Here is a 56866-nt window from a genome sequence, read left to right as displayed (position 1 = left end):
GCTACCCCCGGACGAGGCTGCCCGCATCGCCCGCTTCCGACTGGCGCAGGACCGGGCCGAGCGCGAGGCCGCCCACGGGTTGCTGCGCCACCTGCTCGGGCTCCGTCTCGGCCGCGATCCGGCCGGACTCGTCCTGGCACGGGACGAGAACGGTCGGCCGTTCCTGCCCGGATCTCGCGGTCTCGACTTCAATCTGAGCCATGGCGGCGGCTGGGTCGCGGTCGGCCTATCGGGCATCGGCCGGATCGGCGTCGACGTCGAGGGCGCCGCCCGGCCGGTCGATTGGGACCAGGTAACGCCGGTCTTCCTGCATCCGACCGAGCTTGCCGCTTACCGCGACCTGCCCGCCGATGCGCGGCCGTCGCGGGCGCTGGAATGGTGGTCGGTCAAGGAAGCCTGCCTGAAGGCGACCGGCGAGGGATTGGTGGCCGAGCCGCAATCGGTTCGGCTGACCGGCGAGGGTGCCGGGTGGCGCCTGCGGCGGGCCGGCCTGTCGCTTCGGGCGGCGTCGCGGGTACTGAGCGACGGCGCGCGGTTCGCCTGGGCGGTGGAGGACGGAACGGAGGTGCGGGTCGTAGTCGTGGAGTGACCCGCCCGGCCGTCGCACGTCGATCGCGCATAAACACCACGACCCGCTGAGACCGGCCCCCGGAAAGCGCCGGTCTCCCCCAGGTCGCGGCGCTCGGCCTCTCGTGCGACGGAGCCGAACCCCTGCGTCAGACGTAGGCGCTCATGCCGGTATTCGGCTGCGGGAAGCGCTCGGCGAGGGCGCGGCGGAGCTTTTCCAGGGCGCGGTTCTCGATCTGACGCACCCGCTCCTTCGAGATCCCGAGGCGGTGTCCCAGCGCCTCCAGGGTCGCCTGATCCTCGGCGAGGCGGCGCTCGTGCAGGATGCGCAGCTCGCGCTCGGAGAGAACGGTGAGGGCCTGACGCAGCCAGGTCAGGCGCCGCTCGCCGTCGACGGCGTCCGACACGGTCTCGTCCGGCAGCGGCGAGGTATCGACCAGGAAGTCGACCCGCTCAGCCGAGGCCTCGCCGTCGTCGCCGACCGGGGCGTTGAGGGACATGTCCGGACCGGAGAGGCGGGCGTCCATCAGCGCCACGTCTTCGCGGGAGACGCCGATGGCCGTGGCGATGCGGCGGTGGATCTCGTCGCCGACGCGCTCGTCGGTCGATTGCATCAGCCGGGCGCGCAGGCGGCGCAGGTTGAAGAACAGCGCCTTCTGGGCCGAAGAGGTGCCGCCGCGCACGATCGACCAGTTGCGCAGGATGTAGTCCTGGATCGAAGCGCGGATCCACCACGTCGCGTAGGTCGAGAACCGCACGTCCCGCTCGGGCTCGAAACGGGCCGCGGCCTCCATCAGCCCGACATGGCCTTCCTGGACCAGGTCCGCCATCGGCAGGCCGTAATGGCGGAAGCGGCCGGCCAGCGCGATCACCAGCCGCATATGGGCTGAAATCAGCCGGTGCAGAGCCTGCTCGTCCCGATCGTCCTTCCAGCGCACCGCGAGGCCGCGCTCTTCTTCCCGCTCGAGGAAGGGGGCATCCATCGCAACTCGTACGAACTGCCGACGTATGCCTGCGATTTCCGCCATCCCCGCCTCCGCCGCTTTGGTGAGCGCTGTGTGTCGCGATGAGGCCGAGGGCAGCATGGAGCGCGCTCGTAACACCGCAAGGCCTGCGACAACGGCGCGACCACCCTGTCGGTTCCCGCAGCGCGAAAAAATCCTCGACGGTGCGATCCTCTTGCGGGCGCGGTGGGTATCGGAAAGCCGGAAAAAAACGGACGGCAGACATGCGAAAGCCCGGCGCGGGGCCGGGCTTTCGGTCGTTTCGGGCCGTGGGTGCGGAGGCTCAGGCCGCCTCGGCCTCGTCCTGAATGTCCTCGCCGTCGCCCTCCGCCTCGGCGCCCTTGGCGCGGCGGGGCGACTTCGCCAGGCTCTGCTCGATCAGCTTGAGGGACTCGGTGTCGGTGATGCGGTTGACCGCCGCGATCTCGCGCACCACTCGGTCGAGGGCGGCCTCGTAGAGCTGGCGCTCGGAATAGGACTGCTCGGGCTGGGCATCCGACCGGTAGAGATCGCGCACCACCTCGGTGACGGCGATCAGATCGCCGGAATTGATCTTCGCCTCGTATTCCTGGGCCCGGCGCGACCACATCGTGCGCTTCACCCGGGCGCGGCCGGTGAGCACGTCGAGCGCCTTCTTGACCAGCTCGGGCTCGGCGAGCTTGCGCATGCCGACCGAGTTCGCCTTGGCGGTCGGGACCCGCAGGACCATCTTGTCCTTCTCGAACGACACCACGAACAGCTCGAGCTTGTAGCCGGCGATCTCCTGCTCCTCGATGGCCGTGATGCGGCCGACGCCGTGAGCCGGATACACGATCGCTTCGCCGGTCTTGAAGCCCTGCCGGGCGGCTGTCGTCTTCTTGGCGGTCGTCATGCGGGGGTGGCCTCCAGGTCACCGTTCGCGGCAATGTCCGCGACCGGATCATTCATCCGGGTCAGGGCGCCCGGCGAAAAATACGCGCCTGCCGGACGTCCCGAGGGGCGCCCGCCAGTCCCTGTCAAACCATAGCTAAGGAACGTCCGAACGCGCTGCGGACCGCATAAGATCCACCTCGGCTGATCGCATGCCGCCTCGTCGCATCGAAAAATTCCCAGCCGATGGACGAAGGCTGCACGTCGGACGCAAGCGACGGCAATCCGGAAACTAGCACGAAGAGGCCGGAAAATCAAAAAAATTCAGGCGCCCGGCGTGGCTGCGCGGGCACCCTGCACCATGTTTCACCAGCTTGGCTGACGGTTCGCAGACCGGTCATGCGATCCCGGAAGGGATCGCCGCCGGGCTCGCCTGAGCCGCCTCGCTTGGGCCGGTCAGTCGCCCGAGCCCGGATTGGCCGAGAAATGGGCCTCGAACTTGCCGGACTTGCCGTCCCATTCCTTGGCATCGGCCGGCGCCGCCTTCTTCTGGGTGATGTTGGGCCAGCTCTTCGCCATGTCGGCGTTGAGCTTCAACCAGCTCTCCAGGCCCGGCTCGGTGTCGGGCTTGATCGCCTCGGCCGGGCATTCGGGCTCGCAGACGCCGCAATCGATGCACTCGTCCGGCTGGATGACGAGCATGTTCTCGCCCTCGTAGAAGCAGTCGACCGGACACACTTCCACGCAGTCCATGTACTTGCACTTGATGCAGTTGTCGGTGACGACGTAGGTCATGGGCCGCTGAAACCTCGAAGGCGGGAGGGGGGCGCCGAGAGAGGGGCATCCGGGGTCGGCGCCGGGGCTATGGGGCCGGCCTTAGACCCGGGCGGGCGGGCATGCAAGCCGCCCGGTGAGGGACAGCATTGCGTAGCCGGGCAGCGTCGCCTTCGCGTCACGCTTCGGCGCGTCTGCCGGTCATTCCACCGGGCCAGCCAGGGGATCCGCCGGGAGGTCGGCCGAGAGATCGGCATAGAGCAGCCGGGCTTCCGGCGCGGGGCCCCGGCGGGTGCCGAGATCGACGACCCGCACCGCCGCCGTGACGTGCTGGGCCGCCACGGTGACGACGTCGCCGACCGCGAGGGCTTTCGACGGGGCATCGGCGCGATGGCCGTTCACCCGCACGAAGCCGTCCTCGATCAGCCGCGCCGCCAGGGAGCGCGTCTTGGCGAAGCGCGCGAACCACAGCCACTTGTCGAGCCGCTGACGGTCCGCGCGCATCGTCCGGGCTCAGCGCTTGTCGCCGTCCCGCGACTCCATCTGCGCCTTGAGGGCGAGGAGCTTCGCGAAGGGCGAATCCGGGTCCGGGGCGCGCTCGCGCCGGGGCGGCCGGGCCTCGTGCATGCCGCCGTTGCGGGGCCCGCCGTCGCGGCGGTCCTGCGGGGGACGCCCGCCCTCGCGACCACCCGGATGCGGTCCGCGCGGCGGCCGTCCGTCGCGGCGGCCCTCGCCGCCACGGCCCTCGAAGCGGGTCTCGGGCCGTCCCTCGCCGGCAGCGCGGTTCTCGCCCGGGCGCCGGTCGCCCCAGCGCTGGCCGTCGCGCGGGCCGGAGCGGTTGGCGCGCTGCTCGGCCGGCGCTCCCTCGCCGCCTTCCGGGCGCTGGTCGGGCTGGCGCTGGTCGGAGCGCGGGAAGCCACGGGAGCGGTCCCGCTGCCCGCCGCCCTCGCGCTGCTGGCCGTCCGGCCGTCCGCGGCCCTGATGGCGCGGCGCGTGGTTGCGCTGGTGGCGGTGCATCCGCCACACCTCGATGACGATCGGCTCCTCGGGAGCGGCCGCCTCGCCCGCGGCAGCCGCGGTCTCGCCCGACGCCTCGGCAGTGGCCTCGCCGGCCGCGTCCTCGCCGGCGGGGGCCTCGGCGGCTGGCTCGGCGGGAGACGCCTCCTGGGAGGGGATCTCGGCCTCGGCCTGCACCGGTTCCGGCGCCGCCTCGACGGCGGGAGCCGGCTCGGCCTGAGCCTCCCCGGCTTGCCCGTCCTCGGTCACGGCGTCCGGCGCCGGCATCTCCTCGGCAGCCGGTTCCGCCGACACGTCCTCGTGCGCCGCCTCGGCCGTCACGCCCTCGGGCTCGGCCGCGCTTTCGGCCGGCCGGTCCTCGCCGGTGGCCTCGGCCTCGCCGGCCGCTTCCGCACCGTCCGCCGCAATCTCCGTGCTCTCCGCCACCTTCGGCTGCACCGGTACCGTCGGGGCGGCAGGGCGAAGCGCCACGGTGATCGCCGGGCCGGGCCTGCGGTCGACGACGTAGCCGAGCGACTTCAGGATCGAGGCGAAATCCTCGCCCGAGCAGCCGACCAGCGAGGTCATGCCGACGGTCGGCACGAACCCGTCCTTGTCGGCGGTGCCCGGAGGCGGCTCGCCCGGGGTGGTGCCGGGCACATAGGCGATTGCCGGGCGGATCAGGTCGGCCAGGCGCTCGAGAATGTCGACGCGCACCGCCCGGCCGCCGCAGACCCGGAAGCCGGCAGCGCGGTAGAGGCCCTTGGCGATCTCAGGGTCGACCGGCATCGAGGTGCGGCCGGACCCGGCGAGATGCGCGATCTCGTCGAGGCCGCGCTGGTCGAGGCCGCCATTGTGCAGCGCCCAGAGCTGCGCCGCGAGGGTCCGGGGCGCGGGCTTCAGCAGCGCCGGCATGGTGATGTGGTAGGCGCCGAAGCGCACGCCGTGCTTGCGCAGGGCCCCGCGGCCCTCCTGGTCGAGGCTGCGCATCTCGTTGAGCACCTTGGCGCGCTCCAGCACGCCCAGTGCCTCCGCCACCTGGAAGCCGATGCCGCGGGCGAGACCCGTCAGGTCGGCGGCAGTCTCGAGCTCGAGGGCCGGGCCCAGCAGGCGCACGATATGCGCCTTGAGCCAGGCATTCAGCCGTGCCTCGACCTTCTCGCGGGCCGCGCCGGCGAGCTGCTCGTCGGCGAGGAGCCGCAGGCCCGGGGCGTAGAGCTTCTCGCCCGGGACCAGCTTGGCGACCGGGTTGCCGGTCCAGCGGATGGTGCCGTCGTTCGAGAGGACCAGGGCCGCGTCGGCCGCGGCGGCGAACCGGTCGGCCCGCGCCTCGATCTCGCTCGCCAGCGCCTTCTCGGCGGCGCTGCGCAGGGTCTTGGCTTCCTGGCCCTCGGCGCCGGGATCCGGCACGAACTGGAACCCGTGCAGATGGCCGACGTGCTGTCCCTCGACCGTCACGTCCCCGCCTGCGGTGATCTCAGCTTCCAACATGGTATTCTCTCTCAGGCGCCGCATCAGCACGCTGGTGCGCCGATCGACGAATCGACTCGCCAGCCGCTCGTGCAGGGCGTCGGACAGCCTGTCCTCTACCCGACGCGTCTCGCCCTGCCAATGCTCCGGGTCGGCGAGCCAGTCGGGACGGTTGGCCACGAAGGTCCACGTGCGCACGTGGGCGATGCGCTGCGACAGGGCGTCGATGTCGCCGTCGGTGCGGTCGACCATCGCGACGTGCTGGGAAAACCAGTCGACCGGGATCCGTCCGGCCATGCCCCGCATCAGGAAGCGGAACAGCTGGGCGATGAGGTCGGCATGGGTCTGGATCGCCGATTTGCGGTAATCCGGCACGCCGCAGACCTGCCACAGCCGCTCGACCGCGCTGCGCGAGGTCGCGTAGTCGCGGATGTCGTCCTCCTTGGCCAGGAGGTCGAGGGCCGCCTCGTCGTCGCCGGTCGGCGCCCGGGTCAGGCCGCGCTCGGTCGGGTGCTCGCCGAGGCTGCGGCGCAAGCCGTCGATCGAGCCGAAATCGAGGTCGGGGTTGCGCCATTGCAGCATCCGCAGCGGCTCGAAGCTGTGGCCCTCCAGCGCCTCGACCATCTCGGCCTCCATCGGCGGGCAGCGCCCGGTGGTGCCGAAGGTGCCGTCGCGCAGGTGGCGCCCGGCCCGTCCCGCGATCTGCGCCATCTCGGACGGGGAGAGATCGCGGAAGCGCGTGCCGTCGTACTTGCGGTTCGACGCGAAGGCGACGTGGTCGACGTCGAGGTTGAGCCCCATCCCGACCGCGTCGGTCGCCACCAGGTAATCGACCTCGCCGGACTGGTAGAGCTCGACCTGGGCGTTGCGGGTGCGCGGCGAGAGGGCGCCGAGCACCACCGCGGCCCCGCCGCGCTGGCGCCGCAGCAGCTCGGCGATGGCGTAGACCTCCTCGGCCGAGAACGCCACGATGGCGCTGCGCTGGGGCAGGCGGGAGAGCTTGCGGCTGCCGGCGAAGCTCAGCTGCGACAGGCGCGGCCGGGTGGTGACGGTGATCCCCGGGATCAGCGACTTGACCAGCGGCTCCATCGTGCCCGAGCCGATCAGCAGCGTCTCCTCGCGGCCGCGCTGGTGCAGCAGCCGATCGGTGAAGGTGTGGCCGCGGTCGCGGTCGGCGCCGAGCTGGATCTCGTCGATGCCGACGAAATCCACCTGGTTGTCCCGCGGCATCGCCTCGGCGGTGCAGATCCAGTAGCTCGGCCGGTGCGGCTTGATCTTCTCCTCGCCGGTGACGAGGGCGACCCGCTCGGGTCCGACCCGCTCGACGACGCGGTGATAGACCTCGCGGGCGAGCAGCCGCAGCGGCAGGCCGATCATGCCGGTCGGGTGGCCGAGCATCCGCTCGATCGCGAGATGGGTCTTGCCGGTATTGGTGGGACCGAGCACCGCCGTGGCGCCGCGCAAGCGGGCCTGCGGTGAGAGGGAACGGCGCGTCATCAGGCTGGAAGAAATCCTCGGGGCGAAGCTCCGGCAGGGGCCGCCGCACCGTCCCGGGGCCGTGCCGGGATCGTCGCGCGACCCCTTCAGCGCTCCGGATCGCGGCCGCCCCGCGGCCGTGGCCCGAGCAGCGGCCTCCCCCCATATGGGGCGGGGGCGTAGCGATCGCCATATGGGCCGCCATACGGCGAGGGCAGCGCCGATCCGGGGCCGGGTCCGGGCGCGATGACCTCGATGCGGGGGTCGGTCGCCGCGCCCTGGTCGAGGTCGGCGCAGAGCGTGTCCGGGATTGCGGTCAGCGGCCCGGGCGGGTTCGCCCCGACCGTCGCCGAGGAATACGCGTCGCCGCCGCACTCGACGCCGTTCGCCAGGGCCGGGAGGGGCATGAGGGTGAGGAGGAGCGCCACGGCATGCGTGGCGTCGAGGGCGCGCACGGGCGGTCAGCGCCCGTCGGTGGACGGGGCAGGGGCTTGCGCCGCCGCCTGGGCGCCGGCTTCCGCGCCGGTCTGGCCGCCCTGCGGAGCCTGCGCGCTCGGCGCGGCCTGCCCGGTCTGCGACCAGCGCGTCGCCTCGATGATGTTGAGGCCGAGCTGGGTGCGGACGGCAATGCGCAGCGGCAGCAGCACCCGCGCGCCCTCGACGGGGGCAAGCCACACCGACATGTCGGTGTTCTCCTCCATGAACCTCACCCCCGGCCGGTCCGGCCGGTGGCCGGCGATCGGCTGGTAGCGGGCGTTGCAGACCAGGATCGGGCCGGCATAGCCGGGTTTCTGGACGCTGCGGGTCTCGCCGTAGCTCAGCACCACGTTGAACCGGCTGGCGCCGTCGAAGACCGGGATCGTGCGGTTGCAATTCTGCGGGTCGATGAGCTCGCCGCGCCCCTGCGCCGGCATCATCAGGGCGCTCACCGGGTCGATGATGCCGCGCTTGTGGACCTCGCTCACGGTGACCCGCTCGGGGTCGGACACCAGCGGCGGGGCGATGTCGGAGGCCACGACGTTGCCGCGGGCCATCGCCATGCGCACGGTGATCGAGGCGCTGGCGCTGTGCGAGGCGAGCGCGAAGGCCGCCGGCACCGGCTTGCCGGCCACCGTGCCGCTCGCCCGGCCCGAGCCGTAGCCGCCGGTGATCGCGCCGACGAGGCCGGTGAGGCGGGCGCTGACATCCATGGTGTAGCGCGGGCCGTCCACCGACCCCGTGACCTGCGCGGTGCCGATCGGCACGCCGGCCAGCATGATGCCGTAATCGACCGTGACGGCGGTCTCGCCGGCCTTCGGGGTGCGGCTCCGCGCCGCCTGGGCCGTCGTCGCCTCGCCGGCCGGGAGGGCGAACCCCGCCGCGAGGGCGAGCGAGAGGAGGGCCTTGGAACGCATGGGGGAACCGATCTCGATCACCGTCGCCCGCTCCCGATGAAGCGGGGGAAATCTGGCCCTATCGTGACGCAGTTAGGGTTAACGGATCGTCTCCCGGTGCGCTGGAGCCTTCCCCGACGAGGCGGATGCCGGTTCGTCGGGGAAACTGCGGCCACGTCAGAGGCTTGGCGCATCGTCCGATGGCCGCGCGATCGGGCGCGGCTCTAGGGGCGGTCGGCGCGCGTCCAGGCGGAGAGCCGCATCACCAAGGCGACGAGCTCGCCCTGGCGCGAGAGGCCGAGCTTGGCATTGATCGCCTTGAGATGCGTGCGCACGGTCGCGATGCTGATCGCGAACGCGTCCGCTGCCTCGGCCGGAGCTTGGCCCTGGCCGATCAGGTCGGCGATGCGGGCCTCGGCCAGGGTGAGGCCGAGTTGCCGGAGCTGGTCCACCGTGCCGGCTGGCGTGGCGCGAGCGGTATCGCGCACGAGCAGCATGATCCCGTCCCGGGTGCCGGCCGCCGCCGACAGGGCATCCGCCGTCGCACCGCGGCCACGGGTCGGCAGGGCGTCGAGGTGGAGCGGGGCGCCCTGCGGCCGGGCGAGCAGCAGCGGCCCGGACGGCTGGCCGGACGCCGCCGCAGCGAGGAGGCCGGCGAGCCGCGGGCGCTCCGCCGGCAGGCGGGCCGCGAGGCATCCGTCGCGGTCGACGCTCAGGCCGTCGCCGAGCAGGCGACGGGCCGGGGCATTGACGAAGCGCGCGCGTCCTCGACCGTCGAGCAGGATCAGGCCGGTCCCGAGATGTTCGATCGCCTCCTCGAGGTCGCCAGCCAGGCACCGCGCCTCGGCGAACCGGGCATTGACGTGCAGCGCCCGCGCCAAGTGGCCGGAGACCTGCTCCACGCGCAGAAGCTCGGCCGCCTCGAAGGCGCCGCAGCCGAAACCGCGCATGAGCGAGATCGACGCGAGCGCCCCGGTCCCGTCGGGAATCAGCCGATAGGCTCCGAGGCCGAGGCCGTGGCGGCGCAGGAAGTCCTGGTAGAAGGGATCCCGCGCGATCTCCTCGGGGGTGAACAGCGCTCCGTCCGTGATGAGCAGGCCCGGCCGGAGGGCCAGGCGGTGGCTGGCATGGACCCGGCTGTCGTGGTGCGCCCAACCGGACGCGTAATCGCGGTTCGCCGCCTCGAGCCGCTCGGAGACGACGAAGGGGATCGCCGCGGCTGGGAAGACGGGAATCAGCAGGGCGCCGACGGATCCCGTGATCTTCGACACCTGGCCGAGGGCCTCCGGCCACAATTCGGGGTCGAGGCCGGCTGCGCAGACCGCATCGATGCAGGCGAGGAGGCTGGTCTCGGCCATCAGGAACCCTCGGCACGACGGTTTCGCGACGGGCGACCGTCCGTCAGCGTCCTGCTGCTCTCGTCCACAGTCGACCTTGTCGTGCGGATGCCGAGCTTTCGCTGGGTAATCAAGCGCGCGACGCTGGCCGCGCCGGATTGCGGTCTGGATCGGCATGGATCCGGTGGACAACGTGCGGTAACCTCGGTCCCCGCAGCGGGAGCCCCGGCGGCGGGTCCGGCCGCCACTCCCGCCGGTCCCCGCCTGCCGCCGGGCGCGGAGCGCCGTTCCGGCGACCCGTTCTCCGTCGGTCTCGGCGCCTGCTCCTTGACGAGACCCGCCTTCCGCCTCTATAGGCGCGTGCTTTCCAGGGACTTCGCGGGGTCCGGTTCACGCCGGGGTGCGCAGCACGCTCGGCTCTCGCGGTGCGTGGTCCCTCGCCGAACGAAGACCAGTTGAGGATATCAGACCATGTCGCGTCGCTGCGAGCTCACCGGTAAGGGGGTGCTCACCGGCCACCTCGTGAGCCACTCGAACCACAAGACCAAGCGTCGGTTCCTGCCGAACCTGTGCAACGTCACCCTGCTGTCCGACACGCTCGGCCGCTCGGTCCGCCTGCGCATCTCGGCCAACGCCCTGCGCTCGGTCGAGCACCGCGGCGGCCTCGACGCGTTCCTGATCAAGGCCGGCGAGACCGACCTGTCCCAGAACGCCCGCCTGCTGAAGCGCGAGATCGAGAAGAAGCTCGCCGAGGCGGCCTGATTTCTCGTCGGAGGCGCTGAGGGGACCGACCCTCGCGCCTCCGTCATCAGCGAAGATGGAAAAGCCCCGGATGCGCCAGGAGCGCCCGGGGTTTTTCGTGTTCGGTCGTTTGAACCAGGCTCAGGCGTCGATCTTCCTCACCGGCGCCCTGGGGCTCGCGGGAGGCGAGACTGCGGGATCATGATGGTCGACGATGCGGATGCGGCGGGGGGCCTGTCCCGCCTCGTCCCGAACCGCCGGCGGTGATGGATCCCGGGGTCCGCCGCAGGGCCCCGGGATACCGTCGGAGGGGTTCACTGCGGCCAGCGCATGCGCACACGGAGCCGGGTGAAGGGCGGCGGCTCAGCGCCGGCCGCCCGCCGCCATCCGGCGCACCGGCACGGGACCGCCATCCTCATTGAACAATTCGGCCAGCTTCTCGGTCATCACGCCGCCGAGTTCCTCCGCGTCGATGATCGTGACGGCCCGGCGGTAATATCGGGTCACGTCGTGGCCGATGCCGATGGCCAGCAGCTCCACCGGCGAGCGGGTCTCGATCTCGTCGATCACGTAGCGCAGGTGGCGCTCCAGGTAGTTGCCCGGATTGACCGACAGGGTCGAATCGTCGACCGGGGCGCCGTCGGAGATCACCATCAGGATCCGGCGCTGCTCCGGCCGGGCGAGCAGGCGCTTGTGGGCCCAATCCAGGGCCTCCCCGTCGATGTTCTCTTTGAGCAGGCCCTCGCGCATCATCAGACCGAGATTCTTGCGGGCCCGGCGCCACGGCGCGTCGGCCGACTTGTAGACGATGTGGCGCAGGTCGTTGAGGCGCCCCGGGGTCGGCGGCTTGCCCGATTGCAGCCACGCCTCGCGCGACTGGCCGCCCTTCCAGGCCCTCGTCGTAAAGCCCAGGATCTCGACCTTGACGCCGCAGCGCTCCAGCGTGCGGGCGAGGATGTCGGCGCAGGTCGCCGCCACGGTGATCGGCCGGCCGCGCATCGAGCCCGAATTGTCGAGGAGCAGGGTGACGACCGTGTCGCGGAAGTTGGTGTCCTTCTCGTGCTTGAACGAGAGCGGCTGGTAGGGGTCGATCACGACGCGCACGAGGCGCGCCGGGTCGAGCTGGCCCTCCTCCAGATCGAATTCCCAGGCGCGGTTCTGCTGCGCCAGCAGGCGCCGTTGCAGGCGGTTCGCCAGCCGCCCGACCACGCCCTGCAGGTGGGCGAGCTGCTTGTCGAGGTAGGAGCGCAGGCGCGCCAGCTCGTCGGCGTCGCACAGGTCCTCGGCGTGGATGACCTCGTCGTATTTCTGCGAGAACACCTTGTAGTCCGGGCCGCGCGGTTCGTTGGCGCGGGGGCCCGGCGGGCGCCAGGACTCGGAGGCCTCCTCCGAATCGGCGTCCTCGGCATCCTCCGGCAGCTCGCCCGAGGGCGCGTCGGCGGCCTCGGTGGCGCCTTCCTCGATCTCGTCGGAGGCCTCGTCCGAGACCTCCATCTCGGCCCGGTCGCCCTGGCTCTGCTGCTCGGCCTCGCCCTCTCCGGCCTGCTGCTCGTCCGACTCGGCCTCGTTCTCGTCGTCGTTCTCCTCGTCGTCGGGATCGAGGGGCGCCTCGTCCGCCATGTCGAGGGAGGAGAGCAGGTCGCGCACCGAGCGGGCGAAGGCGCGCTGGTCCTCGAGGCTGCCCATCAGCCCGTCGAGGTTGCGCCCGGCCCGGTCCTCGATGAACTCGCGCCACAGCCCGACGATGCGCTGCGCCGCCTGCGGCGGGGCCTGGCCGGTCAGGCGCTCGCGCACCATCAGGGCGACCGCGTCCTCGAGCGGCGCGTCGGCCCGGTCGGTGATCTCCTCGTACTTGCCGCCGCGGTGGTAGCGGTCCTCCAGCATCGCCGTGAGGTTGCCCGCGACACCGGCCATCCGGCGCGAGCCGATCGCCTCCACCCGGGCCTGCTCGACCGCGTCGTAGACCGCGCGGGCCGCGGCGTTCTCGGGGGCCAGGCGCCGGTGGACGGCGTTGTCGTGGCAGGCGAGGCGCAGCGCCATCGAGTCGGCATGGCCGCGCAGGATCGCGACGTCGCCGGCGCTAAGCTTGCGCGGCGGCTCGGGCAGGCGGGCCTTGTCGCCGGTGAGCGCCGGCCGGTCGGTCGCGAAGGTGACCTCGATCTCGGCCTTGCGGGCGATGGCCCGCAGCGTCCCGGCCACCGAGCGCTTCAGCGGCTCGGCGACTGACTCGCGCTTCTCGCCGGGCTTGCGGTTGGAGATGGACATGCGGGGCTACTTCTTCAGCGAGTCGAGGTCGAAGGGGCGCAGCGTCAGGTCCGCTGCGCATGCACCCGGGTCGCGGCATCGTCCCTCCTTGCGGAGCCGAACCCGCTGCGCCGGCACCGCGAAGCGGCACCGGCGCAGCGGGACGTGGCCGTCGGACGATCTTCCGCGGCCGTCAGCTCAGCGCGACGTTCACCGCGCTCTCGGGCAGCTCCTTGCCGAAGGAGCGCTGGTAGAACTCGGCCACCAGCGCGCGCTCCAGCTCGTCGCACTTGTTGAGGAAGGTGACCCGGAAGGCGAAGCCGATATCGTTGAAGATGTCGGCGTTCTCGGCCCAGGTGATCACCGTGCGCGGGCTCATCACGGTCGACAGGTCGCCGTTGATGAAGGCGTTGCGGGTGAGGTCGGCGACGCGCACCATCTTGTTGACGATGTCGCGCCCGCCCTCGCCGCGGTAATGCTGCGCCTTGGACAGGACGATGTCGACCTCGCGGTCGTGCGGCAGGTAGTTGAGCGTGGTGACGATCGACCAGCGGTCCATCTGGCCCTGGTTGATCTGCTGGGTGCCGTGATAGAGGCCCGAGGTGTCACCGAGGCCGACCGTGTTGGCGGTGGCGAACAGGCGGAAGCCGGGATGGGGGCGGATCACCCGCTTCTGGTCGAGGAGCGTCAGGCGGCCCGACACCTCGAGCACGCGCTGGATCACGAACATCACGTCCGGCCGGCCGGCATCGTACTCGTCGAAGACGAGGGCGACGTTGTTCTGCAGCGCCCAGGGCAGGATGCCGTCCTGGAAGGCGGTGACCTGCTTGCCCTCCTTCAGCACGATCGCGTCCTTGCCGACGAGGTCGATGCGCGAGACGTGGCTGTCGAGGTTGATGCGCACGCAGGGCCAGTTCAGCCGGGCGGCGACCTGCTCGACGTGGGTCGACTTGCCGGTGCCGTGATACCCGGTGATCATCACCCGGCGGTTGCGGGCGAAGCCGGCCAGGATCGCCAGGGTGGTCTCGCGGTCGAACAGGTAGTCCGGATCGAGATCCGGCACGTGCTCGTCGGTGGCCGAGAAAGCCGGCACCTCGAGGTTCGAATCGATTCCGAACACCTTGCGCACCGAGACGGTCGTGTCCGGGAGAGCGGGTGGCGTGTCTTCAGCAAGCATACGGAGCCTCGTCGGGGCAGGCCGGCCCGCCATGGGCGACCTACGAATGTCGCGACGGCGCGGGAGAGACCGGCGGGCGCCGCTTGTCCTTAAGCTGCGGGGGGAGCCGGCGCAAACGTGCCTGACCCCGATATATGGGCAAGGCGTCCGGTTTCGAGCCCCCCTCGCGGCGGATCAGGGATGCGAGAACCGTGCCCCCGCGACTCGCCCGTGCCGCGACGCCTTCAGCACAGGCCAGCGGCCCGCAGGGTGTCGTGGGCCTTGATGATGTCGCGCAGGCGGTCCTCGAACGAGCGGTCGCCGCCATTGGCGTCGGGGTGGAAGCGCTTCACCAGCACCTTGTACTGCGCCTTGATGGCGGCGGAATCGGCGCTCTCGTCGAGGCCGAGCACGTCGAGGGCCTTGCGGATCGGCGCCGAGTAGCGCGGCGGCGGCGGCTCGGCCCGGGCGCGGCGCGAGGCCGGGCCGGCGCCCTCGCCGCGCAGGATGCCGAGCGGATCGACGTACTCCCAGTCGCGCTGAGTCGCCTCGGGCTTGGCGCCCGCCTTGGCGCCGGGATTGACCCCCATCGCCCAGGTCGGGCGGTGCCCGATCACCGCATCCTTCTGGTAGGCCTGGACGGCGGCGTCGTTCATCCCGTCGAAGTAATTGTAGGCAGCGTTGTACTCGCGCACGTGTTGCATGCAGAAGCGCCAGTACTGGCCCTCCTGCTTGCGCCCCTTGGGCGCCTTGTGCAGCCCAGGCTGGGTGCAGCCCGGCCGGTCGCAGGCGGGCCCCTCGGCCTTCTTCGGCTCGTCGCAGGAAGGCCGGATGCGGATGCGGTCGAACAGGGGCGAGTTCAGATCCATGATGGGGCGATTATGAGGGGCGGAGGGACGGGCACAAGGGCTCCGGGCCTGATGCCGCAGGCGGAACCGGACGGCTTGACGGGGCATGCCCGCTCCGGTCAGTCACGCCGAAGCAGGTTAAGGACGGGTGCGCGATGAGCCTGAACGACTGGATCAGGACGACGCTCGAGGAGCGGCTGGCGCCGACGGCGCTCAGCGTCGTCGACGAATCACACCAGCATGCCGGCCATTCCGGCTGGCGGGAGGGGGGTGAAACTCACTTCCGACTGGATGTGGTGTCGGCGGCCTTCGAGGGTAAGAGCCGGGTCGAGCGCCACCGCATGGTGAACGCGCTCCTCGACGACGCCTTCAAGCGCGGCCTGCACGCCCTGGCGCTGCGGGCGCGGACGCCGGGGGAGGCGGGGTAGCCCCCGGGTCCTTCCGGTCCGGACGGATGGGAGCCCGAAGCCCGATGACCGGCTCCCGCGGCGCGAACGCATAGATCGCCGTCGCGGCGAGCAGCGCCAGCCCGTAGGCCAGGAACAGCCGGCCGTAGAGCGCATCCGGCGCGAGCTCGCCCGTGCCCAGCACGAACAGGGCTGACAGCCCCTGCACGACCGCGGCTCCGCCCATGAAGACGATGTTCATGAAGGCGACCCCGCGCCCGAGCAGATGGGCGGGGAAGAACCGGCGCGCATGCGCCATCAGGATGCCGTAGCTCAGCCCCGCCGCCCCGGTGAGCGCCAGCAGCGCCACCGCGAGCGCCGTCGCGCCTCCGCCGAACAGCCCGAGCCCGGCGAGCGCCAGCCCGGTGACGAGGCAGCCGCCGAGCGCCGTGCGCTTCGGATCGCGGACCAGCCGCTCCAGCGGCCCATACCCGATCGCACCCGCCGCCATCGCGGCGCTCATCGCCAGCGTGCCGTTGCCGCGCTGGAGCGGATCGAGGCCGTGGACGCTGCCGAGATAGGCCCCGACCCAGAGCGAGCGGGTCGCGATAACGACGGCGTAGCTGACGAAGACCACCGGGAAGACCGGCCACAGGGCCCGCATCCGCGCAACCTCGGCGAAGCCGCGCCAGACCGAGGTCTTCGGGGGATCGGCGAGACGGGGCGGATCCTCGATCAGCCGCAGGACCAGCCCGGCCGAGGCCAGGGTGACGAGGGCGAGGCCGAAGAGGATGGCCCGCCAGCCGAAGGCGTGGCTCGCCAGCGCCAGCGGCGTCGAGCCGAGGAGATCGCCCGACGTGCCGAGCCCGATCATCAGCGAGGACAGCATGGCGAAGCGCTCGGGCGGGTAGGACCTGCCGAACAGGTACATTCCGCCCATCAGCGCCGGTGCGCAGCCGAGCCCGATCAGCGCCATGGCGGCGGCGGCCCCGGCGAAGCCCTGCGCCAGCCCGAGGGACGTCGCCCCGAGAGCGGCGAGCACCAGGAAGCCCGCCACGGTGCGTCGCGGCCCGATCCGGTCGAGGAGGAGCCCGGTCGGGACCTGCCCGGCCGCGAAGGCCAGGAACCAGCCCGCCGAGAGCAGCGCCAGGTCGGAGGGGCCAAGGCCGAGATCGGGCCCGAGATCGGGCGCGACCATCGCCAGGAAGCCGCGGTCGAACTGGCTGATCGTATAGGCGAGCAGCAGGACCAGGAAGGCCGTCATGGCTACGCGATCATGGTCCTGCGTCCCTCGCCCTACTTGATGCGCTCGAGCACGCTGACGTAGTTCGCCACCGCAACGCCGCCCATGTTGAACACGCCGGCCAGCGTCGCGTCCGGGATCTGCATGCCGCCGGCATCGCCGCAGAGCTGCATCGCCGAGAGGGCGTGCATCGAGACGCCGGTGGCGCCGATCGGGTGGCCCTTGGCCTTCAGCCCGCCGGACGGGTTGACCGGCAGCTTGCCCTCCTTGGTGGTCCAGCCCTCGCGGATCGCGTCGGCGCCGCGGCCCTCCTTGGTCAGGCCCATCGCCTCGTACTCGATCAGCTCCGCGACCGTGAAGCAGTCGTGGGTCTCGACCAGCGACAGGTCGTCGAGGGTGATCCCGGCCTGGGCGAGCGCCCTGGCCCAGGCGGTGGCCGCGCCCTCGAACTTCAGCACGTCGCGCTTCGACATCGGCAGGAAATCCTGCGCGTGGGCGGTCGCCCGGAAGGCGACGGCGCGGCGCATCCGCAAGGCCGTCTCGGTATCGGCGAGCACGACGGCCGCCGCGCCGTCCGAGACCAGCGAGCAATCCGTGCGCTTGAGCGGGCCGGCGACGAACGGGTTCTTGTCCGATTCGGTGCGGCAGAAGTCGAAGCCGAGGTCCTTGCGCATCTGCGCGTAGGGGTTCTGGACGCCGTTGCGATGGTTCTTGGCGGCGATCACCGCCAGGGCGTCGGACTGGTCGCCGTGGCGCTGGAAATAGGCGCCGGCGATGGTGCCGAACACGCCGGCGAAGCCCGCCGGGTTGTCGCCGTCCTCCGGCAGATACGAGGCCTTGAGCAGGGTGCGGCCGATCTCGGGGCCGGGGGTGCGGGTCATCTGCTCGACGCCGACCACCAGAACCACTCGGGCGCGCTTGGCCTCGATGGTCTTGATGCCCTGGTGCACCGCGGCGGAGCCGGTGGCGCAGGCATTCTCGACCCGGGTCGCGGGCTTGAAGCGGAATCCGTCATCGGCCTGGAGCACCAGCGAGGCGGTGAAGTCCTGCGGCGTGAAGCCCGCATTGTAGTGGCCGAGCACGATCTCGTCGACGTCCTGCGGGCCGATCCCCGCATGGGCCAGCGCCTCGTTGGCGACGCGGACGATCAGGCTCTCGACGGTCTCGGCGTCGTGCTTGCCGAAGGGCGTGTGGCTCCAGCCGACGATGCAGGCGGTCATGGTTCTCTCCTCCCAGCTTTTGCGGTGCACTCTGCGCAACGCCAGCCCGGCCCGCAAGCGCGGTTCACGCATCCTCGGCGCGGAAGCGCGCATAGCCGGCGGCGCGCAAGGCACAGGCCGGGCAGGTGCCGCAGCCATGACCCCAGGCATGGAGCGCGCCGCGCTCGCCGAGGTAGCAGGTGTGGCTCTCGCGCACGATGAGGTCGACAAGGGGCTCGCCGCCGATCGCGCGGGCGAGCCGCCAGGTCTCGGCCTTGTCGATCCACATCAACGGCGTGTGCAGCACGAAGCGGCGCTCCATGCCGAGGTTGAGCGCGACCTGCAGTGCCTTGACGGTGTCGTCGCGGCAATCGGGATATCCGGAAAAATCGGTCTCGCACATCCCGCCGACGATGTGGCGCAGGCCCCGGCGATAGGCGAGGGCGGCCGCGAAGGTGAGAAAGACGAGGTTGCGGCCCGGCACGAAGGTGTTGGGCAGCCCGCCCGCCTCCATGGCGATGGCGGTCTCCCGGGTCAGCGCGGTCTCGGAGACCTCGCCGAGCGCTCCGAGGCTCAGCGTGTGATCTTCCCCGAGGCGCCCGGCGAAGGCCGGCACGATCCGGGTCATCTCGGCCCGCAGGGTGCCGCGGCCATCGAGCTCGATCCGGTGGCGCTGGCCGTAATCGAAGCCGAGGGTCTCGACGTGGGAGAAGCGGTCGAGGGCCCAGGCGAGACAGGTGGTGGAATCCTGCCCGCCGGAGAACAGCACCAGGGCGCCGTCGGTGGACGTCATGCGGGCTCCGCGAGAAAAGGCCGGCCCCCGATCGGAGCCGGCCTGCTTATAAGCCCGCGCGGCGGGATCGGCCTACTGGCCCGCGTCCTTACTGCCCCTGCGCCTGGCTCGCCTTCTTGTTGGCGTTGTGGTGGCCCACCGCGCATCCGGCCGCGGCGCCGGCCTTGCCGTGGCCGACGGCCTTGCCGGCGAGCCCGCCGACGATGGCGCCCTTGATGCAGCCCTTCGCCTCCGCCTGATGCGGGATCGCGACCGCCGACATCGCGAGCAGGCCGGCGGCGAGGAGGGAAGCGGAACGGATCATGGAGGATCTCCCGTGGCTATGTGAGAACCTCAACCATTGACCGGGCAGGGTGTTCCGACGGCCGGCGGCGTTCCGGCGTTGACGATCCGCCCAGTCGCGTCTATAGACCGCGGCTCGCGGACCTGCGGGCTTTCGCCCGGCGGGTTGCCCGTGCTTCCATGCCCTGACACGCGACGCCACGATCCCGCCGGGATCGCTCGGGCCTCGCTTTGAGAATGAGGAACGCCGATGGCCAACACCGTGTCGGCCAAGAAGATGACCCGCAAGATTGCCAAGCGTACGGCAGTCAACCGCTCGCGCCGCAGCCGCATGCGCACCTTCATCCGCAAGGTCGAGGAGGCGATCGAGTCCGGCGATCACGGCACCGCGCTGACCGCCCTGCGCAGCGCCGAGCCGGAGATCATGCGCGCGTCCCAGAAGGGGATCGTGCACAAGAACACCGCCTCGCGGAAGGTCTCGCGCCTCGCCGCCCGCGTGAAGGGCCTTCAGGCCGCCCAGGCGTAACGCCTGCGGACCGGCTCCGGACGGCGCCCGAGGGCGCCCCCGACCCCGGTGACGAGAGGAAATGGCCCGGCTCCATGCCGGGCTTTTTCGTGTCCGGAGGGCTGGTCCTCCGCAAAACAGTATCCCGTCCACGGGTTGTGCCGGTGCCGTCCGCGAACTAACCTAGCGTCAGGCATCCAGCCCGAAGGCCCTCGCCCCATGGTCACGCGCGTCGCTACCGTCGCCTTCGAGGGAATCGAGGCGCGCGCCGTCGACGTGCAGGTGCAGATCACGCCCGGCGCCGTCGCCTTCACCCTGGTCGGCCTGCCCGACAAGGCGGTGGCCGAGTCGCGCGAGCGGGTGCGCTCGGCCCTGATCGCCTCCGGCCTGGCGCTGCCGGCCAAGCGTATCACCGTCAATCTCGCCCCCGCGGATCTGCCCAAGGAAGGCTCCCACTACGACCTGCCGATCGCCCTCGGCATGATGTGCGCCATCGGCGCCCTGCCGGCGGATGCGCTCTCGGGCTACTGCGTCCTCGGCGAACTGGCGCTCGACGGCAGCCTCACCGCGGTGGCGGGCGTGCTGCCGGCCGCGATGGCCGCGAATGCCCGCAGCCTCGGCCTGATCTGCCCGGCGGCGAGCGGCCCGGAAGCCGCGTGGGCGGCCGGCGACATGGACGTGCTGGCGCCGCGCTCGCTGATCCAGCTCGCCAACCACTTCAAGGGCACGCAGGTGATGGCGCGACCGGTGCCGGCGGTGGCCGGCTCCGCCGGCGCGCTGGCGGACCTGCGCGAGATCAAGGGCCAGGAGGGTGCCAAGCGCGCGCTCGAGATCGCGGCGGCCGGTGCCCACAACCTCCTGATGTTATGCTACATTACGCAGGCGGATCCCGTTGCCGGCCCACTTCGCTGTAAGAACCTGCCGGCGTCATGGCGGCCCCATGCCGATGGCGCCGTCCCGCTCCCCTCGACCGGCCCCGCTCAGGGCGAGCCGGCATCTAGGGAACGGAGGAACCACCGGTTCGCCTTGAACCGGATCAGGCCCGCAGAACGCAGGAACGACCGGGCATCGAGCCAGGCTCGCTCGTCGAGATCATGCTCGGCGCAGGCCTTGTTCAGCGTGCCCGGCGTCGTGCCGTCAGGTCCGGCCCTGGTCAGGGCGGCTAAGGTGACGGCGATGGCCCGGGCCGTGACGGCGCCGGCGAGCTGCCCCTCGGGCCGTAGCGCCAGATCCAGCTTCCTAACGATTTCGCTGAGCGTCTTCTCCTGGCGCGCGAGCGCGGCCGAGACGAGGGGATCACTGACCGGAGCCCCCCGAGCGGGCGCCGCGGGTACCGGGGTCGGCTCGGTCTCGACCCGTCCCCGTCCCGTGAGGTAGGCGCGCGCTGCCTCGACGTAGAGGTCGCTGACGGGCCTGCCCTCGGAGGCGGCGAGAAGCCTCATCTCACGGCGCACCTGCACCGGGACCTGGATCATCGCCTTCTGTTTGGCGGCATCGGACGCGGTCGGCGGCACGGGCGGTCCATCCCCAAGGCTCACAGAAAGCTGTGATGACAGCAAGCTGTTAAGATGCCCTGCAACCCGCGGCCGCCAGCGCGGGCCCCTCGGCTGCGGTCTGCCTTTCTGTGAATCTGTGTTTCAGTCGCCGCCGCGGCGCGGCGGGGCCGACGGATATGCGGACAGTACCCTCCCGCCCAGGAACGCATCAGGAACGCCGCCGGGCCGCGCACGTTGAGGTGAGCAGGGGCCGAGGCGCGCGACCGCTTCAGAATGACGTCCCGCGACGACGGGGCTCCGGCATGAAGCGTCTGGCCATCTTCCTCGACGGCACCTGGAACACGCTCAACAACAACACGAACGTTTGGCGCCTGAATTCGCTCTGCGACCCGGCGGCCACCGGGCAGATGGTCTATTACAGCCAGGGCGTCGGCACCCGGATCGGCGAGAAGGTGCGCGGCGGGGTCGGCGGCTACGGCCTCGATAACGAGATCGTCGACGCCTATACCTGGCTCGTCCAGGCCTACGAGGATGGCGACGAGATCTTCATCTTCGGCTTCAGCCGCGGCGCCTACGCCGCGCGCAGCCTGTCGGGGCTGATCTCGAAGTGCGGCGTGCTCCGGCCCGGCGCGCCGCTCTCGATCGAGCAGCTATACGCCCGCTACCGGCGACGCACCGAGCCGACGATCCGCAAGCTGCTCGCCGCCGACCCGATGGGGCTCGCGGGCATCGAGGAACGCTGGCTCGTCGCCCACTGCGCGCCCGCCGACGTGAAGTTCATGGGGATCTGGGACACGGTCGGCTCGGTCGGCAACCCGCTGTCGAGCCTGCGCACCAAGGTCGAGAAGTACCGCTTCCTCGACACCCACCTCTACCGCTCGAACATCCACGCCTTCCACGCGCTCGCCCTCGACGAGCAGCGCAAGGCCTTCGAGCCGACCTTCTGGACCCAGACCGCCGACAACGACAAGGTCGCGACCTGCCCGCGCCGCGGCCTCGACGCGGTCGAGCAGCGCTGGTTCGTCGGGGCCCACGCCAACGTCGGCGGTGGCTATCCCAGCGATATCCTCGCCCAGGCGCCGCTGAAGTGGATCATGGACAAAGCGGCCCGTCACGGGCTCGCCTTCCGTCCAGGCTTCTCCATGGACGCGCCCGACCCGAAAGCCGATATCGCGGATTCCTACGCTACCTTCGGCCCGAGGCTCCTGCGCCTGTTTACGCCGCGCTTCCTTCGGCCGGTCGGATCGCCGCCCGCCGTCGGATCGGCGAGCACGACCTGGCGGATCAACGAGACCATCGACGGCAGCGTCTTCGCGCGGTGGCGGGACAATCCGCAGTACCGGCCGCCGAACCTCGCGGATTGGATCAAACGCCACAACGTCGATCCGGCTGGCGTCATCGGCGCCCTCAAGGCCGAGGATGCCGCCCCGGTGTAGCCGACGACGCCGGAGGCTATCGCTCGGGCACGATCGTCACGGGTCCCATCTCACCATTCGGCGTGAAGACGTAGGCTCCTACGTCGAGGCGGCGGAAGAGACGGAGCCGCACGATCAGCAAGCATGCGAATGTCGCGCCGATCCGTCCCTCCGCCAAAAGCTCGTGCATCGCCGCGAGGTCGTCACCGCTGGGCCTGGTCGGAAATGAGGGATGGGAGTGCCATTCGCCTAGGTAGTTGAACCGCGTGTAGTCGCCGCCCGTCTTCAGGAAGAACGCTCGGATGACTGCACCGTGATGCTCTGGATCCCGGACGAAGCTGGTCGCCGTCCCGCCGCCGCGTTGCACGCTCGCCTCGGCGACGCGGAACGTGTCCCGTGCCACGGCCTCGCCCATCAGGACCCCGCCGATCTCCCGACGTCCCGCACGCCGCAACTCGTCCGTCCACTGGGCGAGGATCGATCTAGGGAGGAGGATCTTCATCGCCGCGTTTGGCCAGCAACTCGTCGAGAAACTCGATCGCGGCGTCGCGGACCTCCTCCGTCAAGGGATGCTCGTCCCCCGCATCCCCGACCGGAACGTCGATGGGTCGCACGACGAAGGGCTCGTTGAAGATCCATCTCGCCCTCAGGCCGATGACGTACATGGGGTGCGGAAAGGTGTGGCCGTCCGTCAACGCATCGAGCGCGAAACGCGCCGCATGGTTAGCGATGACGCCAACCTCGGCGTCATCCGCCACGAACACGTGACCGTCCGCGTCACGCGATGCGTAATCCCCTTCCTCCACGCCGGTCCATGGCGCGTTGAGGTCGCGGCACCATGACAGATAGGCGCTGCGCATATCCTGGGGCGACGCGTCGACCCCCGGACGGTGGCGCGCGACCATGCCACCCAGCCCTCCCTCGAAGACCTCAAGCCAGACCAGCGGTCGACGCGACCGCGTCGCGACTGCCGAAAGCAGGTTGAACGCATCGGCATTGGCTGTGGCATCGACGATCAGGTCGCAGCCCGCGAGCGCTTCGAGCGCTGTATCGACACTGGAACTTGCTTCCTGGCCCACCAGCCGAATGGGACGCGCGGTCACCGCGACGTCGGGATCGATGAGCTTGAGCCGGGTCCCGAGGGCATGCACCTTGTGCTCGCCGACACCGTGCCAGTCCAAGTCGTTCCGCACGAGGTTCTGGCGCATGAGTACGTCGTCGTCGATGAGCAGGAATCCGCCGACCCCCGCCCTGGCAAGTGTTGTGGCGATCTTCGATCCCGCGGAGCCGCAACCGACGATGGCGACCCGCTTCCGTGGTAGGGATGCAGGGTTCGTGGCCGCTCGCCACATGCCCCGGTCGCCGACCGGGAGCGGTATCACCGGAATGAGCTGCTGATCGTCCCCCAGGACCCGCCAGACCATCCTCGGTCGATCGGAGCTGGCGACGAATACGAACCGTGCATCGTTCGGGCCGACCTCCGAGCCCTGGGCTTGAGCCGCTAGACGAAGCGGGAGGTCCGACGCCGTCCTGTCAAGCAGGCGCGAGGCCGAGGCGCCGTCGGGTATCCACATCACGACGCCATGGAGCGCCCGGCTTCCCTCCGGAAAGCCGGATTGCCGCCACGTACCACCGGGACTCTGCACAGTATCGATCCATGAGACGATCGTCTCGGCTTGGCTCTGGTAACGCATCGTCGCCATCGTCGGGACAGACGGAGCGAACCCCGACAGCAGTTCGATCAGCTCGACGGAATAGAGGTGACGGAAGGTGTCCCCGCGCAGGAGCTGGCCGAGGGTCAGGTCATGAACCGCGGGCAAGGCCTGGGCGCCGCCCGGGGTCGTCGCCTCCGCGTCGAGGAGGGTATGCGCCGACCGGATCATGACGGCGCCGGTGACCTCCGGACGCCAGTTGTCGGCTCTGTGCTCCAGGCAGAGGGAACCGCCGGCCCATTGATGGTCGGCAAGCCTCAGGTCAGGGTCGAGCGGCACGACCTCTGGCGGCGCATCGGGATAGAAGCGGGGATAACGAAGTTCGAGTGGGATCGACGCGCCGCCTGCCAGGACGGTGAACCGCAACAGCAGCCGATCCCGCCCATCCAGCATGAAGTCGTAGGCCGACAGCCAATCGACTTCGCCGGCGAGCGCGGCGACAGCCTTCTTCTCGGCTATGAAGCGGTCTGGCCTCTCGATGAACCAGGTCAACCGAAGCCTGCCGGCTTGTCGGGGACGACGGGACGGTTCGGGAAGGCGAAGCCGACCGAGGCCGTCGTGGCCGGCCGTAGCAGGCCCGGTCCTTGAGACAGCAAGGACACGAACCGGCACCCCTGCTCGTCGATGACCACCTTGCACGGCTGGGGATTTCGCGCGGGCGAGTGATCCATCGTCACTTCGAACCTGCCGCCCGACTGGCGCGCCACTGCCTTGTAGTAGGCGGCTGCCTGACGGTGGGGTGGCTGTACGTCAAGGTCGTTCCCCGGAATCGACCGGCTGGTGGAGACCATGATGCCGTTGGGCATCCCGCAGCTCTCGAACAGGTGCCGCACCTCCGGGATGGGGGCGGTCATCACCGTGCCCTTGTCATCCTTGTTGAGCGATCGGAAGGAGCAATGGTGCGGGATCTTGCAGACGTCCCAGATCAGGCGGTGTCCCTGCTCGTGGCGGAGGGTGGTCCGTACGATCAGACCGAGCGTCTCGGAGTCGATGTCGGACGCGAAAAGGACACGGCGCAGGGCGCCGCCCTCGTGGAAGACCGCCTGCAGCACCACGCTGTCCTGGTTCCGATCGACGATCTGCTCGTTCCGGTCCTGACGCCAGCCGAACGGGCAGTGCACGAAGAACTGCGCCCGCTCCGGGCCATGCAGCTCGTAGCCCGGAACCGTGTCGCCGGCGTTGACGATCAAGCCATCGACATGGGCAAGGGTGCGGCCGTGCAGGGCTAGGAAGCCGGCCAGCGCCTCTGGTCGAGAGAAGACCCGCACACCATAGCCGTTCAACAGCCGGTACCGTGCCTCGTCCTGTATCACCTGCGCGAACGGCGGCAGATCATCCTCCAGGATCGCCGCGGCCGGCACCCACAGCTCGCCGATGCGCGCCCGGCCGCCGCCCTGCAGGCGGGGCGAATGATCGAACCAGAAAAAGTCCTCGGCACCGTAGACGTGATCCCGGTCCAAGTGAGTGAAAAGAACGGCGTCGAAGCCGGACTTTCCGGATCGGATCAGGTCGGCCCTCAGCGCAGCTGCGAGGTCGATCCGCCTCTCATCCTTCGCCGTCGTGCATTCGTCCCCGAAGTCGATGAGGATCTTGCGCCCGTCCGCCAGGTCGATGAGCGTGCCATCGGCGTCGCCGAGCGGGTGAAACGTGAGGACCGCAGCCATATATCGTCTCCCGTTCAGCTAAACTGGCGCGGAAGGAACGAAAGTGCAACATCACGCCGGCACGCTCGCGCACCCACGCTGATGGATCTCCCGTTTCATGCCGGCGCCGGAGCCGCATCCGGCGAGGACTTCCTCGGTGGCAAGAAGCTTGAGGACGGGATAGGTCTCTGCCTCTCGGGGGGTGGCTTTCGGGCCATGCTGTTCCACCTCGGCGCCCTAACCCGGCTGAACGAGGCCGGGCTGCTGCCGCAGATCGATCGCGTCTCCAGCGTTTCGGGGGGCTCGGTCGCCGCCGGTGCGCTGGCCGTGGGTTGGTCGCGCCTGCGCTTCGACGAGCGGGGTGTCGCGTCCAACATCCGCGAGGAAGTAAGCCTGCCCTTGCTCGCCCTGGCTCAGAAGTGGGTGGACGTCCCCGCCGTGCTGCTCGGACTGCTGCCACGCTTCTCCGCCGCCGGCATCGCGGGTCGGGTCTATGACGCGGCGCTGTTCAAAGGCGCGACCCTTCAGGACCTGCCGGATCGGCCGCGCTTCACCTTCACCGCGACAAGCCTGCAGACCGGAGCGCTGTGGCGCTTCGCCAAGGAGTACGCCGCCGAGTACCACGTCGGGGAGTGGAAGCGCCCCGACCTTCGGGTGGCGGACGTCGTCTCGGCCTCGGCGGCCTTTCCTCCCTACATGTCGCCGGCCTACGTGCGGGTGCCGCCCGGCGCGATCGCGGCGCTGGAGGGGGCCGACCTGCACGAGGACGGATACAAGGGCCGGCTCTGCCTCACTGACGGGGGCGTCTACGACAACGTCGGCCTTGAACCGATCTGGAAGCGTTATCGGACGATCCTGGTCAGCGACGGGGGACGGGCCTTGCCCGGAAATCCCCTGCCGCGATCAAACTGGTTCTCGCAGGCGCTGCGCGTCTCCGACATCGCCCTTCAGCAGGGCATCTTCCTGAGGCAGCGAGTGCTGAGGGGCCTGGATCGAATGGGCGAGCGAAAGCTGGTCTCGTGGGGTATCGGGGAGGGGGTGACGGCGCATGGCCCGGACAACCCCCTTGGCTTCTCCGAGGCCGATACAAGGCGCGCCGCGGCCGTGAAGACCCGTCTCAAGCGCTTCCCGCGCGAGATCCAGGAGGTTGTCATGAAGGCGGGCTACGCGCATGCCGATGCCGCATTGCGCCGTAGCAGCCTCACGATCGTTCCCTCGACGCCATCCTTCGACGCGTTACCTGTGCCACCGGGCCGTCCCTGAGCAGTTGCGACCTCGATCGATATTCTCGATCGCACGCTTCAGCGCGGTCCGTCAGCCGCTGTGATAGCACCTACCGAATGGCTTGCCTTGGACCTCAATGACGGCGAGCGCGCGTGCCGGGAGGCTGCGATCAGGGTGATCGACGCAGCCGTGAATTAGGTCCGCCCATCCTGTCCTATCCATCAGGAGCCGTCACCGGCCTCGCCTCTACGTCGGGCTTCAAGCTCGGCCCGGGCTTCCCCCAGCTCACCTTGCAGCCGGCCCAGCTCACCCGTCAGCATGGCCAATTCCCGCCTGAGGCGCCGCCGCCGGATGCCATCGTAGGCCAAGCAGCCCACGCTCATGAGGACGCTGATAACCAGAAGTGGGACGAAAGGGTTGTCGAACATAGGTGCATTGTAGGCTCGGTAAGGGCGAGCCACCACGCGATCGGCGAGGCAGTGCCCGTCGATGATTACGCCGGCACTCGCGGGCCGGCCTCCTCCAGACGCGCAAGCCGCTCCTGCAGCCGGCCCATCTCCGCCTCGGCCACGTCGAGATGCGCCAGGGCCTCGTCAAGCACCTCGTCGCCGGCCCGTCGATGGGCCTCCGGCGCGGCCCGCTCAGCCACCAGCTCCGCCGCCGCGTCCGCCCGCGCCGCTTCCCAAAGCTCCACCGCGAACGTCCGAAGCCGCCCCTGCAGCGTTTCCGGCAGACCCGCCGCCTCGACCTTCGGCAGGTAGCGCCGCTCGGCCTTCCAGTCCCGCAGCAGCGGCCCCACCACCCGGTTCGAGCCGCCGAGCCGCAGCTCCGGGATCACGCTGCGCAACGACACGCGCGCGCCCCGCGCCCGGAGCCGGTCCGCAACCTCGAAGACCTCCTGCCGCGTCGCCATCGCCCACCCCCTCCCGATCCACAGGATCCTCGACCCGGAGGGTTAAGATCGCCCATCCTTTCAGGTAGCGGTCGCACGGTAGCGCTTTCCGCGTCCCGCTCCTCGGAGTCGCGCTCCGGACACCAACGAGGCCCCCATGAAACCCCACGGATCGCCCGCAACCCGCTGACCCCGGAGCGCCCGATCCCGTGCGGTCGCGAGCCTCCGCAACCGGAGGCTCCCATGCCGGAAACCCTGTTCACCGCCGACACCCACTGGTCCCACCGGGCCGTCCTCGGCCCGCGCCTCGGACTGAACCGTCCCTTCGCCACGATCGACGAGCACGACGAGGCCCTCGTCGCGAACTGGAACGCCGCCGTCGGCCCCGAGGACACCGTCTGGCATCTCGGCGATTTCTGCCACCGATGCCCGGAGGACCGTGCCCGCGCGATTTTCGCCCGCCTCAACGGCCGCCGACGCTACCTCGTCCGGGGCAACCACGACCGCATCGGCGACCGCCTGCCCTGGGACGCTGTCTTCGACGTCGCCCGCGTCCTCGTCCCGCTGCCCGACGGCACCGTCCAGGGCATCTGGTGCAGCCACTACGCCCATCGCGCGTGGCCGCGCCAGCACCGGGGCGACCTGCACCTCTACGGCCACTCGCACGGCCGGCTGCCCGGGACCGCCGCGAGCACCGACGTCGGGGTCGACTGCTTCGGCTTCCGCCCGGTGGCCCTCGACGAGATCCGCCTGCGCCTCGCCGAGAACGCCGCCCGAGAGGGAGGCTCGGCATGACCGCCTCGCCTGCCTCCCGGCTCTGGGTGTTCAGCGACCTACACCAGGAATGGCCCGAGAACGCCTGGGACCCGGCCGCGCACGCGCCGCCGGGCGGCTTCGACGTGGTCGTCATCGCCGGCGACGTCCACATGCCGCTCACCCGCGCCCTCGACTGGCTGGCCGAGCGCCTGCCCGGGGTGCCGGTCGTGTATGCGCCGGGCAACCACGATTTCTGGTGGGACCGTGGCGAGGAGCGCTACACGTTCGCCGACCAGATGGCCCGTGGGCGGGAGCTCGCCGCCCGCCATCGCATCCACCTCCTGATGGACGACGTCGTCACGATCGGCGGGACCCGCTTTGCCGGCGGCACGCTCTGGACCGACTTCCGCCTCGGCTCGACCACACTGACGCACGGCATGCGGTCGGCCCAGGGGCGCAACGGCATGGTCGACTACCGCCGGATCCGCACCGGCCCGCGCTCGCGCGATCGTATCGAGCCGAAGGAGATCCTTGCCCTGCACCGACGGACCCGCGCCTTCCTGGATGCCACCCTCGCCACGCCGCACGACGGCCCGACCGTGGTCGTCACCCACCACGCGCCCCACCCGGACAGCCTGCCTGATCCCAGGGCCGACCTGCGCTGGTGCTACGCCTCGGACCTGCGCGAATTGATCCACGCGCGTGGGCCGGCGCTATGGGTTCACGGGCATGTCCACAGGGCCGCCGACTACCGCGTTGGCCCGACCCGGATCGTTTGCAACCCGCGGGGCCACCACGACGAGAGCAGCGGCTTCGAAGCCGACCGGATCGTACACGTGGGAGGCTGAATGCCCCGGGCTATCCAGAGCCCCTTCACGCCTGCCCAGGCAAGGCCCCGACATCTCCCCAACGATCGAACCGCAGCCGCCGCCCATTTCCGGCGACGCGCGCGATGGTAGGCGGCCCCCTGCTTCGGCATCAGCCGCGGGCGATGCGCCCCCGAGGCTCCTCGGGGGCGTCCCCTCCGGCTTCCGGGAACCTTCCGGCGATCTGCTCGGCCGAGAACCCGGTCTGGGCCATGATCCTGGCGAGCGCGTCCCTCGTGGCCGGGGAATCGACCGGGAGGATCGGCGCGCGTGGATCGGCATGCGCGTTCTCGGAGCGGCTCTCGCCCGCCTTGGCGCGGAGGCGGCTGAGGTATTCCCGGCGGGTCATCTCGGCTCCCTCGCAATGTTGCGCTCGACGCAGGCCTCGAACAGCTCGCGGGCCTCGTCATCAGCGAAAACGAACTCCCCATACCATCGGATCCCGCTGTCGGCCAACAACGCCTGACCGAGGGCGACTTCGCGAGGCTCGCCCGAAAACGCCGGCCGGCTCATCACGAGGTCGGGTTCGGCGGCGATGATCGCGATCGCCCGGCCGCTAGTCGAGAGCAGGGCTTGTTCCACGCGGTTCCGTGCCTCCCGGCACACCATGAGCCCGAGGCCATCGAGCTTCGTCCGGATGGGCTTCTTGACCTTCTCCCACTGTTCGTCGGTTGGGAAGAACCCGAACTTGATCCACACGAACGGCCCATCCTCCAGGCCCGCACGCAGGCCGATGCGATCCGCCTGGATGGCTTTGGCGACCCCGTAGAGGTTCGCCATCAGGCGCGCTCCGACGCCCATGCCTCGGAAGGGCTCCTCCACCGTGACGAGATCCACCTCCGCGTGCCGCCCCTGGGTCTCAACCGTCAGGGTATGCCCACCGTAATAGATGCGCGCCGTACCGAGATGGCCCGAGAGCTCGACGGAGACTCTGCCGCCTCGGCGATCGAAGCTCAGGAACCTGACATGGTTCCTGCCGTCGATCCCGTCTACGAGGCTCTCGGCCAGGGCGCGTGGGCTGAGGCGGTAGGGCTCGAACACGCGGTCGAACCACCAATTCCCGATGCGGCCGGCGACTGTAGGCTCGAACGACACCGTGTCGTCGTTCTCGAACCAACCCTCGGGCCAACGCTGTGTTCTGCGAGGTGCCATGACACCATGGTCCTAGCCGCGGCGCATGGCACAAGGCCATTGCCACACTCCAGCGCCCTCCTGCCGCCGATACAAGTCCATCGAAGGCGAGTCGCTGTTGTCTTGCCAGCCAAGGCCCTGGTTTCCGCGATCCTCAAGAACCACTTGGCTCGGCTCGCGGCGGCGTTAGCCGGTCGACGCGAGATCGAGCAACCGAGCGACCGGCATCGGCGTGGTCGCGTACCGATGCCGGTCGGGAATTCAGGCCGTCGCGCCCGCGGCCAATTCACCGAACCTGGCCAGCTTCACCAGCATGGCCTCGCGCGCCGCATCGATCCTGACAGGGTCCGTCTTGACCGAAAGCCCTTCCCTGGATGATCGCCCGAGGAAGTAGGCGATGCGCTCGGCGTTGGCCCCCGACGGATGCGGCATCCCGTTCAGCACCCGCTCAGGCACGAGATGGCCACGTCGGACCATCTCGTTGACCGCGTCAGCCGCCTTGGGCCCGCACGGGACCCAGATGGCATGCGCCAAGACCCGAGCTTCCTGGGCGAGACCCTCGTCCAGTTGCGCCCGGAGCAACGGCGTTCGCAACATCGAGGGGGTACCGCGGTAGTTCTCGCCGGCCCGGAAGACCGGGAAGCGCAGAGCCGACGTGAAGTGCACGAGTTGCGCGTGCGTCGACCACAACGATCCCGCGCCTGCGATCCCCAAGGCTCGATGGACGCCGACGTGATCGAGCATCGCGACCAGAGCGTTACGCATCGGTCCGGAGAAGCTCGCGAAGACCTTCGCTCGCGCCAGGGCATCCGGGTGGGAAACGCCGGCGGCGAGCGCCCGCCTGACCTCCAGCAGGGCGTTCCGCGCCTGCTCGGCGCCCGGCGTGATGCCGACGATCACGAGCCTCGCCGTCGGCACGACGTGCTCGAACGGCGCGTAGGTGACCGTCAGGTCGCCGGCACTCCCGATCACCAGGCGCCCTGAAAGGGTCGGATCCTCGCGGATCTCCGCCTCGTAGGCCGCGGTGATGACGGGAGCGAAGCGTATGAGAAAATTCGACATCAGGCCTCCTCAGCGCAGCTTGGCGGCGACAGCGAGCGCTTCGTCCACGGTCTTCACGCGCACCGAGTAGGCCCGCTTGCCCCTGAACTCCGGCATGGCCTGCAAGGTGATGATGCGCCCCTTGCCGTCGCTCGCGCAGTCGCGCTCGACGCAGTCGAACCCGTCGGCGACGAGCGCGTCCCTCCAGCGCTCGTCGGCAGGGATCCAGACCTTTGCGGCGGTCTTCGTGGTGCGGCCGACGGCGAAGGCGAGCCCGGAAGCGTTCCGATACCGCAGAAGGTATTCGGCATGGCCGACGTCATGGACCCTGTAGGACGGATCCAGCGAGAAGGCGTGTTCGAGTTGGGAACCGAGGGGGGACGGTGCAGGCATTGACGCTCCGATGAGAGAGGGGCGCGTCACGGCCATCGACAAAAGGCCACCGCGCCACGCCCGCGGTCGAGTGGTGCGCGGTGGCAGTTCGTCAACGACAGCAACACGAGAGAACCGGTGGGCTGCGCCCGACCGGTGGGATCACGCTGCCAAGCGATCTTAGGGTTGTCCAATGGCAGCTTGAGGAAGTTTGTGGCGCTGTGGGAAACTCGGGCAAATAAGGACGCATCCGAGCGGACCGGCTGGCTTCCCGCTCGCGGACGCCGACGCGGGCTGCAACGATGGGCCCGGCACCATGGCCGACCCGATCAGGTCCAGCCGCCGATCGCCCCGAAAACTTGGTTGGGCAGGGACGGTTGCTGGCACATCCTCGGGCCAGGGACGACAACACGGAACGGAACGGGCATCACCCGGTTGATACACTCCGATCAAACGTGACCGTGTGCAACGAGATGGGTGAGGCAAAAAGGCGGGCGGCCGCTCCGCCGAAGTGTCGTGGTTGCGGCAGTCCCATCACGAAGGAAAATGATTCCGAAGCCCACATCATTCCCAACGCACTCGGAGGAAATCTAAAGCCAAAGGGCATCATCTGCCGGGAATGTAATACGAAGCTCGACGCGATCGCAGACAACGCCCTGATCGAGGCGTTCGGGGATTGGCCTACTCTAATCGACATCCCCCGGGATCGTGGCCATAACCCGCCCAGGATCGTGAACACGCGCCAAGGGCGCCGGGTAAGGCTTGAGCCCGACGGATCCATGTCGGCTATCGATGTCCGCTACGAGGTGACCGAAGTCGAAGGCGGTCACAGCGTTGAGATAGCGGCCGGGAACTGGAAGACATTCCGTCAGCTCCTTAAGCGCGCGAGCAAAGATTTCCCGGCCCTGGATCCGATAGTTGCCGAGCAGAATGCCCGTAAGGTGGGTATCGACGATGATGACGAGCTCAAGCTCGGTTTCGATTTCTCCCCGGAAGCTATTTTTGGGGGCTTGATCACGGCGATCTGGCTCTTCCTGATCCATCGGACGGGCCGGTCGTTCATGGACTGGGACCAACTCCTCCAGGTTATCAATTCTATGCAGGACCATGGCGGGACTTTCCGCTATTTGGTCGATGGTTTGCCCGGCCTGCGAGGACCTGAAATCCCCATCGGTCACAAGATCATCGTCAGGTGCGTACCTGAGAGTGGTGAGTTGATCGCCTATGTCGAAATTCTCGGGATCCTAAGGGTCGGGGGCGTCTTCGCAGGTGCAGGCGGTCCCGCCAAGCAGATCGAACACATTTACGCCTATGATGTCCTTGAACGCAGCGACCGAAGCCGAGAATTCTCGATTGATCTGCAGAAATTTAATCAGCAGAATTGGAGAGAGGTCGGTTTAGGTCCTGATGACGCGGAACGACTTCGGGATCATTTCCGGTCGGCTCTTGGTGCTGTTTTTGTGCGGCGATACAAGGAGCGCTTCTCCCCATCCGACGTCGCCGCCGAAGGCGCGGCCTCCTCGCCAGCGTGAGGAAACGACCCGCGGGTAGCGGCAAGCCTTGGTCTCCGCGACGGTTAGCCGGCTCGCGGAGCGTAGATCAGTGGTTTGCGGAGGGGCGTGGATCGGCCACTTCGGTCAGCGTCCGCAAATTCCCGAGCAACTGGCGTCGCAGGTCATCGCGTGTCTGGCCAAAGGCCGAAGCGAGATCGCTCAGTGTACGTGATACAGCCTGAGGTCTGGTTGGCTGCCCATCCTCTGAGGTGAACGGCCCGTCCGTCTCAAGCAGGAGGCGCTCGACCGGGAGCGACCGCACGAGCCTCATCCCACGATCGCTGGTGAGCATCTGCCGGTTGATGGAAAAATAACATCCCAGCGCCACGGCTCTGCGCGCCTCGGCCATGGACCCGGTGAACCAGTGGAGCACGGCGGAACCGCGGTCCTCGGGTAGATGTTCCTCAAGAAGGTCCAGCACTTTCGTTGCGGACCTGACGCTATGGACCGATAGGATCTTTCCGCCTTGAGAGGAGCAGGCAATCAGGATCTGGCGAAACACCGCCATCTGTCTCTCAAGGCTTCGGAAATGCGCGGGTCCGGCATCGATCCCGACCTCGCCGACATATCTGGTTTCGTGGGAGTAGCGCTCCCACAGGTCGATCTCGCGCCAGTGCTCGCCGACGAGTTGGGGGTGCAGCCCCAGGCCGGCCCGCACGTGACGGGTGATCCCGCATACGTCCCGGTTGCGCGACCAAGCACGGGGCGTTGTCGTCACGGCGAGCGTGTAGATCCCACGTCGCTCGCAATCGGCGACCAACCCCTCGAAGTCAGGGTAGAGGTCCAGGTGGCAGTGGAAGTCGATCAGGCGGTCGGTCAAGGAAGCTCCGGCATGGCGGGTGAGAAGGTCTCGACGCCCTGGAGCAGGCGGCCGACTTCCACCATACCACGTCCGTAGACCCCTGCGAGCCGATCCAGGTTGCGGGCGTCCTCTTTCAAAGGACCCGGCTTATGGATGAGGATCCGAGCCAGGTCCGGGGATGCCGCAAGCCTGCCGATCGCGTACTGGAACCCCCGCACCTGACGGCCCTCCGACCTCGTCGCGTCGAGGGGCCGCTCCGCGAGGTCGTCGCAGCGGTATCCCGTCGGATCGTTGCCTCGGCCCCAGGCGCCTTCTACGGCCGCCCGGCGGATTAGGCACGGGACGCAGGTCCCACAGTGCCGCCGACGGTCACGTGCGTAGCGGCCCTGCGACGGGTGAGCGCACGAGACCGAGAGCGGCGTAAGATCGCGGAGCACCGCGGAAACGCGACATCCCGCGACCATCTCGCCCTTCGTCTGATCCCAATAGCGATTGACGACGGTCCCCTCTATGCCGATCGCGATGAGCAGCTCGTTCCAGCGGCGCAGGTAGTATGGGTGGGTCGTGCGCGTGCTGTTCGAGCCGAGGCGGGTCGGATCGAGGGGCACGTTCAGCGCGATCAGGCCGTTCTCGGGAACGCGCAGGTCGAACGGGCGTCTGAGCCCCGAGCCGGCCATCGCACCGATGGCGAGGAACAGGAACGAGCGGCCTCGGGTCGAATCCTCCCCCGGGACCCCGCGTACGAGGTTGCGTGGAAAAGTCAGCGCGAACCTGAGACGGGGAAGATTTCGGTTCAGCCGCCTGTCCCCCGGAAGCCGCTCGTTGAGCTTGTCGAAGAGGTCGCGCTGCGGGCCGCTGACCGCACCCTCGCCGGCGTGGCTTACGAAAAGCGGACGCTCTCCCGCAACTAGCGTGTCGATGGCACCGATAAGGCTGTCGAGACCGCCCGAGAACAGGGCGATCCCGTCGAAATCCGCGATCTCGAAACCAGGGAGATAGGCTGGAGACAGGTTCTCGAAGCCTGCCGGACGTGGCCGAAACCGGATCCGCCAGTGGTCACCCGTGAGGAAGCGCAGCATCCTTTCGAGGATGGGGGCCGCCGCGCTCCACCGTTCCGGCTCCGAGACGGGAACGACCAGGCCGATCTCGCGGGTCCAGCCGTCCTGCGAAGTCGCGACGCGGCTCAGTCGTGTGTCCGCCGCATGGACGTGGGCCGCTACGACGATGAGGTCGACGCCTGTCTCGGTCGGGCGCACCCCGAGGTCTCGCAAAGCCCGAAGCGCGGGCCCGATGCCGCGGCCCAGCGACCTTTGTCCCGTGACCAGGTCGAACCGGGTCACGGCCTCGTCCGCCGCAGCCTCCGGCACGTAACTGTCATCGGGTCCAAGGTGGGCGGCGAGGACATGGCGCGTCATTCGTCTTCCTCCTCGGCGGGCCCCTCGCCCTCGGCCGCGGCATCGCCCTCCGCGTCAAGGATGCTGATCGCCTGCTCGTAGAACTCGTCGATCGAGGCCGTCAGGTCCTCCGCCGGGAAGGCGTCCCCCGCTTCGTCGAGGGCCTGCTCTACGCAGCCGCGGACGAAATCTTTGAGGCCCTGCTGCAGGGCGCTGACCTCGTCGATGTCGCGGGGCAGCGTCACGAGATTGTTGGCGATGGCGTTCACGATGCGTAGATGCACCGCGTTGGTGATGTACAGGCCGAGCACCGCCCGGATCGTCTCGACCCCCGGGCGTTCTAGGTCGCCGAATCCGCGACCCATCACCTCAATCACCGCTTCAAGGTACGCCTCGCGCGAATGCGCGTCGTCGAGATCGCCGTCGGGAGGGCATACGACGTCGACGAGGCCGGCGTAGAGGTCCGCGATCGGTCCGTCGGCCAGGGCGCCGAGATCGAGTTGCCGCGCAACTTCCCGGATGCCTCCCGGCTCGGTCGAGGCCCGCGCAAGTACGCCGGCGAGCCGGGCGGTGGCCGCCCGATCGGAGGCCATGCGCCGAACTGTCCGACCGACACCGCCGCCGGCGCGGCGAACGAAGCCCCGAGCCGCGCGGCCGAGCGCTCGGCCGTCGCCTCCGCCGGACTTGGCGAAGGCGGTGAAGCTGCGCCGCGCGGCTTGGTATCGGGGCGGCTGCGGCGCCCCGGGCTGCGGCCCCGCGGGGGCGGCCTGGTCGCCGGGCGTGGCGGGATTGCCCTCGCCGGGGCCGGGACTGCTTTCGCCGGGGCCCGGAGCGCCGTCGGCCGGAGCGGGTGTCCCCGGGGGCGCGCCGGGCGGAACCGGCGGCTCCCCTGGAGGGGCCGGGGGACCGGCGGGAGGGACGCCGTCTTCGCCGGGTAGCCAGCTCGGTAAAAGCGGGTTCGAGTTCCGCCCACCGCGGTAGGGGGTCGACGTGCCCATTAAGAACGCCCCGCGCGTCGACCGCGCCGTTGCCCGGCCGTCCGCATGGCCTCGACGGCACGCTTCAATATGAGGTTATCGCTTCGCGCCCACGTGTCGAAGACGGCGTTGAGGCGTCGCAGGGCGTCGTCGTTCTGGATGAAGCCATGCACCGAGACAACGCCGGGCCCCAGACGATCGATCGGGAGCTCGGCCAGCACCTCCACGTATCTTACCTGCAATCCAGGATGCGCCTGGGTCAGGACCGCCAAGCCGCCCATCGCCGGCGGTTTTGCCTGGAGGCTCTGGGTCGACAGCAACTGGCCGCGAAGATCCTTGAACACCGCGTCGATCTCAGGCGGCGTCAGCGCACGCACGGCAGCGGTCACGTTCGCGGCGTTGAGATCGCCCCCGGTGAGCCGAGCCACGATGTCCTTCAGTTTGGCCGAGAGCGGGGCCACGCCGGCCAGGTAGTTGCGGCGATCCTTGATCACGAAGAGGTACGGCTTCAACGACTCGCCGCCGAGCTTGGGCTTGATCCGTGCCCAGTCCAGAACCTCCGGCCGGAGCTTCCAGTCCTCCAGCACGGAGGCCAGGTCGTCGGTGGCGTTCAGATCCGGCGTGGGGGCGGGTGGATCGGCGGCCGACGCCGGCGTGGCGGCCTCCTCGGCGGCGGCCTCGATCCTCGCGATCAAAGGCGAGACGCCGTCCGGAGCCTTCGCCACCAGTGTCGCCATCTGGGTGAACACGCTCTCGGGCAGGAACATCTCCGCCAGCATGATCTTCGCCAGCCGCGTCGGCTCGATGGCCGTGCCGAAACCGCGCGCCTGTGCCACCGCGAGGCGAAGGTTCAGCGCGTTGAGGAAGCGCTTGATCTGGCGCGGATTGCCCTTTGTGCCGGCCGCTAGCACCGGGCTGATGCGCTCGGCCGTCAGGAGCGCACTGCGGATCGGATCGTCGGGCCGCTCGCCCAGCACCGCCTTCAGGTCGTCGGGCTTGATACCCTCGCCGTCCCAGGGCGTCCGCAGGGCGGCGCGGCCGAGATCGAGCAACCGAAGGAAGCGCTCTTCCTCCTCGCCGAGGACGCTGCCGAGAAGGAGCAGGGTGACGTAGATCCGTGTCTCGGTCTCGCCAAGCGCAGGGATGCGGAACGGCACCTGGAGCAGCTTCTCCAGGTAGGCTCGGGCGTAGCCCTGGCTGTCCTCCATCTTCGGCAGGTTCGGAAAGTGCCGGCCGACCGCGTACTCGATCATGCGCTCGTCAGCGCCCACGACGAAAGCGGTCTTGTCGAGGAACACGAAGAGGCGGATCGCCTCCAAGGTCTCGATCGCAGTCTCGGGCAGGCAGCGATCGAGGTCATCCACGAGCACGACGATGCGCTCGACGCTGGCTCGCGCGATGAGTTCCTCGAATGATTTCCTAAATTCGGCAATCTCATGGGGGACGCTCGGCTTGCCCGATTTCTCGCCCTCCTTCTTCAAAGCCTCGGCTTGCTCCAGAGCCTGCTTCCGCTCCTTGGGATCAGTCACGATCTCCTTGATCTTATCGGTCAGTGCTTCGAACACCTCGCCCGCGCCGAAAGAAGGCAGGCCTGTGAAGAAGGTGAAGGCAAGCTTCCCGCCCATCTTCGCGGCCTTCAGTACATCGATATTCTCTCGGATGCGTTCGATGACGTCCTCGGCCTTCCCACGCAAGGATCGGTTCTCGATGAGACCGTTCACTACTCCTTCGATCAGGGCAATTTTTGCGTCCTCGAAGCCTTGGAATTGCCACCCGTTGAATTTGATCAGGCAGGTGCCTGCGTCTTGCTCAAGCGTCGTTTCGACCATCTTGAGGACGCTCGACTTGCCGGCTCCCCAATCTCCATGAACGCCGATCGTGATCGGGTGTTCGGATTTCTGCTTGATGAGTTTCAGGACCGTCGCGGCGATCGCCTCGTTGTTGAGAAGATCGACCTTGGTCTCGTGATCGCTGAGATACGCCAGGCTAGCCGGCTCGCCACCCGCCATCGTTGCCCCCAGGCAGCGCACGGCCTCGCGCGAAATCAGTATCGGCCGTTGCTATTCTGTTCGGGCATTTGGTGAGCGTAGCAGTCTGTACAAGCCCTCCATGTTCGAAAAAGACGTCCGGCGGGACATTCTCATCGGCCGCTAAGGGCATGACTACCATCGCCCGCACCAGAAGGGCTCGTCTTGGCACTATGAAGTCGTCGCGACCGGAGCTTCCCCGCCATATCCATCGCGGCAAAGGGGCGACCCTCATGATGGTTGTCAGTTCGTTAACCGGGCGGCAATGGTCCCCGCTTTCCACCGCAGCGAAGTATTTCCACGGCCTCATGTTGCCGGCTGGTTGACCGCGATTCCTGCCGTTTTGTATGTGTTCCGTGCGCCTCGACGGCGCCCCATGCGCTTCCGGCCCGGTGCCGGAGCCCCATCCCGCCCTCGTAGCTGACGCTCGGGCGGACCCAGCCCGGAAAGCTCTCCCGATGCCCATGCGCGCCCCGCGAAAACGGGTGACCCGCCGGCGTTCCGACCGGCTCGTGACGCCTGTCGCCAAACCTGGCCCGCGTCGCATCCCCCGCACCGAACCGAAACCTCCCGGGGTCTGACCGGGCCGCGATCGCGGCCGGCTGCCTCGCGCATGGAGGCAGCCAAGATGTCCAGCTCCCAGACCGGCGGAAAGCCGAAGCACGGCAACGACGCGTTCTTTCCCGTTGAGATGCCGCGGGATGAGGCGGGATTTCCCGCCGACGACGCCCAGACGCCGTACGTCCGGCACGGCCTCGCCGGCCTGCGCGCCGCGCGGGAGGTGATGCCCGCCGCCGCGCTCCTCGAAGCCCTCGGCCCGGCCGGCCTGCGCCGTCTGCGCGCCCCGGGAAGCCTGGCGGTCGTCGTCGAGGTTCCCACAGCCGACTGGTGCCAGCATGTCGGCAGCGCCCTTCGCGACATCGCCCCCTTCGTCCACGTCGAGGTGCGCGACGGATCCTCGAAGACGCAGCACAAGCCGAGCGAGGGCAACGACAAGGTCGCGCGGCTCCTGAGCGAGGGCGCGCGCGTCGCCGGCGTCTCGCACGTCCCGGAGCGCTACCTGCCCGAGACCCTCGTCGCAGCGGCCGACCTCGTCGTCCGCATCGGCCCGCCCTCGAACCGTGTCGTCGCGGAGACGATCCGCGCCGCCACGGGCAAGCGCGCCCGCCGCATGCCCCCGGCGGTCTCGGGGTCGCTCAACCTCGACGAGTTGACCTCGCAGATCCGGATCGGCTCGACACCCCGCGAGTGCATCTCGCGGATCCGCTCGATCGCCGCGGCGCGTTCGGGCATCGATCCACAGCTCGGCGAGGTCCCGGACCTGGAGACACTCCACGGCTACGGCGGCCCTGCGATGGGGTGGGCGAGGGATCTCGTCCGGGACCTGGACGCCTGGCGTGAGGGCCGCCTCGACTGGTCCGCGGTCCAGCGGACCGCGCTGCTCTACGGCCCGCCGGGGACGGGAAAGACCTCCTTCGTCCGGTCGGTGGCGAAGGCCGCGCGCATCCCGCTCGTCGCGACGTCCGTGAGCGGGTGGTTCACCGGCTCGAACGGGTACCTCGACGGCGTCTTGAAGGCCTTCGAGGGCAAGCTCGCCCTCGCCGCGGCCCAGGCCCCGGCGCTGCTGTTCCTCGACGAGGTCGATGCGATCCCGAGCCGGGATGGCTTGAGCGCTCGCGGACGCGACTGGTGGACCCCCGTCATCACGGGGGTGCTCGCCGCCCTCGACAGCACGACCTCCGGCGACGCCTCGCGGCTCATCGTGGTCGGCGCGACGAACCACCTGGCGGCCCTCGATCCGGCGATGATCCGGCCCGGACGGCTGTTCCCGCCGATCGAGATCGCTCGGCCCTCGGTCGAGGATCTCGCGGGCATCCTCCGGCAGCATCTCGGTGCCGACCTGCCAGGCGAGGACCTGATGCCGGTGGCGATGCTCGGCACCGGAGCCACCGGGGCGGAGGCGGTAGGGTGGATCAAGGCCGCGCGCTCCGCGGCCCGCGCCGAGGGTCGGCGCATGGTCGTCGCCGACCTCGCCCGTGCCGTGTCGCCCGACGACGGCCGGACGCCCGAGGAGCTCGCGGTCTGTGCGCGCCACGAGGCGGCCCATGCTGTCGCCGCCCGGATCCGTGACATCGGCACGCTCCGCTCGGTGAGCCTCGCCATGGGCACCGGTACGGCTGGGTCGGTCCGCGCCCTGCTCCACGGTCGAGCGCTGATGACCCGGGCTCAGATCGAGGACCTCGTGATCGTCGCGCTCGCGGGCCGGGCGATGGATGCCCTCGGCGGGGCGGCGAACACCGGCGCCGGCGGGGGGCCGGGCAGCGATCTGGCGAAGGCCACCCAACTCGTCGCCTCCATCCACGCGACCTTCGGGCTCGGCGACGAGCTCACGATCCGCGGCGGACCCGACGCGGCGGTCGCCGCGATGCGTGATGACCCCGCGCTGCGCCGGGTCGTCGAGCGGGATCTTCAGGCCCTCTACGCCCGGGCCGTGGCGTTCGTGCGCGACCACCGTCCCGCGATCGAGGCGGTGGCCGAGCGGCTCGTCGCGACCCGGGTCCTGTCGGGGGAGGAGGTCGAGCGCCTGATCCGAAGCCACGCCGGATCCCCGGCGCGGTCGAACCGCAACGGGAGGGCTCGTGATGCGCGCTGATCCGGACATGCAGGTGGGAGCGATCTTTCGGCGCCTTCACATGATGCGCACCTTGTCGGAGCCGGCGTTCGAGCGGGCCGTCCAGGCGATCCTGACGACCCTCGGCAAGGTCGCGCTGGAGGAGGCCGAGCGACGCGCCCGGTTCCTCGCGGAGCGGACCGGTCCTAGGCCCGGCGACCTGCGGGTCAGGGCCTTCGCCGACCGCCGCACGCCCGATCCGATCGGCGACGATACGGACGCGGGCGCCTAGGGCCGCGATCCGCACGGACGCCGCAACGCCCGCTTTACCACGCGACCAGGACGCGGGGCCGCTCGGGCCCCCGCAGGAGCAGCCGGAAAGCTTTGGCCGTCACGCTGGCGTGGATGCGATCCAGCCGCGATGGCGGCCCCGCCGACCGATCCCACGAGGACCAAGCACGGACGCATGCCATGAAGCCCTTCAGAGAGAACTTCGTCGACCCAGCGCGAGATCCCGGTCCGCCCCTCGGTCACGGGGGCACGCTCGACCTCCATGTCGAACGGGCCTTCACCCTACCGGAGGTCGCCGACCGCCTCGGGATCTCGCTCAGACAGGTCGAGCTCCACGTCGCCGACGGGAGCCTCGCGGCGATCGACGTCGGCCGCGGCGCCGTCCGCCGAGATCTTCGCGTCACGGACGTGGACCTCGACGCCTTCGTCGAGGCGCGCCGCATCGACGCCCGGGCGCCGGTAGGCGCGCCCTTCAAGGCCAAGCCCGACGGTTACATCGCCCGCCGGGCCGCCCGGCTCGCAGGGGTGGGAGGATGCGAATGAGCGAGAAGACCACCAAGTCGGCCAAGCCCAGGTCGAAGGCGCGGGACGGCAAGCGGAAGAAGCTCCCGCCCAACCTCGTACAGCCGGAGAACTCGGCCAACCTGCATTACGAGTTCATGATCGGCGGCGAGCGCTTTCGCGGCACGACGGGCACCGCGGTCGTGCGTGACGCGGCAAAGTTCGTCCGTGAGCTGAAGGAAGCGGAGCGCGTCCGGATCCGCTCTGCGGGAGATCAACCGAGGAAGGAGGTCTCCGGCGGGACGAAGCCCCGAACGCTCCTGCAGGCGATGGAGTTGCTCATGGAGACCCGCCCGCTTACGGGCGAACCCAAGAAGAATCGTGACCGCAAGGCGGACGTGATCTGCCGGCTGCTCGGTCCCGACATGCCGATCGTGCGCATCGACGACGCCTTGGTGGGCGACTTATGGGGCAAGCTCAGACGCACCCACGTTCGGGACGACCCGAAGAAGCCCCTGCTATCGAACGCCTACATCAACGCCCACATCGAAGTCCTACACATGGCGCTCAAGGCTGCGAAGCGCGTCAAGGTCGTGCTTCCGGACGAGCCGGATTGGACCGTCTATACGTTGCAAGAGAAGCCGCGCAGGCGCGAGCTCACCGCCGAGGAGCAAATCCGGATCGAGGAGCACCTTCGGCCGGACATCCGCCCGGCCATGCGCTTCCTCATCGAGACGGCGCTCCGGCGCACGGACGGGGTCGAGCTCAGGTGGTCCCAGGTGGATTGGATCGACGGCATAATCAGGCTGACGGTGAAGGGCGATAAGACCGCGGAGTTACCGATCACCGAGGAAATCGGTGCGATCCTTTTCGAGCAATACGAAGCTCGCCAAGACGAGGCGCAGGAGGCGGTCTTCACGTTCGTGGCGGAACAGACACGGTATCTCGCCCGGAGCAAGGTCCGCCGGTTTTACGAGCGCGGCAAGCGATACCCTCTGACCGGGTGGTACTTCTACCAGCTGTTTTCGAATGCTTGCAAGGCCGCAGGGGTCGCCGACGCGCGGCCCCACGATCTCCGGAAGACGACGGGAAGCCAGACGCTTCGGGCGACCGGCAACATCGTGGCTGTGCAGCAGCGGCTCCATCACGCCAACATCAAGACGACCCGGGAGGCGTACGCCCACGTCACGACGGAAGACACCGCCCGGGCGATGAGCACGACCTCGGCCTTCATGGCCTGGAAGCGCGAGTTGGCCTTGGAGGCGCGCCGGCAGCGTGCGGCGGGTGACTTGCGCATCGGCCTGCTAGGATCCGCGGCGGCGTGGGGATTTTCCCGCAATCGTCGGGGATGTCCCCCCAGCGAAATCCCCGAAATCCCAAGGAGCGAAGGCACTTGGCCATCCCAGTCCTCCACCCCTCCCCTATCCGGGTCGGAGCATCCCACCGCTCCCGACATTCCTGCCATCACGAAGGCAAGTAGCTGCAACGAAAAGGGAAAATCCATCTCGCAGGAGCTGTGGCACGAGATGCTTCCCGTTTGGCAAATCCTGAGGGAAGAACGAAACCGCACGCTTCCGGACGGCAATTCCCGCAGTTTTCCCGCAGCCGAGGTGGCCGCCTTCATTCGCGCCAAGCTGGATGCGGACCAGCTCGACAGGGACGTAGCAGAGCTTCCGGAACTCGGTTCCGATCCGTCTCGACCGCGCGGCCCCATGGAATGGGCCTACGATCCCGCCACCGACTGGGCGGCACATCTATCCGTCGAAGGCTCTTGAGGCAGCAATCGCACCTCCAGGGTCCTGTTCGCGGGACAGGCCGGAGATGACCGAATTCCCCGTCAAATCGCTCCAAGAAGCGATATAGCCAATTGCACTTGAAGATCCCTATCCCTATGGGCGAACACGGCGGAGCGCACGCATCGTATGGCTCAATGATCAAGCGAACCGCTCCGTGGGGGCCATGGGGGGCTTCGTCGGACATTCGGGCAGCGCGATAGCCGTTGCCCCATCCTGGCGCCGGTTAGAACGATGAGCCAAGGGCGTGCCAGATCGCGTCACGGCGCGACCGTCGAAGAGCCTGCTCATTCATTCTGGGGTGCCGCTCGGGATGCCAAGTCAGCAGCCACAAGAGGCGACGACGTCAGGCCTCACCGAGTACCGGCAAGCCGCAGGAACCTCTCAAGTTCGGTATCGAGATGCTCCCGCTCCCCAGGTTCTGGCTCGTGAAGCGCGATCTCCCATACCGTGAGCTGGCGGGGCGGGCGTTCGTCGATCGCGACGAATGGCACCCCGTCCGGGTGATGACCGTAGTGGAGCCCATCCCATGAGCGCATGCGGTCGAGGCGCACACGACAGGTCACGACCTGCGGCCCGAACTCGACACGGAGCAGGGACTCTCGGATAGCCTGGGCGAGCCGGGTCCGGATCTCGCGCAACTCCGCCCCCCGCGCCGTGGCGAGCGCCTGGCTCAGACGCCCGACGCGATCCCACTGCTCCCGCCGGGTTGGCAGGCTGGCCTCGACCTGACCGTTCAGGCGTGCCTTCGCCGCCTCGGCCTCAAGCGCGCGGATCCGCTGGGTGAGCGACTTCACCCGCTCGATGGCGCCATCGTCGCCGGCCTCCACGAGATCGAGAAGCCGATCCCTGCGTCGCGTCGCTTCGGACATCGCATCCGCCAGCGTGGCGGCGTCGTCCTTCACGCGCTCGTTCTTGTCCGGCTCCGGAAGGTCCACCCGGCGCAACTCACGCAAGACAGCCCGCTCGACCTTGGGCATAGACCAGCCGCGACGGTTGTCGCATCCGGCGGAGCGGGCCGCGTTGGAGCAAACCAGGCTCGTCCCACTGGCCTTGCCCCGGTTTCGCACGGTCATCGAGGCGCCGCAGCACGCGCACTTGCCGATGCCCTGGAAGAGGTTCGCGATCGTCACTCCCCGCACCCCAGGGGCGAACTTGCGCGAGCGAGCGGCCGTCCCGGCTCGGAGGAAATCGGCGGCCGATACGATCGCCGGGTAGTACCCCGGGACCGGCTCACCCACCGGATGGCGCACGCCCTTCTCGTCCCGGCTGTAGGCCTGGTACTCTCCGAGGACGGCCCTGTTTTTGAGGAGCTTCGCCACGTAGGAGGGCTGCCAGCCCTTCAACCCCGTCTTGAAGCTCGGCACGCCCTCGTCGTTGAGGCGCTTGACGATGGCCCTTTGGCCGTCGCCCGCGATCGCCTCGCGGAAGATCCGCCGCACGATGTCCGAACGACCCTCGACTTCCTCGATGCGCCGGTCGACCACCCGCAGCCAAGCCGGCACCCTCTTGGTCAGCACCGCTTCCCCGACTTTCGTCCTCTTCTGCGCCCACGCCTGGCGGACGCGCTCGGCCTTCGTCTTGCTCTCCTCGTGCGCCCGCGCCATGATGCCGAGCGAGATTAGCAAGGGCGTCCAATCAGTCTTGAGCCGCTCGTAGTTGTACTCCTGCTTATCCGTCAGCGTGACGATCGTGATGCCCGCGTTGACGATATCGAGGAAGGTGGGCAGCGCCTCCGGGACCGTCTCGCGGCTGAGGCGGTCGAGGCTTTCGAGAACGAGGAAGGAGCCCGACGCCACCCGCCCGGCCTTGACGACGTCGAGGAAGGCCGCGAGCGCTCCGACCTCCTTGTTCTTCCCGCGATAGGCCGAGATGCCAATGTCGCGCAGGCTCTCGTCGAGCACGACGCCGCGCTTCGCGGCCCATTCCCTGGCCTTCTCAACCTGACGACGCAGGCTGTCGCCGCGAAGCTGCTCGGGCCGGGACATGCGGATGTAGGAATAGGCGACCGGCATCCCGCGAGGATGTCCCGGATCGATTAGGTTTTCGTGCATGGCTCGGACCGTCGGGCGGCGCGGTCGCACCGCAGGGCAACGCGTCGCGCTCCCGCTCGGCGGGGCGCGGGCTCGGGGCTTCCTCAGGAAGCCGGCGACGCCAGGTGTTTTCGCTGTCCCGTCCGGTTCATGGCCGAATGGTTAAGGAGGCCGGACCCGCGCCGCAAGGGCCCGGGTCCGGCCTTCCACCGGTCCCATGCGCCCGAATGCTCCACACGCGACCTCTTGCAATCGCCAAACAAGTAATGCATATGCAATACAGTTAATGGGATGGGACGATGCCGACGGTCAGCTTCCGGGTCGACGACGAGCTCAAGGACCGCCTCGACCGCTTGGTCGAGCGCAAGGGGCTGAACGTGTCCGCGGTCTTTCGCCAAGCCGTCCTCGACAAGGTCGAGGAGCTCGAACACGGCCCTCGGGAGGCGGCAGGGTTCTCCCTCTCCCTCAAGGAGCGGCTCGCGCTGGCGAACCAGTACCTGATCCTCGCCGCACTCCACCCGAACGAGCGGAATCACTACCTCGGCCACGTCGAGGCGCTGCAATCCGGGTACGAGCTGCACTACCCCGCGATGGTCGAGGCCTTCGACACCGGCTTGAGCAAGGAGGACTGCACCGAGGTCCTCGACATCCTGCAGATGTACGACGACCTCGCCTACTCCTACGACGCCCTCGCGGACAAGGGCGGCCTCACCCAGGCCGAGGTGACCTTCCCGGGATTCGACGGGAACCATGAGACCGCCCGGATGGCCTACGCGCGTTACTTCGTGGTCGACCTCGACCGCTACTCCCGCCTCAAGGCGACCGCGCGCACGACGGGCTTCAACGGCCACTTCCCGGCGATGGCGCGGTACCGGCGGATGCTGCCGGCCCACCGGCGGCTGAGCCAGCCGCCGCGCGGCCTGTCGGCCTCGGAGATCCGGGCGATCCTGCGGGCGGGGGAGGGGGCCTGAACACAGGCCCGGAAACTAGGAAGCCCCGGGAGAGGCATTGCCTGTCCCAGGGCTTCGGGGTGCCGGGGGCGCGTGTCCCGCGAGGGACAGAGGGGCCGCACCGGCTGCTAGTGGCCATATTTGTGAGACTGCAATGGCCGAGAGTCAAGTTCCGTTCCCTTACACCCCCGAGGATTTGGCCGCGATCCGGGCCTCGATCTCGGCCGACCGGTTCGCCACGTACCTGACGGCGGCGAAGGGGAACGAGCGCCACGCCCTCGACCTCTACCTTTACAACGCGCGCCTCGCCAAGGCCTTCCTCTACCCCCTCCACGTCGGAGAGGTGACGCTTCGCAACGCCATCGACGAGGTGCTGACGGACCTCCACGGACCCGCCTGGCCGACGAATCAGAGGTTCGGCGACCAGCTCACGACGGAGAGCCGGAGATCGCTGGACAAAGCCATCGAGCGGGCGAGTGCGATCCAGCGCAGGCCCCCGCGAGGGCAGGTGGTCGCCACGCTCACCTTCGACTTCTGGTCCAACCTGTTCCGTCCGGACTACGACCGCTCGCTCTGGCAGGTGAACCTGCGCAAGGCGCTGCCGCACTGCCAACCGCGCACCACGCGCGCCGAGGTCCAGATCCTCGTCCGCGACATCAATTTTCTGCGCAACCGCATCGCCCATCACGAGCCGATCCTCAGGGTGAACGCCACGAGCCTGCACGCCGACATCGTCCACCTCGTCGAGATGCGGAACCCGTCAATGTCGCGCTGGCTGCGCCACCATTCCACGCTCTCGACCGTGATCCGTACCAAGCCCCGCCCCGGGATGGCCGCGCAGACGGCGATCGAACGATGCGACACCAACTTCCAGCCGGTCGCCGAGGATCACACCCTTGCCTCGGTCCTCGGTGCCTACAGCCCGGACGTGCCCGCGATCGTCTGCGTCGACGCGGCCGGCTGCCCCACGGCGCTCCTATCGGCCGCCGACATCGTCGCCTACGCCTCGGATCGGCTGGTCGGCACCATGATCGACTTCGGCGAGCACACGGTCGCCGACCTCATGGCTTCCGGCGTCGTCCGCGGGCGCTGGACCTACGTCGCCGCCGACGCGCCGCTCGCCGAGTTAGTCGACGCCGTCAAGGGACCGGGCATCCGGGGCGTGGTCGTCGTCGAGGAGCGTAGCGGTGCCCGCGTCCCGGGGGGCGTACTCTTGAGGGCACACCGTCGATATTGAGCGCGGCACCGCGGCGCGGGGGGACCGAAGTCCACGCGGGTGAAGGCAGACCCCCGTAGGAACCGGCATGAAGCCATAGATCGGCCGAGCCGCACTCCTTCCCTCCAATGAGCACGGACGCGAGTTTCGTCCGACGACGACGGAGGGTATCCGTTGTGGGTGAGTGAGCCGGCCGCGAATGCGCTCGGCGTTCCCCACCCAACCGCCAGGTCTCCGTGCCGTTCCAGTCAGGCCGGTCGGGCGACGACGGGCGAGAAACGGGCGTACCGTCGTGCCGCGAGCGTGAACCGCGACCCCGGAACCCGTGGGACCAGCGGCAGCTTGCCGGAGACCGAGAGCGGTGCACCGATCTGGATTACCGCATTCCACCCCAATCTCCGGCAATGCCACGGGACAGCCTGATGACTGACGCACACGACCGCCGCCTTACGATGCAGGACCCTCGCACGCAGTACCCGCAGCCGCCGTTCAAGCGGCAGCCGCAGGAGGCCCCGGGCTTGGCGCGAGCGATGGATCCGAAGCCGGACCACGGTGAGGCCAGCTACAAGGGGCACGGGCGTTTGGCCGGTCGGAAGGCCCTGGTGACGGGCGCGGATTCCGGCATCGGGCGGGCGGCTGCCATCGCCTTCGCGCGCGAGGGTGCCGACGTGGCGCTCAGCTTCGTCGAGGAGGAGATGCCGGACGCGCAGGAGGTCGCCAAGCTGATCAAGGCCGAGGGCCGCAAGGCGGTGCTCCTGCCGGGCGACATCACCGACAAGGCGTTCTGCGAGACCCTGGTGAGGAAGGCCGTGACCGATCTCGGCGGCCTCGACATCCTGGTCAACAACGCCGGCAAGCAGACGAACCAGAAAGACATCGGCGACATCACGGACGAGCAGTTCGACCGGACGCTGAAGACCAACCTCTACGCCATGTTCTGGATCACCAAGGCGGCCCTGCCGCATATGCCGGCGGGTGCCTCCATTATCAACACCGCCTCGGTCGTGGCCTACAACCCTCCCCAGATCCTGGTCGACTACGCGACCACGAAGGCTGGGATCGTCGCCTTCTCGAAGGCGCTGGCCAAGCAACAGGTCGCCAAGGGCATCCGGGTGAACGCGGTGGCACCAGGCCCGTTCTGGACGGCGTTGCAGCCGTCGGGCGGCCAGCCGCAGGAGAACGTCGAGAAGTTCGGCTCGGAGGTGCCGCTGGGGCGTCCCGGCCAGCCGGTGGAGCTCGCGCCGGTCTACGTCTTCCTGGCAAGCCAGGAGGCGAGCTACGTGACGGGCGAGGTCTACGGCGCGACCGGCGGCAACGGCACCGCGTAGGACAGCCGGACCGGCGGGAAGACCGCTTCCCGCCGGTGGTCAGCTCCCAGCGATCAGGTCCTTGATGCGGGTGGCGAGCGCCTCCAACACGAACGGCTTCGTCAGCACCTGCATGCGGGGGTGCAGGTGCCCGTTCCCGAGGACCGCGTTCTCGGCGTAGCCGGTGATGAACAGCACCTTCAGGCCGGGCCGACGCTCGCGGCCGGCATCGGCCATCTGGCGGCCGTTCATGCCCCCCGGCAGGCCGACGTCGGTCACCAGCAGGTCGATGCGCACGTCCGATTGCAGCACCTTCAGGCCGGCCACGCTGTCGGCCGCCTCGATGGCGGTGTAGCCGAGGTCCTCCAGCACCTCGGTCACGAGCATGCGCACCGAGGGCTCGTCGTCGACGATCAGCACGGTGTCGCCCTGTCCCGCACGCCCGACCTCTGCGAGCTTGCGCGCGACGTCGTCCTCGTCCGCCTCGCCGTAGTGACGCGGCAGGTAGAGGCAGACCGTGGTGCCCTCGCCGACCTCGGAGTAGATCCGCACCTGGCCGCCGGACTGGCGCGCGAAGCCGTAGACCATCGACAGGCCGAGGCCCGTACCTTGACCCGTGGGCTTGGTCGTGAAGAACGGCTCGAACACCTTGTCGATGATGTCCGCCGTCATGCCGGTGCCGGTGTCGGTCACGCAGACGCTGAGGTACTGGCCCGGCGGCAGGTCATGCCGGCGCGAGCCCGCGTCGTCGATCCACGTGTTGGCGGTCTCTATGGTGATGCGGCCGCCGTCCGGCATGGCGTCTCGCGCGTTGATGCAGAGGTTCAGCAGGGCGTTCTCTAGCTGGCCGGGGTCGATCAGGGCCGGCCAGGCTCCCGAGAGGCCGACGACCTCCAGGTGGATGCCGGGCCCGACCGTGCGCCGGACCAGTTCCTCCATGTCGTGGACCAGGCGGTTCACGTTGGTCGGCTTCGGGTCGAGGGTCTGACGCCGCGAGAAGGCGAGCAGGCGGTGGGTCAGGGCGGCGGCGCGCTTGGCGGCGCCCTGCGCCACGGTCATGTAGCGGTCGAGGTCGCCGAGGCGCCCCTGCGACATGCGGGTCTGCATCAGTTCCAGCGAGCCCGAGATGCCGGCGAGCAGGTTGTTGAAATCGTGCGCCAGCCCGCCGGTGAGTTGCCCGACCGCCTCCATCTTCTGCGATTGCCGCAGGGCGTCCTCGGTCTTCGCGAGGGCTTCCGCGGCTTCCCTCTCGGCGGTGAAGTCGCGGCCCACCGCGTGGATGAAGCTCTCGTCCGGCACCGCCGTCCACGACAGCCAGCGGTAGCTGCCGTCCTTGTGCCGGTACCGGTTCTCGAAGCGCGGGATGATCGAGCCGGCCGACAGGTCGCCCGCCGCCGCGGCGGTCGAGGCGGCGTCGTCCGGGTGCACGAGGTCCATGAACGAGCGCCCGACGAGCTCGTCCTCGGACCAGCCGAACAGGGTCGTCCAGGCTGGGTTGACTGCCACGATGGTCGCGTCGAAGCGCGCCACCAGCATCACGTCGGTCGACAGGCGCCACATGCGGTCGCGCTCGCGCGTGCGTTCCTCGACCTGCTGCTCCAGGTTGCCGGCCAGCCGCGCCAACTCGGCGACCGCCCGCTTCTGGTCCTCGATGTCGGTGTTGGTGCCGACCCAGCGCGTGATCCTGCCGGTGGCGTCGCGCACGGGTTCGCCCCGGACCAGGAACCAGCGGAGGGTGCCGTCGGCCCGGCGCAACCGATACTCGGTCTCGTAGGCGGTCTCGGTCGCGCGGGCATGATCCCAGGCGGCCGCGACGGGCGGGACGTCGTCGGGGTGAACGATGGCCCCCCAGGCATCCGGCCCGAGCAGGCTGCCCTTCGGCTCGCCGCAATAGGCGTAGAACTGGTCGTTGAACCAGTACAGCGCGCCGTCCGGGTAGGCGGCCCAGACCTGGTTCGGGATGGCCTGCGCGAATACGCGGAACTGCTCCTCGCTCTCGCGCCGGCTTGCCTCCGCCCGGAACCGCTCGATGGCGGCACGGGTCCGCTCGGCGACGTCGCGGACGAAGGCAAGCTTGTCGCGGCGCCAGTCCCGCGCCTGCCGGTCGTGCAGGAAGAACACTGCCACGACCCGTCCGTGCTCCATGACCGGCACGTTGATCAGCGCCCGGGCGCCGATGGCCAGGAGGGGCCCCGGGTCGGATGCCGTCCGCGGGTCGGTCGCTACGTCCGCGATCACGACCTCGCGCCCATCGACGAGACCCGCCTGGACATCGCCGTAGTCGCCGAAGCGATGTTGGCCGGCGACGCTGGAGACGCCTGGCGCCGTCCAGTCCCGCTCGATATCAATGGTCTTCAGCGCCGCGTCGACGGTCCCGTAGCCGGCCCGGTCGAGCCCGAGGGTGCGGGCCATGACCTCGGCGGCGGCGTAGGCCATGCCAGCGGTGTCGACGCAAGCCTGGAAGCGGTCGCCGAGCTCGATCAACGCGCTGCGGAACGCGTTCTGGCGCCTACGCTCGGTCAGGTCGCGCGTCACCGTCCCATAGCCCGAAACGGATCCGTCCGGCCCGCGGAGGGGGAAGATCGTGTAGTGGACCGGGACCGCCGCCCCGCTGGCGAAGTTGCGGAACGCGAGGTCGCCGTTCCAGAAGCCGGTCTCCCGCACGGCTGGGAGCGCCTGCTCCAGAACGGTCGCCTGGTCCTCCGGGTCGAAGTAGTCCACGAGGTTGTGGGCGCAGGCCTCGTCGAGGCTCGCCAACCCGACCAGCCGGCGGCCGGCCTCGTTGACGTATTCCGGCATGCCCGCCGCGTCGGCGATGCCGATGAAGTCGCTCGACTGCTCCACCAGGGCCGCCAGGCGCCGCGCCCGCGCCTCAGCCGAGCGGGCTTCCGTAACGTCGCGCACGGTGCCGACGAAGCGCACGGGCTCGCCGTCCCGGAAGACGGTGTTGCCCTTGGCGGCAAGCACCCGCTCGACGCCGTCGCGCAGGCCGACCACGCGGTACTCGGTGTCGAAGCCCTCGACCGCGCCGATGGCGGCCTGGACCGTGCGGTCCGTCCGCTCCCGGTCGTCCGGGTGCAGGCCCGGCAGGAAGGCGCCCTCGTAAGAGACCGGGTCGTCCGGGAACAGGCCGAAGAGCGCCCGGGTGCGTGCGTCCCAGGTCAACGCGCCGGTGACGAGGTCGTAGTCGTAGATGCCGGTCCCGGAGCTCTCCAGCGCTAGCCTGAGGCGATCCTCGGCCTCGCGCAGGGCGGCCTGGGCGCTCTCGCGCTCGGCGATGTCGGTGACCATGACGAAGAAGCCGTCCACCACCCCGCCGGCGGTCCGGCGCGGGATGTAGCGGATCTCCGACTGCCGCCACTCGCTTACCCGGAACGGCATCTCGGCGTCGAAGGTGAGGTCCTCGCCGGCGAGCGCACGGGCCATGAAGGGGAGCCGGTCCGCGTACGTCTTCGCACCGACGACATTCTCCACCCGACGCCCGAGGATCTCGCTCGCCGGCCGCCCGAACCAGTTTTCGTAGTACCGGTTCACGAAGCGGTAGACGTGGTCACGGTCGATGAACGAGATCAGCACCGGCAGCGCGTCGGTGACGACCTGAAGCTCGTCCCGGACGCGCCGGTTCTCGCCTTCCGCCGCCGTCGCCTCGGTCCGGTCGCGCAGGATCTTGAGGAAGCCCAGCGCTGCGCCGTCAGACGAGCGGAGGGGCATCAACTCGCCGCTGGCCCAGAACCGGGACCCGTCCTTGCGCAAGTGCCAGCGCTCGTCGGACGCGCGCCCGGTCTCGGCGGCGCACCGCATCTCGGTGGCGGGACGGCCGGCCGCCCGGTCCTCCGGCGTGAAGAAAGTCGCGGCTGGCCGACCGAGCATCTCCCCGGCCGACCAGCCCAGGATGCGCTCGGCGCCCGGGTTCCAGGCGGTGATCCGCCCCTCCCGGTCGCTGGTGATGATGGCGAAGTCGACGGCGCTGTCGAAGATCTCCCGGTAGTGTCCCGCCTGGGGTGCGGCGCGCTCCTCGCGCAGCCGCGCCACCTCCGCTTCCAGCTCGCGCTCGCGCCGCCGGAGCCGCTCGATCTCAAGCTCGCTCACCGACGCGCTTCCCTGGTCGACTGAGCGGGGAACGGGCGAGCCGCCTGGCGCGGAAGGCATGGGTTCGGGCGGCAGCGCGTAGGGCTGGCGAAGGCGGGCGTGATCAAACCGGGTAACCGAAGGAAGCGGCGGAGGGGGGTATCGGTCGGGTGAATACTACGGGAGGAGCGCGGCCGCATCATCTGCACCGGTCGCACCCCTCCCTTACGCAATCGTGCCCTCGGTCGCCCGGGGGCCAGGGTACCACCCCGGTCCGACGGGGTGGCATCGTCCTGCCGTCGGCTCTCGCAGCGAACGAAGGGGCCGGCGACGGTCGCCTCGAACCGGGTATTGCGGCCCCGAACGGGTCTCTCGTGGTCGAGACGCCCGGCCTACGCAAGCACGGGATTGGCCGGGCGTCTGTGACGCCGCCCCGGTCCCGGGGGGCGCCAACGGCGGGGATGGCGGGGAATGGGACCTAGCGGCCGTTGATGGGGCCTGGCGGCTGCGGCGTCGGCGGCTCGCCCGGTGGGTCGCCTTCCGGCGGGCCTGTGTCGGGCGGCGGGTCGCCGATGGGCGGCAACGGGTCGTCACCGGGGCGCGGCGTGTCGGACATCGTATGTCTCCCCTCCGTTCCCCTGGCGGGAACCGGCCGTCAACGCGCGGGCTGCCCGAAGGTCACCGCGTGGGGCGACGCGAATGACGTCATCCGAAGGTCAGCGAGGACCGCTCCCGCAGAGCCTTGCGCAGCGCTCGGCTGAGGTCGGCGACCGAGTAGGGTTTGCCCAGTAGCGGGAAGCCGTCGGACCCTTCCGACGCCAGGACGTGGCTGTAGCCTGACGTCAGCACGACCGGGAGATAAGGCCAGCGACGCCGGATCTCGCGAGCGAGTTCGACCCCATTCATGCCGGGCATCACCACGTCCGAGAACACCACGTCGAAGCGCTGCCCGTCCTTCTCAATGGCGGCCAGCGCGGCCCGCGCGTCGGTCACCCAGAGGGTGTCGTAGCCGAGTTCCTTCAGCGCCTGCGTCGCGAAGGCGCCGACCTCCTCGTTGTCCTCGACCACGAGGACGGGCGTCCCATGGCCGTCGATGAGGGGTTCCGTGTCCTGCTCGGGCTCCTCCCGGGTCTCCGCCTCGGCCGAGCGCGGAAGGTAGAGGGTGAAGGTCGTTCCGACGCCCACGGCGCTGTCCACCGCGACGTCGCCGCCCGACTGCTTGGCGAAGCCGAACACCTGGCTGAGCCCGAGCCCCGTGCCGTGCCCGACGCCCTTCGTCGTGAAGAACGGCTCGAAGATGCGGTCGAGCAGGTCCGACGGCATGCCCGCGCCGGTGTCCGAGACCGAGACGGCGACGAAGTCACCCGGTACGGCCGGATGGGCCCGCAGGGCCGGTATCCGGTCGGCGCGCCGGACCGCGATGCGGAGGCGGCCCTCGCCCTGCATGGCGTCGCGGGCGTTCACCACCAGGTTGACGAGGGCGGTGTCGAACTGGCTCGGGTCGGCGTCGACGTGGCAGCGCAGCCTCCGGCCGGCCTGGTCGGCGCCCGCATCCGTGTCGGTCTCGACCTGGATGCGGGCACCGGTCAGCGTCCCGACCATGTCCGCAATGGCGGCCACCGACTGGGCGGCGTCGAATACCGCCGGGCGCAGGGCCTGGCGGCGCGCGAACGCCAGCAGCTGGCTCGTGAGCTTGGCGGCCCGATCGACCGTGTCAGAGATGGCGTCGACGTATCGGCCCCGGCGCTCCTCCGCGAGGTTGGGTCGTTTCAGCAGGTCGGTCGAGGACTTGATGACGGTCAGCAGGTTGTTGAAATCATGCGCGACGCCCCCGGTCAGTTGCCCGACAGCCTCCATCTTCTGGGCCTGGCGCAGTTGCTCCTCCAGCGCCTTGCGCTCGGTGACGTCCCGCCCCGCCGCGTGAAGGCGGTCCACGAGCGGGATGGCGTTCCACGAGATCCATCGGTGGCCGCCGTCCGCGGTCATGACGCGGACGTCGAGGTTCGAGAGCTTCTCGCCCGCGCGGAGCGCCTCGAACGCGCGACCCGCGGCTCCCCGGTCGTCCGGATGCACGAAGGCGTCGAACCGGGCGCCGACCACCTTGCCGGCCGGCCAGCCGAGCATCTCCGTCCAGGCCGGGTTGGCCGCGCGGAAGAAGCCGTCGAAGCCGCATACGACCAGAAGGTCCCGGCTGTTGCGCCAGACCACGTCACGCTCGGCCGCCCGGTCGCGGTCGCGTGCCTCGCGGCGGACCTCGTTCTCCTGCCTGTCGGTGACATCCTCGAACAGGAGCGCGACCCGGTTCGACGCGGGGTCGCCGACGCGCACCGCGTGGACGTCGAAGTGACGGCCGAACCGCGACGCCACCCCCCTGAAGTGCACGCCCCGTCCGGTCCGCGCGACCTCGCCGTAGGTATCGAACCAGTGCCGCTCGTGGTCCGGCACCAGCTCGCGCATCCAGCGCCCTTCCGCGCCGGCCAGGCCCGACTGGCGCTCGAAGGATGCGTTGACCTCGACGAAGCGGTAGTCCTCGGCCCGGCCCTCCTCGTCGAAGCGCACCTCGATGATGCAGAACCCGGCCTCGACGTCCTCCAGCAGGCTCCGGAACGACGCGCCACCGCTCGCGGCATCGGCGTCACGCTCCTGGAAGCGGGTGATGTCGAGCTGGCTGCCGAAGAAGTACAGCAACTCGCCATGCGGGCCGAAGACGGGGCTCACGTAGAGCTCGTTGACGAAGGCGGATCCGTCGCGGCGATGGTTGACCAGCTCGACGACCACGTCACGGCGGGCGGCGATGGCTGCCCGGACGCGGGCCACGTCGGCCGGGTCGGTGTCGGGTCCCTGGAGGAAGCGACAGTTGCGCCCGATGAGCTCCTCGGCCGCGTAGCCGGAGAGCTCCAGAAAGGCGCGGTTGGCGAAGACGATGGGGTTGTCGGGCAGGTTCGGGTCGGTGACGATCATAGCCATCCGTGTCTGCTCGGCGGCGGTGAACAGGAGATCGGACCGCGGCGAGCCCACGGGCGGCGTCCCGGCGCCGCGGAGCCGGGCCACCTCGTCCTCCAGGGCCCGTTCGCGCCCGCGCAGCCGCTCGACCTCGGCCTGCAATTCAGCGGTGTCCATGACCCTCGTCTAGGTTTTGGCGCGATCTCCCGCCAGCCGGTACTAGGGGGGCGCCATCCTGCCTGGGAGGCGGTCCATCACGCCGTCCCCGGATCCGAGGCCGCCATGCTCGTGGGGAACGCGGCGGATTTTGACGGCCGGGCCCGCCGATGCCTCGCCCTTGCATCCACATGCCAGGAATCCGTCCCGGTTTCCATAGTGCGCGATTCACCCCTAGGCGGTGTGGACAGTTATCGGAGCCATAGGACGATGGCAGCGATGGTGACCACGGCGGCGTAGTTGCGGGCTGTCTTCTCGTAGCGTGTCGCTACGCGTCGGAACTGTTTGAGCTTGGAAAAACAGCATTCGATCAGGTGGCGCTCCGTATAAAGGGCCGTATCGAGCTCATACTTCCTGGATCGCGAGGGATTGTTCGGGATCACGGCCGTCGCG

The 56866-nt window shown here is 69.4% G+C and carries 47 protein-coding genes and 1 pseudogene (1 of these 48 cut by a window edge); 17 read left to right on the top strand and 31 right to left on the bottom strand.

The annotated features are described in order from the left end of the window. A protein-coding gene (locus FF100_RS27020) for a 4'-phosphopantetheinyl transferase family protein (protein ID WP_139038864.1) crosses the window boundary here: on the top strand, positions 1 to 589 show its 3' portion. Its footprint begins 134 nt before the window's first position; the window shows 589 of its 723 coding nt (coding positions 135-723); the start codon falls outside the window, past its left edge; it ends in the stop codon at positions 587 to 589. Positions 590 to 716: 127 nt separating this feature from the next. Here FF100_RS27020 and FF100_RS27015 read toward each other — a convergent pair whose 3' ends face one another. The 8 genes from FF100_RS27015 to FF100_RS26980 form a co-directional block, all read right to left on the bottom strand. Next, on the bottom strand, positions 717 to 1595 hold the full coding sequence (locus tag FF100_RS27015) for an RNA polymerase factor sigma-32 (protein WP_139038863.1): 879 nt from the start codon (positions 1593 to 1595) through the stop codon (positions 717 to 719). 259 nt (positions 1596 to 1854) lie between these two features. Then, positions 1855 to 2442, bottom strand: coding sequence for a CarD family transcriptional regulator (locus FF100_RS27010; protein ID WP_139038862.1), 588 nt, complete (start codon positions 2440 to 2442; stop codon positions 1855 to 1857). 434 nt (positions 2443 to 2876) lie between these two features. Next, positions 2877 to 3215, bottom strand: coding sequence for a ferredoxin FdxA (gene fdxA, locus FF100_RS27005; RefSeq protein WP_139038861.1), 339 nt, complete (start codon positions 3213 to 3215; stop codon positions 2877 to 2879). 180 nt (positions 3216 to 3395) lie between these two features. Then, positions 3396 to 3698 carry an RNA-binding S4 domain-containing protein gene (locus tag FF100_RS27000; RefSeq protein ID WP_139038860.1) on the bottom strand — a complete coding sequence of 101 codons (303 nt, stop codon included), beginning with the start codon at positions 3696 to 3698 and terminating at the stop codon, positions 3396 to 3398. Between the two features lie 9 nt (positions 3699 to 3707). Next, positions 3708 to 7157, bottom strand: a complete 3450-nt coding sequence (locus tag FF100_RS26995; protein ID WP_139038859.1) for a helicase-related protein — start codon at positions 7155 to 7157, stop codon at positions 3708 to 3710. Between the two features lie 86 nt (positions 7158 to 7243). Further along, a complete protein-coding gene (locus tag FF100_RS26990; protein WP_139038858.1) occupies positions 7244 to 7591 on the bottom strand; it encodes a hypothetical protein in 348 nt (115 codons plus the stop codon). A gap of 6 nt (positions 7592 to 7597) precedes the next feature. Next, the gene (locus FF100_RS26985) at positions 7598 to 8530 is read right to left on the bottom strand and encodes a DUF3108 domain-containing protein (protein WP_139038857.1); all 933 of its coding nucleotides are present in this window, start codon (positions 8528 to 8530) and stop codon (positions 7598 to 7600) included. Between the two features lie 203 nt (positions 8531 to 8733). Beyond that, a complete protein-coding gene (locus FF100_RS26980; protein WP_139038856.1) occupies positions 8734 to 9867 on the bottom strand; it encodes a helix-turn-helix transcriptional regulator in 1134 nt (377 codons plus the stop codon). Positions 9868 to 10317: 450 nt separating this feature from the next. On the opposite strand from FF100_RS26980, the gene rpmB reads away from it, so the two are divergent. Further along, positions 10318 to 10608 carry a 50S ribosomal protein L28 gene (gene rpmB / locus FF100_RS26975; protein ID WP_093567567.1) on the top strand — a complete coding sequence of 97 codons (291 nt, stop codon included), beginning with the start codon at positions 10318 to 10320 and terminating at the stop codon, positions 10606 to 10608. A gap of 342 nt (positions 10609 to 10950) precedes the next feature. On the opposite strand, the gene cobT is transcribed toward rpmB, so the two are convergent. The 3 genes from cobT to FF100_RS26960 all read right to left on the bottom strand — a co-directional run bounded on the left by cobT (position 10951) and on the right by FF100_RS26960 (position 14856). Continuing rightward, positions 10951 to 12852 carry a cobaltochelatase subunit CobT gene (cobT, locus tag FF100_RS26970; protein WP_139038855.1) on the bottom strand — a complete coding sequence of 634 codons (1902 nt, stop codon included), beginning with the start codon at positions 12850 to 12852 and terminating at the stop codon, positions 10951 to 10953. A gap of 172 nt (positions 12853 to 13024) precedes the next feature. Further along, a complete protein-coding gene (gene cobS / locus FF100_RS26965) occupies positions 13025 to 14008 on the bottom strand; it encodes a cobaltochelatase subunit CobS (RefSeq protein ID WP_139038854.1) in 984 nt (327 codons plus the stop codon). A 224-nt stretch (positions 14009 to 14232) separates the two neighbouring features. After that, a complete protein-coding gene (locus tag FF100_RS26960) occupies positions 14233 to 14856 on the bottom strand; it encodes a J domain-containing protein (protein WP_139038853.1) in 624 nt (207 codons plus the stop codon). Positions 14857 to 14990: 134 nt separating this feature from the next. Here FF100_RS26960 and FF100_RS26955 point away from each other — a divergent pair, with 134 nt between their 5' ends. After that, positions 14991 to 15263 carry a BolA family protein gene (locus tag FF100_RS26955; protein WP_099900772.1) on the top strand — a complete coding sequence of 91 codons (273 nt, stop codon included), beginning with the start codon at positions 14991 to 14993 and terminating at the stop codon, positions 15261 to 15263. On the opposite strand, the gene FF100_RS26950 is transcribed toward FF100_RS26955, so the two are convergent. The 4 genes from FF100_RS26950 to FF100_RS26935 all read right to left on the bottom strand — a co-directional run bounded on the left by FF100_RS26950 (position 15205) and on the right by FF100_RS26935 (position 18760). Beyond that, a complete protein-coding gene (locus FF100_RS26950) occupies positions 15205 to 16485 on the bottom strand; it encodes an MFS transporter (RefSeq protein ID WP_139038852.1) in 1281 nt (426 codons plus the stop codon). The genes FF100_RS26955 and FF100_RS26950 overlap by 59 nt on opposite strands. A gap of 32 nt (positions 16486 to 16517) precedes the next feature. After that, positions 16518 to 17684 (bottom strand): acetyl-CoA acetyltransferase, encoded by a 1167-nt coding sequence (locus FF100_RS26945; RefSeq protein ID WP_139038851.1) that lies wholly within the window; start codon positions 17682 to 17684, stop codon positions 16518 to 16520. A 64-nt stretch (positions 17685 to 17748) separates the two neighbouring features. Further along, positions 17749 to 18456 (bottom strand): 7-cyano-7-deazaguanine synthase QueC, encoded by a 708-nt coding sequence (gene queC, locus FF100_RS26940; RefSeq protein WP_139038850.1) that lies wholly within the window; start codon positions 18454 to 18456, stop codon positions 17749 to 17751. A gap of 88 nt (positions 18457 to 18544) precedes the next feature. After that, positions 18545 to 18760 carry a hypothetical protein gene (locus FF100_RS26935; protein WP_139038849.1) on the bottom strand — a complete coding sequence of 72 codons (216 nt, stop codon included), beginning with the start codon at positions 18758 to 18760 and terminating at the stop codon, positions 18545 to 18547. A gap of 228 nt (positions 18761 to 18988) precedes the next feature. Between FF100_RS26935 and rpsT the strand changes: the two genes are divergently transcribed. From rpsT to FF100_RS26920, 3 genes and pseudogenes are all read left to right on the top strand, one after another. Then, positions 18989 to 19264, top strand: a complete 276-nt coding sequence (gene rpsT / locus FF100_RS26930) for a 30S ribosomal protein S20 (protein ID WP_109958403.1) — start codon at positions 18989 to 18991, stop codon at positions 19262 to 19264. A 198-nt stretch (positions 19265 to 19462) separates the two neighbouring features. Further along, positions 19463 to 20107: pseudogene (locus tag FF100_RS26925) on the top strand (magnesium chelatase domain-containing protein); the annotation flags it as partial. A gap of 934 nt (positions 20108 to 21041) precedes the next feature. Then, positions 21042 to 22175: a DUF2235 domain-containing protein gene (locus tag FF100_RS26920; RefSeq protein WP_171070348.1), complete on the top strand. Its 1134-nt coding sequence runs from the start codon at positions 21042 to 21044 to the stop codon at positions 22173 to 22175. Between the two features lie 16 nt (positions 22176 to 22191). Here the strand turns inward: FF100_RS26920 and FF100_RS26915 are convergent, their stop codons facing one another. From FF100_RS26915 to FF100_RS26905, 3 genes are read right to left on the bottom strand one after another with little or no spacing between them, the layout of a single operon-like run. Then, positions 22192 to 22656 (bottom strand): M67 family metallopeptidase, encoded by a 465-nt coding sequence (locus FF100_RS26915; protein ID WP_139038847.1) that lies wholly within the window; start codon positions 22654 to 22656, stop codon positions 22192 to 22194. After that, positions 22637 to 24358, bottom strand: coding sequence for a ThiF family adenylyltransferase (locus tag FF100_RS26910; protein ID WP_139038846.1), 1722 nt, complete (start codon positions 24356 to 24358; stop codon positions 22637 to 22639). The genes FF100_RS26915 and FF100_RS26910 overlap by 20 nt, the downstream gene beginning before the upstream one ends. After that, positions 24355 to 25530 (bottom strand): anti-phage 6A-MBL system MBL-fold protein, encoded by a 1176-nt coding sequence (locus FF100_RS26905; RefSeq protein ID WP_171070347.1) that lies wholly within the window; start codon positions 25528 to 25530, stop codon positions 24355 to 24357. The genes FF100_RS26910 and FF100_RS26905 overlap by 4 nt, the downstream gene beginning before the upstream one ends. 81 nt (positions 25531 to 25611) lie before the next feature. On the opposite strand from FF100_RS26905, the gene FF100_RS26900 reads away from it, so the two are divergent. Further along, positions 25612 to 26772 (top strand): patatin-like phospholipase family protein, encoded by a 1161-nt coding sequence (locus FF100_RS26900; RefSeq protein ID WP_281287326.1) that lies wholly within the window; start codon positions 25612 to 25614, stop codon positions 26770 to 26772. Between the two features lie 454 nt (positions 26773 to 27226). Here FF100_RS26900 and FF100_RS26895 read toward each other — a convergent pair whose 3' ends face one another. Continuing rightward, a complete protein-coding gene (locus FF100_RS26895) occupies positions 27227 to 27646 on the bottom strand; it encodes a DNA-binding protein (protein WP_139038843.1) in 420 nt (139 codons plus the stop codon). Between the two features lie 222 nt (positions 27647 to 27868). Between FF100_RS26895 and FF100_RS26890 the strand changes: the two genes are divergently transcribed. Together FF100_RS26890 and FF100_RS26885 are read left to right on the top strand one after the other, a co-directional pair. Further along, positions 27869 to 28420: a metallophosphoesterase gene (locus FF100_RS26890; protein ID WP_139038842.1), complete on the top strand. Its 552-nt coding sequence runs from the start codon at positions 27869 to 27871 to the stop codon at positions 28418 to 28420. Next, positions 28417 to 29229 carry a metallophosphoesterase gene (locus tag FF100_RS26885; protein ID WP_139038841.1) on the top strand — a complete coding sequence of 271 codons (813 nt, stop codon included), beginning with the start codon at positions 28417 to 28419 and terminating at the stop codon, positions 29227 to 29229. The genes FF100_RS26890 and FF100_RS26885 overlap by 4 nt, the downstream gene beginning before the upstream one ends. 130 nt (positions 29230 to 29359) lie before the next feature. Here the strand turns inward: FF100_RS26885 and FF100_RS26880 are convergent, their stop codons facing one another. The 4 genes from FF100_RS26880 to FF100_RS26865 all read right to left on the bottom strand — a co-directional run bounded on the left by FF100_RS26880 (position 29360) and on the right by FF100_RS26865 (position 31812). Continuing rightward, the gene (locus tag FF100_RS26880; RefSeq protein WP_139038840.1) at positions 29360 to 29596 is read right to left on the bottom strand and encodes a hypothetical protein; all 237 of its coding nucleotides are present in this window, start codon (positions 29594 to 29596) and stop codon (positions 29360 to 29362) included. Then, the gene (locus tag FF100_RS26875; RefSeq protein ID WP_139038839.1) at positions 29593 to 30399 is read right to left on the bottom strand and encodes a GNAT family N-acetyltransferase; all 807 of its coding nucleotides are present in this window, start codon (positions 30397 to 30399) and stop codon (positions 29593 to 29595) included. Before FF100_RS26875 ends, FF100_RS26880 begins: the two co-directional genes overlap by 4 nt. A gap of 240 nt (positions 30400 to 30639) precedes the next feature. Continuing rightward, positions 30640 to 31440 carry a hypothetical protein gene (locus FF100_RS26870; protein ID WP_139038838.1) on the bottom strand — a complete coding sequence of 267 codons (801 nt, stop codon included), beginning with the start codon at positions 31438 to 31440 and terminating at the stop codon, positions 30640 to 30642. 9 nt (positions 31441 to 31449) lie between these two features. Beyond that, the gene (locus FF100_RS26865; protein ID WP_139038837.1) at positions 31450 to 31812 is read right to left on the bottom strand and encodes a hypothetical protein; all 363 of its coding nucleotides are present in this window, start codon (positions 31810 to 31812) and stop codon (positions 31450 to 31452) included. Positions 31813 to 32246: 434 nt separating this feature from the next. Between FF100_RS26865 and FF100_RS26860 the strand changes: the two genes are divergently transcribed. Further along, a complete protein-coding gene (locus FF100_RS26860; RefSeq protein WP_171070345.1) occupies positions 32247 to 33323 on the top strand; it encodes an HNH endonuclease in 1077 nt (358 codons plus the stop codon). A gap of 67 nt (positions 33324 to 33390) precedes the next feature. Here the strand turns inward: FF100_RS26860 and qatD are convergent, their stop codons facing one another. Genes qatD through qatA form a run of 4 tightly spaced genes read right to left on the bottom strand, consistent with a single transcriptional unit; the run spans position 33391 to position 38526 of the window. Continuing rightward, complete coding sequence (gene qatD, locus FF100_RS26855; RefSeq protein ID WP_139038835.1) at positions 33391 to 34164, bottom strand: Qat anti-phage system TatD family nuclease QatD; 774 nt, start codon at positions 34162 to 34164, stop codon at positions 33391 to 33393. Further along, entirely contained in the window at positions 34161 to 35561 is a 1401-nt protein-coding gene (gene qatC, locus FF100_RS26850) for a Qat anti-phage system QueC-like protein QatC (protein ID WP_139038834.1), read from the bottom strand. The genes qatD and qatC overlap by 4 nt, the downstream gene beginning before the upstream one ends. Then, positions 35558 to 36538 (bottom strand): Qat anti-phage system associated protein QatB, encoded by a 981-nt coding sequence (gene qatB, locus FF100_RS38525; RefSeq protein WP_342779025.1) that lies wholly within the window; start codon positions 36536 to 36538, stop codon positions 35558 to 35560. The genes qatC and qatB overlap by 4 nt, the downstream gene beginning before the upstream one ends. Continuing rightward, the gene (gene qatA / locus FF100_RS26840) at positions 36538 to 38526 is read right to left on the bottom strand and encodes a Qat anti-phage system ATPase QatA (protein ID WP_139038832.1); all 1989 of its coding nucleotides are present in this window, start codon (positions 38524 to 38526) and stop codon (positions 36538 to 36540) included. Before qatA ends, qatB begins: the two co-directional genes overlap by 1 nt. Before the next feature lie 646 nt (positions 38527 to 39172). Here qatA and FF100_RS26835 point away from each other — a divergent pair. The 4 genes from FF100_RS26835 to FF100_RS26820 all read left to right on the top strand — a co-directional run bounded on the left by FF100_RS26835 (position 39173) and on the right by FF100_RS26820 (position 43722). Continuing rightward, positions 39173 to 41197 carry an AAA family ATPase gene (locus FF100_RS26835; protein ID WP_171070344.1) on the top strand — a complete coding sequence of 675 codons (2025 nt, stop codon included), beginning with the start codon at positions 39173 to 39175 and terminating at the stop codon, positions 41195 to 41197. Continuing rightward, entirely contained in the window at positions 41187 to 41447 is a 261-nt protein-coding gene (locus tag FF100_RS26830; protein ID WP_139038830.1) for a hypothetical protein, read from the top strand. The genes FF100_RS26835 and FF100_RS26830 overlap by 11 nt, the downstream gene beginning before the upstream one ends. Before the next feature lie 179 nt (positions 41448 to 41626). Further along, positions 41627 to 41989, top strand: a complete 363-nt coding sequence (locus tag FF100_RS26825; RefSeq protein WP_139038829.1) for a helix-turn-helix transcriptional regulator — start codon at positions 41627 to 41629, stop codon at positions 41987 to 41989. Next, positions 41986 to 43722 carry a tyrosine-type recombinase/integrase gene (locus FF100_RS26820; RefSeq protein WP_171070343.1) on the top strand — a complete coding sequence of 579 codons (1737 nt, stop codon included), beginning with the start codon at positions 41986 to 41988 and terminating at the stop codon, positions 43720 to 43722. The genes FF100_RS26825 and FF100_RS26820 overlap by 4 nt, the downstream gene beginning before the upstream one ends. Positions 43723 to 44093: 371 nt before the next feature. Here the strand turns inward: FF100_RS26820 and FF100_RS26815 are convergent, their stop codons facing one another. Beyond that, complete coding sequence (locus FF100_RS26815) at positions 44094 to 45755, bottom strand: recombinase family protein (RefSeq protein ID WP_171070342.1); 1662 nt, start codon at positions 45753 to 45755, stop codon at positions 44094 to 44096. A gap of 317 nt (positions 45756 to 46072) precedes the next feature. Here FF100_RS26815 and FF100_RS26810 point away from each other — a divergent pair, with 317 nt between their 5' ends. From FF100_RS26810 to FF100_RS26800, 3 genes are all read left to right on the top strand, one after another. Then, entirely contained in the window at positions 46073 to 46744 is a 672-nt protein-coding gene (locus FF100_RS26810) for a YfbU family protein (RefSeq protein WP_139038826.1), read from the top strand. A 133-nt stretch (positions 46745 to 46877) separates the two neighbouring features. Beyond that, positions 46878 to 47960 carry an Abi family protein gene (locus FF100_RS26805; protein ID WP_139038825.1) on the top strand — a complete coding sequence of 361 codons (1083 nt, stop codon included), beginning with the start codon at positions 46878 to 46880 and terminating at the stop codon, positions 47958 to 47960. 401 nt (positions 47961 to 48361) lie between these two features. Next, positions 48362 to 49267 (top strand): SDR family oxidoreductase, encoded by a 906-nt coding sequence (locus FF100_RS26800; protein ID WP_139038824.1) that lies wholly within the window; start codon positions 48362 to 48364, stop codon positions 49265 to 49267. A 39-nt stretch (positions 49268 to 49306) separates the two neighbouring features. On the opposite strand, the gene FF100_RS26795 is transcribed toward FF100_RS26800, so the two are convergent. The 3 genes from FF100_RS26795 to FF100_RS26785 all read right to left on the bottom strand — a co-directional run. After that, positions 49307 to 53335, bottom strand: a complete 4029-nt coding sequence (locus FF100_RS26795) for a PAS domain S-box protein (RefSeq protein WP_246102408.1) — start codon at positions 53333 to 53335, stop codon at positions 49307 to 49309. 684 nt (positions 53336 to 54019) lie between these two features. Then, positions 54020 to 56434, bottom strand: a complete 2415-nt coding sequence (locus FF100_RS26790; RefSeq protein ID WP_171070341.1) for a PAS domain S-box protein — start codon at positions 56432 to 56434, stop codon at positions 54020 to 54022. A gap of 230 nt (positions 56435 to 56664) precedes the next feature. Further along, a partial coding sequence (locus tag FF100_RS26785) for a transposase (RefSeq protein ID WP_139038114.1) occupies positions 56665 to 56866 on the bottom strand: 202 nt, incomplete at its 5' end.

This window comes from Methylobacterium terricola (assembly GCF_006151805.1).
Taxonomy (GTDB): Bacteria; Pseudomonadota; Alphaproteobacteria; order Rhizobiales; family Beijerinckiaceae; genus Methylobacterium; species Methylobacterium terricola.
This window is presented reverse-complemented; position numbering and strand designations above follow the sequence as displayed.

Bases quoted from the DNA above. Each gene is read 5' to 3' on its own strand.
- FF100_RS27015 (WP_139038863.1), bottom strand. From the start codon at position 1,595: ATGGCGGAAATCGCAGGCATACGTCGGCAGTTCGTACGAGTTGCGATG.
- FF100_RS27010 (WP_139038862.1), bottom strand. From the start codon at position 2,442: ATGACGACCGCCAAGAAGACGACAGCCGCCCGGCAGGGCTTCAAGACC.
- fdxA (WP_139038861.1), bottom strand. From the start codon at position 3,215: ATGACCTACGTCGTCACCGACAACTGCATCAAGTGCAAGTACATGGAC.
- FF100_RS27000 (WP_139038860.1), bottom strand. From the start codon at position 3,698: ATGCGCGCGGACCGTCAGCGGCTCGACAAGTGGCTGTGGTTCGCGCGC.
- FF100_RS26995 (WP_139038859.1), bottom strand. From the start codon at position 7,157: ATGACGCGCCGTTCCCTCTCACCGCAGGCCCGCTTGCGCGGCGCCACG.
- FF100_RS26985 (WP_139038857.1), bottom strand. From the start codon at position 8,530: ATGCGTTCCAAGGCCCTCCTCTCGCTCGCCCTCGCGGCGGGGTTCGCC.
- FF100_RS26980 (WP_139038856.1), bottom strand. From the start codon at position 9,867: ATGGCCGAGACCAGCCTCCTCGCCTGCATCGATGCGGTCTGCGCAGCC.
- rpmB (WP_093567567.1), top strand. From the start codon at position 10,318: ATGTCGCGTCGCTGCGAGCTCACCGGTAAGGGGGTGCTCACCGGCCAC.
- cobT (WP_139038855.1), bottom strand. From the start codon at position 12,852: ATGTCCATCTCCAACCGCAAGCCCGGCGAGAAGCGCGAGTCAGTCGCC.
- cobS (WP_139038854.1), bottom strand. From the start codon at position 14,008: ATGCTTGCTGAAGACACGCCACCCGCTCTCCCGGACACGACCGTCTCG.
- FF100_RS26960 (WP_139038853.1), bottom strand. From the start codon at position 14,856: ATGGATCTGAACTCGCCCCTGTTCGACCGCATCCGCATCCGGCCTTCC.
- FF100_RS26955 (WP_099900772.1), top strand. From the start codon at position 14,991: ATGAGCCTGAACGACTGGATCAGGACGACGCTCGAGGAGCGGCTGGCG.
- FF100_RS26950 (WP_139038852.1), bottom strand. From the start codon at position 16,485: ATGACGGCCTTCCTGGTCCTGCTGCTCGCCTATACGATCAGCCAGTTC.
- FF100_RS26945 (WP_139038851.1), bottom strand. From the start codon at position 17,684: ATGACCGCCTGCATCGTCGGCTGGAGCCACACGCCCTTCGGCAAGCAC.
- queC (WP_139038850.1), bottom strand. From the start codon at position 18,456: ATGACGTCCACCGACGGCGCCCTGGTGCTGTTCTCCGGCGGGCAGGAT.
- FF100_RS26935 (WP_139038849.1), bottom strand. From the start codon at position 18,760: ATGATCCGTTCCGCTTCCCTCCTCGCCGCCGGCCTGCTCGCGATGTCG.
- rpsT (WP_109958403.1), top strand. From the start codon at position 18,989: ATGGCCAACACCGTGTCGGCCAAGAAGATGACCCGCAAGATTGCCAAG.
- FF100_RS26920 (WP_171070348.1), top strand. From the start codon at position 21,042: ATGAAGCGTCTGGCCATCTTCCTCGACGGCACCTGGAACACGCTCAAC.
- FF100_RS26915 (WP_139038847.1), bottom strand. From the start codon at position 22,656: ATGAAGATCCTCCTCCCTAGATCGATCCTCGCCCAGTGGACGGACGAG.
- FF100_RS26905 (WP_171070347.1), bottom strand. From the start codon at position 25,530: ATGGCTGCGGTCCTCACGTTTCACCCGCTCGGCGACGCCGATGGCACG.
- FF100_RS26900 (WP_281287326.1), top strand. From the start codon at position 25,612: ATGGATCTCCCGTTTCATGCCGGCGCCGGAGCCGCATCCGGCGAGGAC.
- FF100_RS26895 (WP_139038843.1), bottom strand. From the start codon at position 27,646: ATGGCGACGCGGCAGGAGGTCTTCGAGGTTGCGGACCGGCTCCGGGCG.
- FF100_RS26890 (WP_139038842.1), top strand. From the start codon at position 27,869: ATGCCGGAAACCCTGTTCACCGCCGACACCCACTGGTCCCACCGGGCC.
- FF100_RS26885 (WP_139038841.1), top strand. From the start codon at position 28,417: ATGACCGCCTCGCCTGCCTCCCGGCTCTGGGTGTTCAGCGACCTACAC.
- FF100_RS26880 (WP_139038840.1), bottom strand. From the start codon at position 29,596: ATGACCCGCCGGGAATACCTCAGCCGCCTCCGCGCCAAGGCGGGCGAG.
- FF100_RS26875 (WP_139038839.1), bottom strand. From the start codon at position 30,399: ATGGCACCTCGCAGAACACAGCGTTGGCCCGAGGGTTGGTTCGAGAAC.
- FF100_RS26870 (WP_139038838.1), bottom strand. From the start codon at position 31,440: ATGTCGAATTTTCTCATACGCTTCGCTCCCGTCATCACCGCGGCCTAC.
- FF100_RS26865 (WP_139038837.1), bottom strand. From the start codon at position 31,812: ATGCCTGCACCGTCCCCCCTCGGTTCCCAACTCGAACACGCCTTCTCG.
- qatC (WP_139038834.1), bottom strand. From the start codon at position 35,561: ATGACGCGCCATGTCCTCGCCGCCCACCTTGGACCCGATGACAGTTAC.
- qatB (WP_342779025.1), bottom strand. From the start codon at position 36,538: ATGGGCACGTCGACCCCCTACCGCGGTGGGCGGAACTCGAACCCGCTT.
- qatA (WP_139038832.1), bottom strand. From the start codon at position 38,526: ATGGCGGGTGGCGAGCCGGCTAGCCTGGCGTATCTCAGCGATCACGAG.
- FF100_RS26835 (WP_171070344.1), top strand. From the start codon at position 39,173: ATGTCCAGCTCCCAGACCGGCGGAAAGCCGAAGCACGGCAACGACGCG.
- FF100_RS26830 (WP_139038830.1), top strand. From the start codon at position 41,187: ATGCGCGCTGATCCGGACATGCAGGTGGGAGCGATCTTTCGGCGCCTT.
- FF100_RS26825 (WP_139038829.1), top strand. From the start codon at position 41,627: ATGAAGCCCTTCAGAGAGAACTTCGTCGACCCAGCGCGAGATCCCGGT.
- FF100_RS26820 (WP_171070343.1), top strand. From the start codon at position 41,986: ATGAGCGAGAAGACCACCAAGTCGGCCAAGCCCAGGTCGAAGGCGCGG.
- FF100_RS26815 (WP_171070342.1), bottom strand. From the start codon at position 45,755: ATGCCGGTCGCCTATTCCTACATCCGCATGTCCCGGCCCGAGCAGCTT.
- FF100_RS26810 (WP_139038826.1), top strand. From the start codon at position 46,073: ATGCCGACGGTCAGCTTCCGGGTCGACGACGAGCTCAAGGACCGCCTC.
- FF100_RS26805 (WP_139038825.1), top strand. From the start codon at position 46,878: ATGGCCGAGAGTCAAGTTCCGTTCCCTTACACCCCCGAGGATTTGGCC.
- FF100_RS26800 (WP_139038824.1), top strand. From the start codon at position 48,362: ATGACTGACGCACACGACCGCCGCCTTACGATGCAGGACCCTCGCACG.
- FF100_RS26790 (WP_171070341.1), bottom strand. From the start codon at position 56,434: ATGGACACCGCTGAATTGCAGGCCGAGGTCGAGCGGCTGCGCGGGCGC.